General features: G+C 53.3%; 55 protein-coding genes, 3 tRNA genes and 1 pseudogene (2 of these 59 cut by a window edge). 30 read left to right on the forward strand and 29 right to left on the reverse strand.

The genetic code is table 11. From position 1 onward, the window contains the following. From asnS to RHI63_RS10440, 3 genes are all read right to left on the reverse strand, one after another. Positions 1 to 942 carry the 5' portion of an asparagine--tRNA ligase gene (gene asnS, locus RHI63_RS10430; RefSeq protein WP_206200101.1) on the reverse strand. The gene continues 447 nt to the left of window position 1, outside the view, so the window shows 942 of its 1389 coding nt (coding positions 1-942); the start codon lies at positions 940 to 942; its stop codon lies beyond the left edge, outside the window. A gap of 11 nt (positions 943 to 953) precedes the next feature. After that, the gene (locus RHI63_RS10435; RefSeq protein WP_310821564.1) at positions 954 to 3293 is read right to left on the reverse strand and encodes an endonuclease MutS2; all 2340 of its coding nucleotides are present in this window, start codon (positions 3291 to 3293) and stop codon (positions 954 to 956) included. Positions 3294 to 3412: 119 nt separating this feature from the next. Beyond that, positions 3413 to 4372: an FHA domain-containing protein gene (locus RHI63_RS10440; protein WP_206200103.1), complete on the reverse strand. Its 960-nt coding sequence runs from the start codon at positions 4370 to 4372 to the stop codon at positions 3413 to 3415. 195 nt (positions 4373 to 4567) lie between these two features. Here RHI63_RS10440 and RHI63_RS10445 point away from each other — a divergent pair, with 195 nt between their 5' ends. Then, entirely contained in the window at positions 4568 to 5044 is a 477-nt protein-coding gene (locus RHI63_RS10445; protein WP_302678246.1) for a Dps family protein, read from the forward strand. Here RHI63_RS10445 and RHI63_RS10450 read toward each other — a convergent pair. Together RHI63_RS10450 and RHI63_RS10455 are read right to left on the reverse strand one after the other, a co-directional pair. Further along, a complete protein-coding gene (locus RHI63_RS10450; RefSeq protein ID WP_206200105.1) occupies positions 5041 to 5415 on the reverse strand; it encodes a hypothetical protein in 375 nt (124 codons plus the stop codon). The genes RHI63_RS10445 and RHI63_RS10450 overlap by 4 nt on opposite strands. Positions 5416 to 5496: 81 nt before the next feature. Then, complete coding sequence (locus RHI63_RS10455; RefSeq protein ID WP_310821565.1) at positions 5497 to 8892, reverse strand: EAL domain-containing protein; 3396 nt, start codon at positions 8890 to 8892, stop codon at positions 5497 to 5499. Between the two features lie 144 nt (positions 8893 to 9036). Between RHI63_RS10455 and RHI63_RS10460 the strand changes: the two genes are divergently transcribed. Genes RHI63_RS10460 through mutL form a run of 3 tightly spaced genes read left to right on the forward strand, consistent with a single transcriptional unit; the run spans position 9037 to position 12078 of the window. Next, on the forward strand, positions 9037 to 9252 hold the full coding sequence (locus RHI63_RS10460) for a DUF2555 domain-containing protein (RefSeq protein ID WP_206200107.1): 216 nt from the start codon (positions 9037 to 9039) through the stop codon (positions 9250 to 9252). Beyond that, complete coding sequence (coaBC, locus tag RHI63_RS10465; RefSeq protein WP_310821566.1) at positions 9239 to 10456, forward strand: bifunctional phosphopantothenoylcysteine decarboxylase/phosphopantothenate--cysteine ligase CoaBC; 1218 nt, start codon at positions 9239 to 9241, stop codon at positions 10454 to 10456. The genes RHI63_RS10460 and coaBC overlap by 14 nt, the downstream gene beginning before the upstream one ends. Next, positions 10453 to 12078, forward strand: coding sequence for a DNA mismatch repair endonuclease MutL (gene mutL / locus RHI63_RS10470; protein ID WP_310821567.1), 1626 nt, complete (start codon positions 10453 to 10455; stop codon positions 12076 to 12078). The genes coaBC and mutL overlap by 4 nt, the downstream gene beginning before the upstream one ends. On the opposite strand, the gene RHI63_RS10475 is transcribed toward mutL, so the two are convergent. Beyond that, the gene (locus tag RHI63_RS10475) at positions 12075 to 12566 is read right to left on the reverse strand and encodes an NADAR family protein (protein WP_310453466.1); all 492 of its coding nucleotides are present in this window, start codon (positions 12564 to 12566) and stop codon (positions 12075 to 12077) included. The two genes, mutL and RHI63_RS10475, sit on opposite strands and share 4 nt — an antisense overlap. 239 nt (positions 12567 to 12805) lie before the next feature. On the opposite strand from RHI63_RS10475, the gene psb27 reads away from it, so the two are divergent. Beyond that, entirely contained in the window at positions 12806 to 13210 is a 405-nt protein-coding gene (psb27, locus tag RHI63_RS10480; protein ID WP_206200110.1) for a photosystem II protein Psb27, read from the forward strand. Between the two features lie 5 nt (positions 13211 to 13215). Further along, entirely contained in the window at positions 13216 to 13926 is a 711-nt protein-coding gene (locus tag RHI63_RS10485) for a M15 family metallopeptidase (protein WP_302678251.1), read from the forward strand. Positions 13927 to 13940: 14 nt separating this feature from the next. Here RHI63_RS10485 and rpmB read toward each other — a convergent pair whose 3' ends face one another. The 7 genes from rpmB to RHI63_RS10520 all read right to left on the reverse strand — a co-directional run bounded on the left by rpmB (position 13941) and on the right by RHI63_RS10520 (position 19484). Continuing rightward, positions 13941 to 14177: a 50S ribosomal protein L28 gene (rpmB, locus tag RHI63_RS10490; protein ID WP_149819231.1), complete on the reverse strand. Its 237-nt coding sequence runs from the start codon at positions 14175 to 14177 to the stop codon at positions 13941 to 13943. An 80-nt stretch (positions 14178 to 14257) separates the two neighbouring features. Next, complete coding sequence (locus RHI63_RS10495; protein ID WP_149819234.1) at positions 14258 to 14896, reverse strand: LON peptidase substrate-binding domain-containing protein; 639 nt, start codon at positions 14894 to 14896, stop codon at positions 14258 to 14260. A 59-nt stretch (positions 14897 to 14955) separates the two neighbouring features. After that, positions 14956 to 15039, reverse strand: a tRNA-Leu gene (locus RHI63_RS10500). A gap of 62 nt (positions 15040 to 15101) precedes the next feature. Continuing rightward, positions 15102 to 15548 carry a hypothetical protein gene (locus tag RHI63_RS10505; RefSeq protein ID WP_206200112.1) on the reverse strand — a complete coding sequence of 149 codons (447 nt, stop codon included), beginning with the start codon at positions 15546 to 15548 and terminating at the stop codon, positions 15102 to 15104. Between the two features lie 116 nt (positions 15549 to 15664). Further along, positions 15665 to 17986 (reverse strand): DNA helicase PcrA, encoded by a 2322-nt coding sequence (gene pcrA, locus RHI63_RS10510; RefSeq protein WP_310821568.1) that lies wholly within the window; start codon positions 17984 to 17986, stop codon positions 15665 to 15667. Positions 17987 to 18336: 350 nt separating this feature from the next. Beyond that, positions 18337 to 19260: a hypothetical protein gene (locus RHI63_RS10515; RefSeq protein ID WP_206200114.1), complete on the reverse strand. Its 924-nt coding sequence runs from the start codon at positions 19258 to 19260 to the stop codon at positions 18337 to 18339. After that, entirely contained in the window at positions 19239 to 19484 is a 246-nt protein-coding gene (locus RHI63_RS10520) for a hypothetical protein (protein ID WP_206200115.1), read from the reverse strand. The genes RHI63_RS10515 and RHI63_RS10520 overlap by 22 nt, the downstream gene beginning before the upstream one ends. A 155-nt stretch (positions 19485 to 19639) precedes the next feature. Here RHI63_RS10520 and menB point away from each other — a divergent pair, with 155 nt between their 5' ends. The 8 genes from menB to RHI63_RS10560 all read left to right on the forward strand — a co-directional run bounded on the left by menB (position 19640) and on the right by RHI63_RS10560 (position 28047). After that, on the forward strand, positions 19640 to 20476 hold the full coding sequence (menB, locus tag RHI63_RS10525; protein WP_206200116.1) for a 1,4-dihydroxy-2-naphthoyl-CoA synthase: 837 nt from the start codon (positions 19640 to 19642) through the stop codon (positions 20474 to 20476). 42 nt (positions 20477 to 20518) lie between these two features. Next, positions 20519 to 20767: a Ycf34 family protein gene (locus tag RHI63_RS10530; protein ID WP_149819240.1), complete on the forward strand. Its 249-nt coding sequence runs from the start codon at positions 20519 to 20521 to the stop codon at positions 20765 to 20767. A 164-nt stretch (positions 20768 to 20931) separates the two neighbouring features. Then, on the forward strand, positions 20932 to 22251 hold the full coding sequence (locus RHI63_RS10535) for a TrkA-related ion transporter (RefSeq protein ID WP_255521454.1): 1320 nt from the start codon (positions 20932 to 20934) through the stop codon (positions 22249 to 22251). Positions 22252 to 22255: 4 nt separating this feature from the next. After that, positions 22256 to 22780, forward strand: a complete 525-nt coding sequence (locus RHI63_RS10540) for an SRPBCC family protein (RefSeq protein WP_206200117.1) — start codon at positions 22256 to 22258, stop codon at positions 22778 to 22780. A gap of 9 nt (positions 22781 to 22789) precedes the next feature. Beyond that, positions 22790 to 23551, forward strand: coding sequence for a hypothetical protein (locus RHI63_RS10545; protein WP_310821569.1), 762 nt, complete (start codon positions 22790 to 22792; stop codon positions 23549 to 23551). A gap of 95 nt (positions 23552 to 23646) precedes the next feature. Then, positions 23647 to 26346, forward strand: a complete 2700-nt coding sequence (gene clpB / locus RHI63_RS10550; RefSeq protein ID WP_310821570.1) for an ATP-dependent chaperone ClpB — start codon at positions 23647 to 23649, stop codon at positions 26344 to 26346. Further along, positions 26343 to 27215: a ParA family protein gene (locus RHI63_RS10555; RefSeq protein ID WP_302678258.1), complete on the forward strand. Its 873-nt coding sequence runs from the start codon at positions 26343 to 26345 to the stop codon at positions 27213 to 27215. Before clpB ends, RHI63_RS10555 begins: the two co-directional genes overlap by 4 nt. A gap of 40 nt (positions 27216 to 27255) precedes the next feature. Beyond that, on the forward strand, positions 27256 to 28047 hold the full coding sequence (locus RHI63_RS10560; protein WP_310438029.1) for a ParB N-terminal domain-containing protein: 792 nt from the start codon (positions 27256 to 27258) through the stop codon (positions 28045 to 28047). Here the strand turns inward: RHI63_RS10560 and chrA are convergent. The 3 genes from chrA to nblR form a co-directional block, all read right to left on the reverse strand. Further along, positions 28044 to 29276, reverse strand: a complete 1233-nt coding sequence (chrA, locus tag RHI63_RS10565; RefSeq protein WP_310744526.1) for a chromate efflux transporter — start codon at positions 29274 to 29276, stop codon at positions 28044 to 28046. The two genes, RHI63_RS10560 and chrA, sit on opposite strands and share 4 nt — an antisense overlap. Before the next feature lie 431 nt (positions 29277 to 29707). After that, complete coding sequence (locus RHI63_RS10570) at positions 29708 to 30220, reverse strand: DUF192 domain-containing protein (protein ID WP_310743019.1); 513 nt, start codon at positions 30218 to 30220, stop codon at positions 29708 to 29710. Next, positions 30201 to 30890: a response regulator transcription factor NblR gene (nblR, locus tag RHI63_RS10575; protein WP_149819255.1), complete on the reverse strand. Its 690-nt coding sequence runs from the start codon at positions 30888 to 30890 to the stop codon at positions 30201 to 30203. The genes RHI63_RS10570 and nblR overlap by 20 nt, the downstream gene beginning before the upstream one ends. A gap of 65 nt (positions 30891 to 30955) precedes the next feature. Here nblR and RHI63_RS10580 point away from each other — a divergent pair. The 3 genes from RHI63_RS10580 (at position 30956) to frr (ending at position 32345) form a co-directional block, all read left to right on the forward strand. Further along, positions 30956 to 31029, forward strand: a tRNA-Arg gene (locus tag RHI63_RS10580). Between the two features lie 52 nt (positions 31030 to 31081). Then, on the forward strand, positions 31082 to 31810 hold the full coding sequence (gene pyrH / locus RHI63_RS10585) for a UMP kinase (protein WP_310743020.1): 729 nt from the start codon (positions 31082 to 31084) through the stop codon (positions 31808 to 31810). Further along, on the forward strand, positions 31797 to 32345 hold the full coding sequence (gene frr / locus RHI63_RS10590) for a ribosome recycling factor (RefSeq protein WP_149819259.1): 549 nt from the start codon (positions 31797 to 31799) through the stop codon (positions 32343 to 32345). The genes pyrH and frr overlap by 14 nt, the downstream gene beginning before the upstream one ends. Before the next feature lies 1 nt (position 32346). On the opposite strand, the gene RHI63_RS10595 is transcribed toward frr, so the two are convergent. The 3 genes from RHI63_RS10595 to RHI63_RS10605 are packed head-to-tail and all read right to left on the reverse strand — an operon-like array spanning position 32347 to position 34973. Continuing rightward, positions 32347 to 32985 (reverse strand): histidine phosphatase family protein, encoded by a 639-nt coding sequence (locus tag RHI63_RS10595; RefSeq protein ID WP_206200125.1) that lies wholly within the window; start codon positions 32983 to 32985, stop codon positions 32347 to 32349. Positions 32986 to 33037: 52 nt separating this feature from the next. Next, complete coding sequence (locus tag RHI63_RS10600) at positions 33038 to 34207, reverse strand: SpoIID/LytB domain-containing protein (protein ID WP_302678264.1); 1170 nt, start codon at positions 34205 to 34207, stop codon at positions 33038 to 33040. Positions 34208 to 34244: 37 nt separating this feature from the next. Beyond that, positions 34245 to 34973: an HpsJ family protein gene (locus RHI63_RS10605; protein WP_302678265.1), complete on the reverse strand. Its 729-nt coding sequence runs from the start codon at positions 34971 to 34973 to the stop codon at positions 34245 to 34247. A gap of 214 nt (positions 34974 to 35187) precedes the next feature. Between RHI63_RS10605 and glmU the strand changes: the two genes are divergently transcribed. Beyond that, the gene (glmU, locus tag RHI63_RS10610; RefSeq protein ID WP_310743022.1) at positions 35188 to 36537 is read left to right on the forward strand and encodes a bifunctional UDP-N-acetylglucosamine diphosphorylase/glucosamine-1-phosphate N-acetyltransferase GlmU; all 1350 of its coding nucleotides are present in this window, start codon (positions 35188 to 35190) and stop codon (positions 36535 to 36537) included. On the opposite strand, the gene RHI63_RS10615 is transcribed toward glmU, so the two are convergent. From RHI63_RS10615 to RHI63_RS10645, 7 genes are all read right to left on the reverse strand, one after another. Further along, positions 36534 to 36866, reverse strand: a complete 333-nt coding sequence (locus RHI63_RS10615; RefSeq protein ID WP_250681830.1) for a hypothetical protein — start codon at positions 36864 to 36866, stop codon at positions 36534 to 36536. The genes glmU and RHI63_RS10615 overlap by 4 nt on opposite strands. A gap of 54 nt (positions 36867 to 36920) precedes the next feature. Continuing rightward, positions 36921 to 36992: transfer RNA gene (locus tag RHI63_RS10620), tRNA-Val, on the reverse strand. A 53-nt stretch (positions 36993 to 37045) separates the two neighbouring features. Next, positions 37046 to 37750: an orotidine-5'-phosphate decarboxylase gene (gene pyrF / locus RHI63_RS10625; protein WP_302678266.1), complete on the reverse strand. Its 705-nt coding sequence runs from the start codon at positions 37748 to 37750 to the stop codon at positions 37046 to 37048. Positions 37751 to 37774: 24 nt separating this feature from the next. Next, complete coding sequence (locus RHI63_RS10630; RefSeq protein WP_310438511.1) at positions 37775 to 38371, reverse strand: DUF3611 family protein; 597 nt, start codon at positions 38369 to 38371, stop codon at positions 37775 to 37777. A 30-nt stretch (positions 38372 to 38401) separates the two neighbouring features. After that, positions 38402 to 39238: a sulfurtransferase gene (locus tag RHI63_RS10635; RefSeq protein ID WP_206200131.1), complete on the reverse strand. Its 837-nt coding sequence runs from the start codon at positions 39236 to 39238 to the stop codon at positions 38402 to 38404. Between the two features lie 13 nt (positions 39239 to 39251). Further along, a complete protein-coding gene (locus RHI63_RS10640) occupies positions 39252 to 40403 on the reverse strand; it encodes an NAD-dependent epimerase/dehydratase family protein (protein WP_181494710.1) in 1152 nt (383 codons plus the stop codon). Positions 40404 to 40496: 93 nt separating this feature from the next. Further along, positions 40497 to 41498: a hypothetical protein gene (locus tag RHI63_RS10645; protein ID WP_310821571.1), complete on the reverse strand. Its 1002-nt coding sequence runs from the start codon at positions 41496 to 41498 to the stop codon at positions 40497 to 40499. Positions 41499 to 41856: 358 nt separating this feature from the next. Here RHI63_RS10645 and RHI63_RS10650 point away from each other — a divergent pair, with 358 nt between their 5' ends. From RHI63_RS10650 to RHI63_RS10675, 6 genes are all read left to right on the forward strand, one after another. Then, a complete protein-coding gene (locus tag RHI63_RS10650) occupies positions 41857 to 42444 on the forward strand; it encodes a Uma2 family endonuclease (RefSeq protein ID WP_286627127.1) in 588 nt (195 codons plus the stop codon). Between the two features lie 91 nt (positions 42445 to 42535). Further along, positions 42536 to 44218, forward strand: a complete 1683-nt coding sequence (locus RHI63_RS10655; protein WP_310821572.1) for a DUF3685 domain-containing protein — start codon at positions 42536 to 42538, stop codon at positions 44216 to 44218. Between the two features lie 276 nt (positions 44219 to 44494). After that, positions 44495 to 46276 carry an iron uptake porin gene (locus RHI63_RS10660; protein ID WP_310821573.1) on the forward strand — a complete coding sequence of 594 codons (1782 nt, stop codon included), beginning with the start codon at positions 44495 to 44497 and terminating at the stop codon, positions 46274 to 46276. A 94-nt stretch (positions 46277 to 46370) separates the two neighbouring features. Beyond that, on the forward strand, positions 46371 to 47606 hold the full coding sequence (locus tag RHI63_RS10665) for a S41 family peptidase (protein ID WP_310743027.1): 1236 nt from the start codon (positions 46371 to 46373) through the stop codon (positions 47604 to 47606). Further along, positions 47596 to 48237, forward strand: a complete 642-nt coding sequence (purN, locus tag RHI63_RS10670; protein WP_310821574.1) for a phosphoribosylglycinamide formyltransferase — start codon at positions 47596 to 47598, stop codon at positions 48235 to 48237. Before RHI63_RS10665 ends, purN begins: the two co-directional genes overlap by 11 nt. A 149-nt stretch (positions 48238 to 48386) precedes the next feature. Further along, positions 48387 to 49007 (forward strand): hypothetical protein, encoded by a 621-nt coding sequence (locus RHI63_RS10675; RefSeq protein WP_206200137.1) that lies wholly within the window; start codon positions 48387 to 48389, stop codon positions 49005 to 49007. Positions 49008 to 49043: 36 nt separating this feature from the next. Here the strand turns inward: RHI63_RS10675 and RHI63_RS10680 are convergent, their stop codons facing one another. Next, complete coding sequence (locus RHI63_RS10680; RefSeq protein ID WP_310743028.1) at positions 49044 to 50210, reverse strand: aminotransferase class V-fold PLP-dependent enzyme; 1167 nt, start codon at positions 50208 to 50210, stop codon at positions 49044 to 49046. 142 nt (positions 50211 to 50352) lie between these two features. Between RHI63_RS10680 and RHI63_RS10685 the strand changes: the two genes are divergently transcribed. Continuing rightward, on the forward strand, positions 50353 to 51078 hold the full coding sequence (locus RHI63_RS10685) for a hypothetical protein (protein WP_286627136.1): 726 nt from the start codon (positions 50353 to 50355) through the stop codon (positions 51076 to 51078). A 41-nt stretch (positions 51079 to 51119) separates the two neighbouring features. On the opposite strand, the gene ruvX is transcribed toward RHI63_RS10685, so the two are convergent. Next, on the reverse strand, positions 51120 to 51575 hold the full coding sequence (gene ruvX / locus RHI63_RS10690) for a Holliday junction resolvase RuvX (RefSeq protein ID WP_149819291.1): 456 nt from the start codon (positions 51573 to 51575) through the stop codon (positions 51120 to 51122). Between the two features lie 90 nt (positions 51576 to 51665). Between ruvX and ileS the strand changes: the two genes are divergently transcribed. The 5 genes and pseudogenes from ileS (at position 51666) to RHI63_RS10715 (ending at position 56348) form a co-directional block, all read left to right on the forward strand. Continuing rightward, a complete protein-coding gene (gene ileS / locus RHI63_RS10695) occupies positions 51666 to 54527 on the forward strand; it encodes an isoleucine--tRNA ligase (protein ID WP_310821575.1) in 2862 nt (953 codons plus the stop codon). Positions 54528 to 54543: 16 nt separating this feature from the next. Beyond that, entirely contained in the window at positions 54544 to 55344 is an 801-nt protein-coding gene (locus RHI63_RS10700) for a site-specific DNA-methyltransferase (protein WP_310744535.1), read from the forward strand. Further along, positions 55341 to 55712 (forward strand): hypothetical protein, encoded by a 372-nt coding sequence (locus RHI63_RS10705; protein ID WP_310744536.1) that lies wholly within the window; start codon positions 55341 to 55343, stop codon positions 55710 to 55712. The genes RHI63_RS10700 and RHI63_RS10705 overlap by 4 nt, the downstream gene beginning before the upstream one ends. Continuing rightward, a pseudogene (locus RHI63_RS10710) lies at positions 55702 to 55950 on the forward strand (IS630 transposase-related protein); the annotation flags it as partial. The gene RHI63_RS10705 and the pseudogene RHI63_RS10710, both read left to right, overlap by 11 nt. 26 nt (positions 55951 to 55976) lie before the next feature. Further along, complete coding sequence (locus tag RHI63_RS10715) at positions 55977 to 56348, forward strand: pentapeptide repeat-containing protein (RefSeq protein ID WP_302678276.1); 372 nt, start codon at positions 55977 to 55979, stop codon at positions 56346 to 56348. On the opposite strand, the gene gltX is transcribed toward RHI63_RS10715, so the two are convergent. After that, on the reverse strand, positions 56338 to 57671 hold the 3' portion of the coding sequence (gene gltX / locus RHI63_RS10720) for a glutamate--tRNA ligase (protein WP_206200143.1). Its footprint extends 124 nt past the window's final position; the window shows 1334 of its 1458 coding nt (coding positions 125-1458); its start codon lies beyond the right edge, outside the window; it ends in the stop codon at positions 56338 to 56340. The two genes, RHI63_RS10715 and gltX, sit on opposite strands and share 11 nt — an antisense overlap.

A 57671-nucleotide genomic window follows, 5' to 3' on the forward strand; every position in this document is an offset into this window, starting at 1 on the left:
TTGAATGGCTTCTGTGTAACTAAGGCGGGCAAAGGGTTGGGTTGCCATCTGCTCAGCGGTGGCCATGACGCTATTGTCAATGCGCTCCTGAAAGAAGGCCATATCCTCACTGCAGTGGTCAAGGACATGGCGAAAGACAAACTGCAAAAAGGCCTCCGCCAGTTCCATATCTCCCATCAGGTCACAGAAGGCCATCTCTGGCTCCACCATCCAAAACTCGGCAAGGTGACGCGAGGTATTGGAGTTTTCAGCGCGGAAGGTGGGACCAAAGGTATAGACATTGGTAAAGGCTGTGGCCATAATTTCTGCCTCCAGTTGGCCACTGACGGTGAGGTAGGCACGACGACCAAAAAAGTCTTGACTGAAGTCAATATTCCCCTCTGGGGTTTTGGGTGGCTGCGCTAAATCCAGGGTGGTGACGGTAAAGAGTTCCCCAGCCCCTTCGCAGTCACTGGCGGTAATGATCGGGGTGTGTACCCACAGGAATCCCCGCTCCTGAAAGAACTGGTGAATGGCAGTGGCACAGGCATTGCGTACGCGCATCACCGCGCCTAGGGTATTGGTTCGCGGTCGGAGATGACCAATGGTGCGTAGAAATTCAAAGCTGTGGCGTTTCTTTTGCAGGGGATAAGTTTCTGGATCGGCACCGCCCCAAAGGTGAATCTGCTGGGCATGGAGTTCAATGGCTTGGTTTTTGCCGGGAGAACGCACCAGTTCGCCACTGAATTCTGCGGCAGCCCCTGTGGTCAGGTCTTTAATGGCTGGCGTTGCTGCTGCCACGGTGTTGGGAATGACCACCTGCAATCCGGCTAGGGTTGAGCCATCGTTGACGTTGACAAACGTACATTCCTTGAGTTCGCGTTTGGTGCGCACCCAGCCCTTGACGGTGACGCGATCGCCCACTTGACCTTGATGAAGAATGTCCTTAATCCGCTGCTGCATGGGTCTTGTTCCTATAACTGCACAATGGTTACTCCCCGGCCACCCTCTTCAGGAGGCGCAAGGTGATAGCTTTGAACGCTGGGGTGCTGATCTAAAAATTGATGCACAAACTGGCGGAGGGCACCACTGCCGTGGCCGTGGATAATCCAAACCGTTCCCTGCTGGCGGTTGAGAAATTCCTCTAGGAGGGGTTCCGCCTCATGGGTGCGCTTGCCCCGCAGATCGAGGGTACGGCTCTCTGTGCGAATGGCGGGTGTTGGGGTGCGAGAAGGGGGTGGGGGGGGAGCTTGAGCTGGGTCGGACTTGGGTTTAGATGGTGTGCGTACCGGTTCGCCCTTGAGAGACTCTACGGCGTGGGGCGGCACAGTAAATTTCACGGAACCCACTTGGACGACAATATCCCCCTGCTGGCTGACACTGAGGACTTCGCCCACCTGTTGCCATTGGGGCAAGCGAACGCGATCGCCTGGTTGAGGAATAAAGCCAACGGGCGGAGGTGGTGGTAAGTAAGTTTTCTCAATCTGATGCAGCGCCGTTTGGGCAGCTTGTACCTGTTCGGGACTGTTGGCGCGTTGCAGTTGAGCAATGACTTTGGCAATTTCCTGCTGAGCCTGATGGAGGGCGGTGCGTACCTGCTCCTCCTGTTGTTGGCGCAGTTGCTGCTGTCGTTGCCGCAGTTCTTGAGCCTTGGTGGCAATTTCTTGGTAGAGGGCTTCTGTATCGCGAAGCAGGGTTGCCGCAGCGGTGGTTTTCGACTCCTGCACTTGGCGTTGTGCCACTAGCCCGCTAATCATCTCGTTGACACTGTTGCTGTCACCGCTTAAAAAGGCCTTGGCACCTTCAACAATACTGGGATGTAGCCCCAACCGCTGGGCGATCGCTAGGGCATTAGACTGTCCCGGAATGCCCCACAGCAGCCGATAGGTCGGGGCAAGGGTGGTCTCATCAAACTCAACGGCGGCATTTTCAAAGCGGCTGTCCTGATACTTGAGGGCTTTGAGTTCGCCATAGTGGGTGGTGGCAAAGGTGAGACTGGCGTGGTCTGCCAGATAGCGCAACAGGGCGATCGCTAGGGCTGTACCCTCACTGGGATCCGTGCCGGCCCCCACTTCATCGAGGAGCACCAACGTATTGCCCCCTGTCATCTCGAGCTCTGTGAGAATATCGCGGATATTGCAGATATGACTGGAAAAGGTGGACAGGTTTTGGGTCAGGGACTGCTCATCCCCAATGTCTGCCCAAATCCCTGTAAACCAGGGCAACTCTACGGGCGCTGCCGCTGGCACATACAACCCTGCTTTTGCCATCAGTGCTGCCAAGCCCAAGGCCTTCAAGGTTGCTGTTTTGCCGCCGGTGTTGGGGCCAGTGATTGTCACTACCTTGGTGGGGGGGGGCAATTCAATGTCAATGGGCACCACGGTCTGTCCTTGCTCATGGTGCTCTTGCCACACCAAGAGGGGATGCCGCAACGCCTTCAGGTGCAGCCGCGTGTCACTGACAAACTGCGGGGGATTGCCCTGCAACCAGAGACTATAGTGGGCACGGGCGACCGCCATATCGAGGGTGGTCAGCACATCGAGCAGATACCACAAATCATCACTAATCGTGGCCAACTGATCCGAGAGGGCTTGGCAAATGGTGCGTTCGGCCTCAGCCTCTTGATGGGTAAGTTGTTGCAGGCGGTTTTGCAGGTCAATGGTTTCCCGTGGCTCAATGTAGAGCGTGGCACCACTGGCGGAGAGATCGTGGACAATTCCCGGCATCTGGTCTTTGTGGGTGGCTTTGACTGCCAACACATAGCGATCGCGCCGTTGGGTGACCACCGCCTCTTGAATGGCACTGGCTCGCTGCTGCAGAATCTGCTGCAGTTGCTGCTGGATCTGGGCACGGCACTGCCGTTGCTGCTGGCGAATCTCAGCCAATTCTGGACTGGCGCGATCGCTCACTTGCCCCTGATCGGTAATACAGCGGTAAATCTCCTGAGTCATCTCAGGATAGGTACGGACACCAGCCACTAGTTGTTGGAGTTCATTGAGTTGCGCGTGTTCCTCAATTTGACGCCGCTGTTGCCGCGCCGCACTCAACAGGTGGGCGATCGCCAGTAGCTCCATTCCCTGCAAACAGCCTTGGCGATCCAGCCGCGCCAGCGCCGGTTCAATATCTGTGACTTGGCTAAAATCGAGGTGCACTTGGTGCACCGTTTCAAGGGTAATCACCTCAGTGGTTTGAGCCAACAGCACTTGACTGGCTGCTTGGGTGCCCCCTAGAATCTCTCCCCCCTGCAGCTGGCGCATCCCCCGTTTGGTAGCAGCAAACGTTGCCAACTGCTGACAGAGACGCGGCCACCCCAACCGCCCTAGGGATTTGTCTAGTGCACTAACTTGTGACGTGAGAACAACCAATGTTCGCTATCTGCTGAAAACACTACTTTCACTGACTGTAGCACTGCTCACCAATCCGTGCAGCGGTTCTAGAGGACCATCCCCGACGACATCTCCGCATCCACGGCATCCTGCAGTTTCAGCAGGGTACTGGTGAGGGCTTCAGGATTGAAGTAGGTCCATTCGATGGCTTGGGCGATCGTTTGCAATCGCTCGGTAATGCTCGTGAGATCTCCAAACAGATTTTCGCGCGGCAAGCCCGCAAAGAGTGCCATCGCGCCTTGGTTGACCGCCCACTTGCACTCCGATTCATGGACACGGGTGCGCAGGCCACTGAGGAGAATGACATTCATTTCTGGATAGCGCTGGCGATACTGGCGACAAAAATCGTAGGGATTGGTTTTTGGCATTCCCAAATCGAGGAGCAAGAGGCTGACTTTGCAGTTGAGGGACTCCACATGGGCAATAATTTTTTCTAACTCAAAGTGGGATGTTGCCCAAATCGTCGAAATCCCTTGGGAGTTCAATAATTCCCGCCACATTTCCCCTTGGGTACGCGAAGAGTGGGTCATCAAGACCGTGACTTGGCCATTACTCCCATGGGACTGATTGGTGTAGGGGTGGGGACTCGGCGCATCCCGCAGGTCAATGTACTCTAGTTCTGACTCACCAATGGAAATGCGATCGCCGTGTCTGAGGAGATGGGGAGCGTGGATACGGTTATTGCCGATAAATGTCCCGTTCATGCTTCTGAGGTCGGTCAGCCGATAGCGATGATCCGCCTGCCGCTCAATGCGAATGTGATGCCGCGAACACCAGCGATCGGGTAGGACAATATCACAATCTTTACTTCGACCAATTTGCCAAACGGGTAACTGATCCAACACAATTGAACGTTGCATGTAAACGGAGTGCAATAATAGTCGGGGTGTTGGTGCCGCTAAAATCAGCTCACTGGGACGCATGAACCCCCACTGCTGTTCACCAGAACGGCTGGGTGCTTGTAGGTGTGGAACGTAGGTATTGGGGCGATTGGCTGAGGCGTCCATAGCAGCAGCTAAAAAACACTAAAATCATCAAACTTATTTTTATGCTGCCTATCCTAGCGTTGATGAGCAGCGAGGGACTACCTCCATCTTAGATGTCAATAGAATGGCAGTAGCACCCTCTAGGTTGCTAAAACGTACTCGTTATGAGTATGATAAATAGACAGGACAGTTCGATAACTGTCAAAGGAGACCACTATGACTGCAACAATCACGCTAAAAGAGCAAGTGCTAGCCACCCTGAAACGGGAACAGGCCAATGCGGTTGTCCTGTATCTGAACTATAAAAAGTACCACTGGCTAACCTATGGCCCCTTGTTTCGGGAGTTGCACCTGCTGTTTGAAGAACAGGGAACAGAAGTCTTTGCCATGATTGATGAACTGGCTGAGCGTAGCTTGATGCTTGATGGCCAGCCAGTGGCAGACCCCGCAGACTATCTCAAAGTGGCAACGGTAACCCCCTCAACCGGCCAACTCACGGTCAAGCAAATGATTGAGGAGGCGATCGCTAACCATGAGCTGATCATTACCGAGATGCACCAAGATGCAGAAGTGGCCACTGAGGCGGGCGACATTGGTACGGCTGACCTCTACACCCGTTTGGTGCAAACCCACCAAAAACATCGCTGGTTCCTTAAGGAGTTTTTAGCCAAAGGCGATGGCTTGGTCAGTTAGTTGCGAATTGGGCCGTTGTAGTCAATGGTGGTGCGACCATCGGCAGCCACAGTAACGACAGTTTCGATACTGGGCAGGGATGCGGGCACGCCATTGCTGACTCGATGGCCCAAAATCCGAAACGTGTAGGAGCCGTCGGCATTGCGCACATAGGGGGCTTCACGGACAGGCCCATGCAGGGACTGATCGGCTCGATAGCGACTTAATCCGCCATTGATACGTTCTGCGGCTTGGCGGGCATAGTTGCGGGCGCGAACGAGCTCGACAATGCTGACAGGCTCAGGATTAGTTGCTTGGGCAACGGCAAAGGGAGCGATCGCTCCCCCAAGGGAAAGACTCAGCATGAGGCTAGCAATCAGCGGCTGGGTCATCAGGCTTCTCCACTCAGCGGTCTTTATCTAAGATAGCCAAGGGGCTTTGCTAACCCCTAGATAGCGGTCTTGATGCAACAATTATTTGCTTTCCGTTTGACAAGGCGTGACCCTCGCTTGTAGTAACTGGTGCGCTTGCTCCTCAGAGAGGGGTTTACCAAAGAGAAACCCCTGACCCCGCTGACAGCCCAACGCCTGCAAGCACTGCTTTTGGGAGAGATGTTCAATGCCTTCGGCAACCACTTCTAGTTGCAGGGCTCGGGCGAGGCTAATAATGGCACGAACAATTTCTAAATTTTGGAAATTGGTTTCGATGTCCCGGACAAAGGACTGGTCAATCTTTAGGGTATACAACGGCAGTTGGCTAAGGCGGCTGAGGGAGGAATAGCCAGTGCCAAAGTCATCAATGCCACAACGAATATCAAGGGCTTGGAGCGCCTCCAATTGCTCTTGGGCAAACCTTGAATCGGGCATGATCACTTCCTCGGTAATCTCCAGAATCACTTGCTGGCCGCGAATCCCATAGAGCGGCAACAGATGCTTGAGCAAAGGAACCATTTGGCCAGAATTAAAGAAAGCACTGGAAATATTGACACTGAGGGTGAAGTCGGCAGCCCGAGAACCCAGTGTCTGTTGCCATTGGTAGAGGTTGAAAATTGCCTTTTGCAGAACCCATTGATCCAGTTTTGTGGCTAGACCCAACCCCAGAGCCAAGGGCAAAAATTCTGCCGGACTGATCCAACCGTTTTCGGGATGCTGCCAGCGAACTAATACTTCAAAACCAACAAGGCTGTCCTGACTGAGGCTGACAATGGGCTGGTAGAAGAGCGCTAGTTGCTCCTGCTCTAGGGCACGGCGAAATTCCTGTTCCCGTTGTAAGCGGGTGTAAACCGCTTGGTGGTGCTCCGATTCAAAGAGTTGCATACCGTTGCACCCTTGCCCCTTGGCAGCATACATGGCAATATCAGCATCCCGCAGCAGTTCACCGGCAGTGCGGTAACGAGAATTAACAATGGCGATGCCAATGCTGACGCTGACACTTACTTCAGTGCCCTTGAGCACATAGGGTTCACTAATGCAATGGCGCAGGCGATCGCCATACTCATAAATCTGCTGGAGACCCTCAATGTGTTCGAGGATGGCAATAAACTCGTCTCCCCCCAATCGGCCAACGGTGTCCTGCTGGCGCATACTCGACCGAAGGCGATGGGCAATTTCTAGAAGTAACTCGTCGCCGGCATCATGACCCAAGCTATCATTGATGACCTTAAACCGATCCAAATCCAAAAACAAAACGGCAAAGGGCGGAATGTCACCGCGGTGGTAGGCAGCCAGCAGTTGATCAATTTTTTCTGTGAGGAAGGTGCGATTGGGGAGATTCGTTAAACTATCCTGGCAAGCCAGTTGCCGCAATTTCTCCTCCGCTAGCTTGATGTTGGTGATGTCCAAGCAGGAACCAAGGTAGCCAATGCAAGTGCCGTCTTCGGCATAGCGGGGTGCCGCTTGCTTGAGTACCCAGCGATAGACACCTTGGCCATTGCGCAGGCGGTGCTCAATTTCATAGCTTTGCTGCTGCTCAACGGCAAGACGGATGGCCTGCTCGGTGCGCTCCCGATCCTCAGGATGGACAAGGTCTAACCAGTTCCAGCCAAGGATTTGGTCTAAGGAGGCGCCTAAGACGCGGCAAATGGTTTGGTTGGCAAACTCAATGGTGCCTTTGCTATCTGCCAGCCAGATCATCAAAGGTGAGGCATCGGCCATCTGGCGAAAACGGGTTTCACTTTCCACTAGGGCTAGCATGGCTTTTTTGCGTTGGGTGACATCCACCCCCACCGTGGTGATCAGGTAACTGCCATCCCCTTGAGGTTCAGCGGTGGCATTGAGGGAAATCCACACCTCATGGCCGTCGCGATGTTGAAAGCGATATTCGGTGTGGGCACAGCCTTCTTGGAGTAATTTCTCGCGAAAGGGACGATGATAGGCTTCCCAGTCCTCGGAGGGAACCCGCGATCGCCAAAGATTCGGGTCTTCTTGAAAGTCAAAGGGGCTGTAGCCGAGAATGCGCAGGTGCCCTTGGGAGAGATACTCATAGCGCCAAGAGCCATCAGGAAAGAGCCGTATTTCACTGACAAAGGCATCAGCGCGATCCAACAGTTGATTGAGCTTTTCTTGGGCGGCGTGGAGTTCCCCATTGACTTTGTGCAAATCGAGGGTGCGGGCAATCACCTGCGCCTCAAGGTCCGTTCGCTGGGCTGCAAGTTGCTGGGTCAGCTGCCGTTGTCGCGTGACATCCACTGCCGTCAGTAAAATGAACTGTTGGTTGCTGTTGGGCAGTTGCAGCGGCAGGGAAACCATCTGCCAAATACGCTCTTGTTTGGCGCGAGTGCGGATGCACACATCCCCATGCTCAACCCGTGCCTGCGTTATAAGGCAGCGTTGGAATTCTGTGGCCGCCCACTGGCGTTGCGCTGCTTCAGGAAAGGCAATTGCCAACCACCCCTCCCATGTGAGGGTTTCCTCTGGGCTGCTGCCGGTTTGCTCTTGCCATGCCCGATTCATCAACCACAGTTGACCATCCGCCGCCACCAACGCCATCGGCAGCGGTGATAAAAGCAGGCTGTTGCGGAACACCTCGTCCATTTCAGTGTAGGCGCGCCAAAATGACTGCCGCTCCTGCTCTACTTGGTTCAGATGCTGAGCCTCAATAACTAAAAGAGTGACCAAAAAAGCGATGATACTGATGATCTGCACCTCTTGGGCTAAGCGCTCCGAAAGCCATAGGCGATCGTGGTGCACCCATTGAATTACCCAACCAATGAGGAGGGGACCAAGGATGATCCAAGGCAACAATCGCCGCAAAAGTAGGCCACCTATCTTTTGTGAACTGAAGTAACGCATCACCCCTTGGGAGGGATGCCATTCGATAAGGCAGAGGTTCAGCAGCCCAAGAAGAACGCAGGCGAGGATTTGGCCAAGGGCAGAGGTACTAAGAGACAGCGGCAATTGGTACAGACCGGCCAATACCTCAAGGAACAGCAGACAGGCACTTGTGATTGCCCCACCTTGGCCGAAAATCACTTGCCAACTTGACTCCCCCATGACCCCCCACAGGGCCACCCCTAGCCCTATAAAGGCCACAGGCCGTAGCAAACTGGTGTAGGCCGGCAAAGATAGAGCTTGCCACGGAGCAGTGATTTCCTGAGCATTGAAAACTGCTACGGCAATTGCCATCCCCATGAGAACAAGCACTAGGCCACAGAGCTGGGGGAGGCATGCTAATTCTCGATCTCTGCCCCTAGATCCCATGAGGGTGATGGCCAATGCGGTTAACCCAAGGGCGATGGCAGCAAAAATATCAATACCGACCAAGAGAGGCGAGTGGGAAGTGATGGCAGCGAGAACCCACTCTATAAAAACAGCTGTTGCTACCCCTAGACTCAACAGAGCAACCACTCGTAAGAATTGGGGATTGGTCATAGGCAGGGGTAAAACCGGCTAGGGACATCGTACCCCGCAGGGCAGTAGCTTTTTTAGTCTAGCTCCTCAATCTTGGGGTTGAGGCCAAGGGGTATGTAAACTAGTGTTGTAGGACTACTCTTTAGGCGTCCTGCAGGAGGGGGTATGCAAACAACTCACCACTACACTCAGGAGTATATCAATCACCTCACCCCCCAGGAGGTGGCTGCCTTGGCACGACGGCTTGAGGAGGATGATTACGATACACCCTTTGCCGCCCTTGAAGACTGGCATCTGCTGCGCTCCATTGCCTTTCAGCGGCCAGAGCTGGTAGAGCCTTATTTGTATCTTCTGGATTTAGAAGCCTTTGACGAGTCCTAGGGCAGTTCCCCATCTATTAGTGGGGGTGGGGGGTGGCATTGCTGCCTATAAAATCTGTGATGTGATCTCCACGCAAGTAAAGGCGGGGTGGCAAGTGTCTGCCATCCTTTCAGAGACCGCCTCGCAGTTCATTACGCCGTTGACCCTTTCGACCCTGTGCCGGCGATCGGTACTCACAGATGCGGATTTTTGGCATCCCCAAGCGCCGCGACCGCTACACATTGAACTGGCAGAAAAGGCAACGCTGATGTTGGTTGCTCCCCTCACGGCCAATACGTTGGCAAAGCTGGTGCTGGGTTTGGCGGATAACCTACTGACCAGTACGGTGCTGGCCTCCCAAATACCCATCTTGGTGGCACCGGCCATGAACACGACCATGTGGGAGCAACCGACGGTACAGAGCCATTGGCAACAACTGCAACAACAGCCCCGTTATCATTGCTTACCCCCGGCCTATGGCCGCTTGGCCTGTGACAGCGTCGGTGTGGGGCGGATGGCGGAGACGCAGGAAATCATTGCCTATTTGGACTCCTTGGCCTATACCCACGGCAAACGAGACTTGGCGGGGAAACATCTGCTGATTACTGCCGGTGGCACCCGCGAGTATTGGGATACAGTGCGCTTCATTGGTAATCCGGCAACGGGGAAAATGGGGATCGCTCTGGCAAGGGCAGCCCTGCATCGCGGCGCCAAGGTGACTTTGATCTATGGGGCGATCGCCGAGCCGATCCCAGCCCAGGTACGCGCTATTGAAGCAATCAGTAGCGAAGCAATGTGCAAAGCTGTCCTTGAGGTGTGGCCAGAGGCCGATTGGCTGGTGATGGCTGCCGCCGTTGGCGATGTCCGCCCGGCCCAACAGTGGTCGGGAAAGCTCCCGAAATCGGAGTTGCCTACCGCCTTACCCCTGAGTCCGGTGCCCGATATTTTGCAAGCGGTGGCTCAGATGCGCCAACCCCACCAACGTCTGATTGGTTTTGCTGCCCAAACGGGGGATATTGTAACGCCCGCCCGCGAAAAGCTAGAACGCAAGGGCTTGGATTTGATAGTTGCCAATGCGGTGGATCAAGCCGATGGTGGCTTTGGCAGTAGCGAAAACGCAGCGGTGGTTCTGGATCGGCAGGGGCGATCGCGCGATCTTGCCAAGGTACCCAAGTTAATTCTGGCCCACCAAATTTTTGACGTTGCCCAAGAATGGCTGCCATGAGTGATGGCCTCACGGTTGTCCCCTTGCCGCTCCAAATGCAGCGGGCGATCGCTGCCGCTGAAACCCTGGACTCCCTCGCCACAGTGGTACAGGAGCTTGTGGAAAATGCGCTTGATGCCGGGGCGAGTCGCATTCACCTCCACTGGCGCCCTTCAGCATGGCATCTTGAGGTCACAGACAATGGCGAAGGGATTCGCTGGGCAGATCTCACCCAAGTGGCTCTCCCCTACACCAGCAGCAAGTTGCCCCCCAGCGGGGAATTGGCGGACATCACAACCTTGGGATTTCGCGGTCAAGCCCTCCACAGTTTGGCGCAAATGGCACAGTTAACGATTTGCAGTCGCCACCGTGAGGCGGAGACCGGTTGGCAAGTGAGTTATGATGCCCAGGGTCAAGTGCGCAGCCAGCGTCCTCTGGGAATGGCCGTGGGGACTCGCGTGATTGCTGAGCAAATTTTTCAGGACTGGCCGCAACGTCAGCAGGGAGCAAATCCGAAACAGGTACAGCGGCGGCTTCAGGAAATCGCCCTGTGTTTTCCCCAAGTGGCTTGGCATCTCCTTAAGGATAGCAAGCGCTGGCACCACTGGCCGGCAGTGACGTCTTTGGGCGATCGCCTGCTGCAACTCATCCCACAACTCCATCCCCAAGATCTGCGCCAAATGAGCGATGCCCAAATTGAACTGGTCTTGGCGCCGCCGGATCGCCACCATCGTCACCGCCCTGATGGCTTAGGGGTGGCTGTCAATGGCCGTTGGGTGGAACTGCACAGTGATCCCTCGTGGCAGCAGGTGATTCTTGAGGCCTTTGGTTGCGGCCTACCTCGGCAGCGCTTTCCCCTGTGTATTGCCCATCTCCATTTACCCCCAGCGGCGATTGATTGGTCAGCAGAACCCCAAAAGCGCACGATCTATCTACGGGAACCAGAGCAATGGCAAGCCCTCTTGGTAGAACGCATTGGCCAACTCCTTGCCTGCCCCTCAATCCCCCTGAGTGATGCCAGCAGCTATCAGGTGCTCAAGGCGGCTGAACCACCAAACCGCTATCGGACGCTGTTATCGCCCAATTCAGCTCAAGTTTCCTTGCCAAGCCTGAAAGTGGTTGGCCAATTGCACAACATGTACATTATTGTTGAGCACGCCGAAGGCATCTGGTTGATTGAGCAGCACATTGCCCATGAACGCGTGCTGTACGAGCAAATTGAAACAGATTGGCAGGTGGTGGAGCTAGAGCAGCCGGTGTTGGTGGACTCCCTCACGGAAACGCAAGTGCAACGCCTTCAAGACTGGGGGTTAGCGATCGCCCCCTTTGGGGTACAGGTTTGGGCAGTGCGCCGTGTGCCTGCTCTCTTGCGCGATCGCCCAGATGTCGTGGCGGCTCTTATTGAACTTAGCCAAGTGGCGGATCTGACCGCTGCTAAGGTGGCCGTTGCCTGTCGCAGTGCCATTCGTAACGGCACGCCCCTCACCCTTGCGGAAATGCAAACCCTTGTGGATCAGTGGTACCGCTGCCGTCAACCCCACACCTGCCCCCATGGTCGCCCCATCTGTCTGCAACTGCAAGAATCTAGCCTTGCCCGTTTTTTCCGTCGCCATTGGGTGGTGGGCAAAAGTCATGGCATCTAGCCAAATGAGCAATCCTGCAGAGGAGTGAAGGTGTGAAGATCTGCCCCTTGGCGCAGACACTGCCGCAGGTGCATCAGCAGCCGTCCCAAATAGTTACAGCCTTGGCGATCGCTACCACAGCCCCAATAGCGATCTACGGGGGAATCTTCGACCAATTCTTCATCCCCAGTTGCTAAGAGCAGTTCCTGTAGGTCGGGATGGGTGGTAAATTTGGCAACAAGGGCACGCCACATCACTGCCTGTTTCAGTTGATCCCACTGAGGATGAACGGGGTAACGACCACTGCGACCGAGTTGGGCAGCGGCTTCAGGAGTTGGGGCAGTGCGAATAGTATGACCAAAGGCTTCATGGGCAGTGCCAAAGAATTTATGGGCTTGGTAGTAGTGCTCCGCTGTTGGCCAGTAATAGCCCTCGAGGGTAAACCCGTGGGGAGAGAAATTGGAAAAACTGCCGTAGGCATCCTTGACGCGATAAAAGTAGATGGTCATTGCCAACCGCGTTCCTACACCCCTGTGATCAGCTAGCATTCATCATGGCTGAGATCATCATCCCCCAAATGCAACTCTTTTCACTAGGGATACAACCTGTTCAAAACAGTTCAATCTGAAAGATGACGAACCCCCTATCTTCGAAAAGGGCGATCGCCAAACTTGAGACTCTAGGGGCAGATCCTTGCTAAGATGAGCCTCATGGGTACGTTGAGACCGATTTTGTTTTGGGGTTTGCTATGAAACGTTTTTGGGCGATGGTTTGCGCACTTTTCCTGAGTGTGTCACTGCTCCTGACCAGTTGTGCTAATGTGCCCACGGGGCTAACGGGAAATTTCCGTGAAGATACCCTTGCGCTGATCAGTAGCCTGCGCGAAGCGATCGCCCTACCAGATAATGACCCCAACAAAAAGGCCGCCCAAGCAGAGGCTCGCAAAAAACTCAATGACTTCTTTGCCCTCTATCGTCGCGATGACTCCCTGCGATCGCTCTCTTCCTTTATGACGATGCAAACTGCCCTTAACTCCCTCGCGGGTCACTACAGTTCCTATCCCAATCGTCCCCTCCCGGAGAAGCTGAAAGCCCGCCTCGAACAAGAGTTTAAGCAAGTTGAACTCGCCCTTGATCGCGAAGCCAAGTCCTAGTCCCAATGGGGGATAAGCCCTATACCAAGATTCCTATTGCAGAGTGTGGGGAACCCCTAGCGCCTATTCCACCTACCTTTCTGCGGCTGCAACCCCATCCCTATCAAAGCCGAGGTGCCCCCTATGGCAAAGCCTCTCCCTTTTGGTTGCGGGTGGGGGTCATTGCTGCCCTTGAGCGCGCCCAAGCGTTCCTAGAACCTTACGGCTGGCAACTCGCAATTTTTGATGCCTACCGGCCAATTGCGGTACAGCAGTTCATGGTGGCGCATACCTTTGCTACCCTCTGTCAAGAACGGGGGTATGATGCGCAGCAACTTGAGCCAGCGATCGCCCGCGAGATTTGGCAACAGGTTGATCAATTTTGGGCGGTGCCCAGTTCAGACCCTCAGCAACCACCCCCCCACAGTACCGGTGCTGCTGTTGATCTCACCCTCGCTGACCCCGCAGGCCATCCTTTTGAGATGGGGGGTGTCATTGATGAAGTTTCTGAACGTTCCTTTCCCGATTTTTACGATCGCCATCCTGAGCAGGCTAATGCCGCCTGCTTTAGCCAACGCCGCAAAATTCTCTACCAAGCAATGCGCTATGCCGGTTTTCAGCGCCATCCTAACGAGTGGTGGCACTTTTCCCTTGGGGATCAGTTGTGGGCTTGGCAAACGCAGCAACAGACTGGCCAGCGGGACATCCTCGCTCGCTATGGCCGCGTGGATCTTTGAGTCTGGGCAATGCCTTAGAGCTTGTTGAGATTCAACCCCGCTTCTTTGGCAAATGCACTCAGGCCTTTGCGCTCAAGGGTTTTAATGGCTTTGGTAGAGAGGCGCAGCCGCACCCAACGGTTGCCTTCTGGCCACCATACCCGTTTCCATTGCAAATTCACTTCTTGCAGTTTTTTCGTCCGCCGGTGGGAGTGGGAAATAGCGTAGGCGTTATTGGCTTTTTTTCCAGTTAGTTGACAAACACGGCTCATTGGTTTCCTCCCCAGCAAGGCAGATGGTGCAAAATCATCAGGATTTCTAGCCTAGCATATTCAATGGTGCAGGGCACTGCCTATTTGAAGGTCTCCTTAAGAACAGTCCGTGCGGCTAAGTGATTGCGGGTGGTGGTTAAAATTTCTGCTTCCCGCAGTAGGCGATCGTAGGTGGATTGTAGCTCTAGAAGACGTTGCTGCTCCTGAGCGACACCGCGAAAATTACTGGCAATCCAATAGGACAATTCAAGGGCAGCCGTGGGCACATCGGGGGGCAGCTCCATGGGTTGTTCCGTCAGTTTTGCTGAGAGGCGCACCACATCCTCAAGAAGTTGCCGCACTTCCTTGGCCAAGGGGCGCAGATCAATGCTGGTGGGTTCATCCTCAATCCACTCCACCAGTCCAACGCGGTAGGGTTTTTCGCGCACGTAGTCCAAGATGCGAAACCGCTGCTGACCCAAGGAATCAATGAGCATGCGGTCATCGGGAAGCCGTTCGTAGCGACGCACTTCCGCACAACAGCCCACCGTGGCTGGCCGTCCCGTTTGTGGATCCCACATCACGATGCCAAAGCGGCGATCGCTCTCAAGAATCGTATTCATCATGATGCGGTAGCGAAATTCAAAAATGTGGAGTGGCAGTGGTCGCCCCGGAAAGAGCACAACATCCGGCAAGGGAAAAATGGGGAGTTCGCGAACGGCAATGGACGAAAAAGCCATAATGACAGCGCACAGAAGCCAATGCTTCTATCGTACCCTACTTTGCAGGCTTCCTAGGATGCGGAACCGGGGACTTGAACCCCGAAGTCCTTGCGGACACTAGAACCTGAATCTAGCGCGTCTACCAATTCCGCCAGTTCCGCTCGTGATAGATTTGGTCAGCGATCTTTTATTATCTTGGGTTTGGTGGAATTCTGTCAACTCATTATTTCATCTTGCCTCGGAAGGTGAGCACAAAGGGCTGACCATCCAATTGACCATTGCCTGCCAAGTTGAGAATGGACTGCTGACCGCCATAACGGAGATTGAGGGTGCCATTGGCATCGGCCATACCAGAACTGGTCAAGCGAATCCGCAGATTGTAGGCATCCTGCTGAATGACGTTGCCAGAAAAGCCAATATAGTTGCCATCCGCCAGTTGCATATTGATATCCGCCACCTTTTGTGGATCAATGGCAATGCTCATAAACGTTACTTTTTGATTCGGGCGACCACTGATGCGAAATAGACCCTCGCCCATATCAGCATAGAAGGTGGTGCCTGCGGGTTGGGCTGGCTGAGCGACCATTGTGGGCATTTGGGGGGCGATCGCGTAGGTGTGCGCCCCAGCGCTGAGGGCAAGCAGCGTTGCTGCAATAATGCTCTTGCTCACGGGAAGTTCCTATAGGTTCATGCTTATCATGACGCTCAAAAAGCGTGAGTGGCACCCAAACAGCCGCATCCTGCAATAAGACTTCATATTGTTCAGCTCGGATCGGTTCGCTCGATTTATAGCCGCTCAAGGGGTGTCAGGCGGGGATCCACCACCTTTTGCCCGCGACGTGGGAAACGAATCGCCAAGGAGAGCTTCGGGCCAGTATCAAAGACATGGGTAATTTCCCCTTCGCCATAGACAGGATGGAGAATGCGATCGCCCACCCGCCAACCAGAGGCAGCAGCCTTGCTCAACCGTGCGGGGGATAGCTTCGTGACAGCAGCCATTTTGGGTCGTCGTTGAACATTCCCTGTCAGCAGTTCTGGGGGTAGCTCTGTCAAAAATTGCGAAGGAATCGTATCTTCACTGCCACCGTAGCGGCGACGGCTTTGGGCAAAGGTGAGAAAGAGTTGTTCTTGGGCACGGGTGATGCCGACATAGCAAAGGCGGCGTTCTTCTTCAAGGGCCATGGGGTCGTTGAGACTGCGGAAGTTGGGAAAGAGTCCCTGCTCCATGCCCACCAAAAAGACAACGGGAAATTCTAGCCCCTTAGCGGCATGCAAGGTCATCAGGGAAACGCCGCCCTCTCCCTCCTGCAAGGTATCCAAATCCGAGGCAAGGGCAGAACTGTTGAGAAAATCGCTGAGGCTTGCCCCCTCGTTTTCTTCGCTAAATTGCTGGGCAGCGTTAACCAATTCCATTAGGTTTTGCAGTCGCTCTAGGCTTTCCTTAGTGTCTTCGTTTTCGAGTTCGCGGCGGTAGCCTGTCTCTTCAATCACGGTTTTCACCAGTTCAGGCAATTCAATGTCGTCCACTAGCGATCGCAGGCGGGTCATGAGGGTCACAAACTGCTGCACGGCACGACTGGCTCGCCCGGCCAAGGGCGTCATGGATTCGGTATCGGCAATTAAATCCCATAGGGAAATGCCAAGGGTTTGCGCGGCGTCACTGAGGCGATCCAAACTGGTTTTGCCAATGCCGCGTCGTGGCACGTTAATAATTCGCCGCAGACTCACGGTGTCTTGGGGGTTTTGCAGCAGCCGCAAATAAGCGAGAACATCCTTGACTTCCTTGCGCTCATAGAATTTGAGACCACCAACCACGGTGTAGGGAATGTTGGCGCGAACTAAGGCCTCCTCAAAGGGGCGCGATTGGGCGTTGGTGCGGTAGAGAATGGCAAACCGTCCCCATTGGGGTTCGAGGGATTGACTGCCCAAGGCTTTGATGGTTTGGACAACAAAAGAGGCTTCATCGGTTTCAGTGTGGCAACACTCGCAGTAAATGGGAGCGCCTTCTCCTTTGGTGGGACGCAGCACTTTAGCAATGCGTTCGTTGTTGTGCTCAATGAGATGATTGGCGGCCTGCAAAATGTTGGCAACAGAGCGATAGTTTTCCTCTAGCTTGATCATTGTGCGGCTATCGTCATCGGGCAGGCGATCGCCAAAATCCTGCTGGAAATTCATCAGGATAGTGAAATCAGCGCAGCGAAAGGAATAAATGGACTGATCGACATCGCCGACGACAAAAATCGAGCGATCGCCCCAATTCTGAAACTGTTGCGGTGGCGTACCATTGGTGGCCAATAGCCGAATGAGATCGTATTGGGTGCGGTTGGTGTCTTGGTACTCATCCACCAGAATATGTTGGAATTGCTGATGCCAATACTCAAGGCGCTCGGGGTGCTGTTGTAGCAGCTGCACCGTTCGCAAAATCAAATCATCAAAGTCAAGGGCGTTATTCTGGGCAAGGGTTGCCTCATAGCGACGATAAACCTCGGCGGCCACCCGGCCAGCGGGCGATCGCTGTTCCTGCTCCAATTGATCGGGGCTTAGCCCTCGGTTTTTGGCATGGCTAATTTTGTAGCGGATACCGCGCGGATCATGCTGGCGCTCATCGAGATTGAGTTCCGCAGTGGCAATTTCCTTAATCAAACTTTGCACATCTGACTCATCAAAAATGGTGAAATGCCGCGTCCAGCGATACCCTTGGGGATGTTGATAGGCCTCTATTTCCAAGCGCAGGAGTCGGGCACACAGGCTGTGGAACGTGCCAATCCAAAGGGGCTTCGTGTACGTTTGATAGACTCGCGATCGCACCCGCTGTTGTTCGAGGGGAGAGAGATCTAGCCAGTCCCGCCCGTAGAGTTGCTGAGCCACCTCTTGACCAAAGAGAGCTTCAAGCCGCTCCTTCATTTCGCGGGCGGCCTTATTTGTAAACGTCACCGCCAAGATATTTTCTGGTGCCACCTGATGCTGGCGAATCAAATGGGCAATGCGATAGGTGAGCGTGCGAGTTTTCCCGGAACCGGCGCCTGCCACCACCAACATCGGGCCACAATAGTGCTCCACCGCCTGCCGTTGTGATGGATTCAGTCCTGCGAGAAAATCCCTACTCATTTGCTGCTACGCCCATTCGCCTAAAGTTTTATGATACCTGCTATGACCAGCCAACGGGTTGGCACCCCCATCCGCCAGTACTGCGGGCATCACGGCATCAGACGGCGATGGGTTGACACAAATTGATATTAAAGGGGATTTTGGATTATGAGTTGAGTAATTCCCGATGAGTTTTTACAAACAGCGCACATCACTGAAGCTGATCTCAAACTCGAAATTGCCATTCTACTACTCCAGTAGGGAAAAATTACTCTGGGCACGGCCAGCCAGCTCTTCTTCTTGATGAGTCAAGATAACACAATCACTGCGGGGGTAGGCAACGCAGGTTAAGACGAATCCTGCATCAATACTCAAAGAATCAGGGGAAGTTTCTGGCGATCGCGCCCCTGTTGTTCGAGGCAGCGGTTAATGCCCGTCACCGCCTCGTTGTACATGGCAATCTTGGCCTCTAGTTCCTTCAGTTTGGCGGCATTGTGCTCAATGCTTTCAGCCGCTTCTTTTTCTAGGGTTTTGCCGAGGTGCTCCCGTGCCTGTTGCTGTTGCTGGAGAATCTCTTGGCTATGTTGCTTGGCGGCAGTGAGGAGAGGCTCTGTAATCGCGGTGGCGATCGCGGCTCGATAGGTCACTTCAATGGTTTTCTTGATCTTGTGAACAAAGTCCATTTTCAGGAGTTCCCGCAGTTCGGTTTCCGCCTCAAACATACTCGAAGCATCAAAGGTATTGCAGGCTTTGCGCAGCACCTCCCGCAGTTTCATCACCCCTTGGGTATCATGATAGAAATCCTCGCGCTCCCGCACATAGCGATCGCACTCAATGCGTGCCACCGTCGTAATACTAGTCAGTACCTCCTCCTCCAGCTTGGCCAACATTTGATCAATGCCGCTGTCATTCCCCAGTAGGCGAAAGAGTTCGCGATAGTAGGGCTGCTGGTAAATCTCCCGCCTCAACTGCTTAAAGAGATTTTTGATCACCTCTTGGGAAGACTCGACGAGGGTTTTCTTGAGACCATTGGCCAAGTAATAGAAGGCCTCCGCCAAAATCCCCATAACGGGAACAACGGAGTTGGTGGGATGACTATCAAGGGCCTGTTGATAAATAGTAGCCACGGAGAACTGGCGCAGGAGTTGCTCGAGGGAAGTGACAAGGTTGTTTTTCAGCCGTTTATAGTCCTGCTCTGCCTCTGGAGACTGGCCGCCCTTGATACGATTGAGAAACTGATCAATATGCCGATAAAACTCATCCCCGGCGATTTTCAGTTCTTGGCTAAGATCCAACTGTAGAGGAGTTCGCGCTCCAATAGTGCATTGATCAGCATTGATTTGCCAGCACTAAAAGGCCCTGCAAAAACAATCTCAAATGTCGGCGAAACCGCCTTGCGCAGGGAAGTTTGAACTGGCGTAATATCAAAGGAGCGCAGCTTGGGTTCCGCATTCAATAGGTCAAGGAGGCGATCACAATCCGCTTGCAAATTGGGGCAGGTGTTGAGGAGGTCGCTCATAGCAAAGAAGCACAAACTATTGTCAGCAACAGCCTAACATAGCTCTCCTAGCCTCCCCTAGGTGGTGGATGTTAATTTTTTTTGCGATTTTGCTCCCCTCTAAACCCGAGAACCCCTCAGGTTACAATGAGAATCCATCTTACCCATCACACTCTATGGACAGCGTCCACTGGCAGCAGGTTCACCACTACACTGACATCCTCTACCACAAAACGACGGGCATTGCCAAAATTACGATTAACCGTCCCCACAAGCGCAATGCCTTTCGTCCCCAAACTATTGTGGAAATGAGTCAGGCCTTTGAGGATGCCCGCAACGATCCCACGATTGGCGTTGTCTTGCTCACCGGGGCAGGCCCCCACACCGATGGTAAGTATGCCTTTTGTGCGGGTGGTGACCAACGTATTCGGGGTGAGGCAGGCTATCTGGATGATCAGGGGGTAGCACGGCTGAATGTGCTGGATCTGCAACGGCAAATTCGCTCCCTGCCAAAGGTGGTGATTGCCCTTGTGGCCGGCTATGCCATTGGCGGTGGCCATGTGCTGCACTTGGTCTGTGACCTCACCATTGCTGCTGAGAATGCCATTTTTGGTCAAACGGGGCCACGGGTGGGTAGTTTTGATGCGGGGTTTGGTGCGAGTTATCTTGCCCGCATTGTCGGCCAGAAAAAAGCCCGTGAAATTTGGTTTCTCTGTCGACAATATACAGCTCAGGAAGCCTTAGCGATGGGTCTAGTCAATGCTGTTGTCCCCGTTGAGGAACTGGAGGCTGAGGGGATCCGCTGGGCGCAAGAGATTCTCACCAAAAGTCCCTTGGCCATTCGCTGCTTGAAGGCGGCCTTTAATGCCGATTGTGATGGTCAAGCCGGCCTACAGGAATTAGCCGGCAATGCAACCTTGCTGTACTACCTCACTGAAGAGAGTGCCGAGGGCAAAAACGCCTTTTTGGAAAAACGTCCCCCCAACTTTCAGCAGTTCCCTTGGCGCCCCTAAGGGATGCGCTAGAGTAGGAGCATGTGGCATTGGGAGAGTTCCATGTGTATCTGTGTTAACTGCGCCCTTGTGGATCGCTGTACCACATACTATGCCGTTGAGGAGCAGCACCAACAGCCCCATCTGACCCTCACGCCAGACTTTGACCCAATTGAGCCGACGATCAATATCAACATCCGTACCCAAGGGGAAGAGATTCTATTGGAGTGGGATGTGGTTGGTTGTGCCAGTTTCGTCGAAGAACAGGGACGGTGGGCAAAACTGCGTCCGGGAGAATTGATTCCCACCTAAATCTGATGGTTAGCCGGCGATCGCGGCAAATTGCGGCAATTTGATGTTCTCTTCTAGCGGCACTCATGGGACAAAGCCGGCTAAGACAACAGCTTGATCTATTTCTGCACGCACCACAGGTAGAAATCAGCCTGTTGGTTTTGATCCTCATATGGGTACTTTTAGTGGTGGTCGATCTTTTCTGGGTACAGCCCGGCCACCCTAATTTTTTTCTGATGCTGGCGGATTTGCCCCTACGGCTGTGCTTTGTTGTTGAGTTATTCCTACGCTTTGCGATCGCCCGCAAAAAGCAACGATTTTTCCGCCACTACTGGCTTGATCTAGTCGCGATTTTACCGATGCCGCCCCAGTGGCCCCTGTTTCGTCTGCTGCCCCTTTTGCGCCTACCCCGTGCCTCGATTTTGATCAATCGCAACCTACACTACATTTCTCCCCAGATTTCTGGTCTCTACGGTGCCCAAATTTCAGCACTGTTAATCATTGTGTTGATCATGCTCTTTGGGGGACTGGCTTTTTATATTATCGAAGGAACCTCAAACCCAGACATCGAGACCCTTGGGGATGCCCTGTGGTACAGCTTCTTTTCCTTAGTGTCCGCCGAACCCATTGGTGCCTATCCCAAAACCCATGCCGGGCGGATCATTACCCTAGTGGTGGTTTTGTCGGGGCTGACCTTGTTTGCAGTGTTTACAGGGGTGGTGTCTGCCTTCATGGTGCAGCGGTTGCAATCAGTCATGAGCATTAAGAACTTTGACTTGGATGAGTTGCGCAACCACATTATTCTCTGTGGCTGGAATCGCAGTGCCCCCCTAGTGTTGCAGGAGTTGCAAACCGATCCCCAAACCCGCCATGCACCGATTGTCATTGTTGCTGAACTGGAACAGTTGCCCTTGAGTGAGTTGCGGAGAGTAGATCAAAATCGCCTCTACTTTTATTCGGGAGACTATACCCGCATTGACGTTTTAGAGAAGGTGCAGATTTACCACGCCTCCCGTGCCATTCTCTTGGCGGATACCAGCCAGCCCCGCAGTGATCAAGACCGCGATGCCCGAACGGTTCTCGCTGCACTGACCATGGAAAAACTCAATCCAACGATTTACACCTGTGCCCAGCTTTTGGATCGCAATAATAATGTGCAACTTCAGGCGGCAGGGGTGGAAGATGTGGTGGTGGCTGATGAAATGGCGGGTCATCTCATTGGCAATGCGGTGCGCAATCAAGGGGCGATGGATGTCTTTGCCGAACTCCTAACGGTACAGGTGGGCAATCAATTTTATCGGCTGCCTTTGCCGTCAACGCTGGCAGGCAAAACCTTTTGGTATGCGCAACGACACCTCAAGGAGCAGTACGATGCCCTCTTAGTCGCTGTGGAACGTCGCATTGAGGGGCGTCGCCAGACGGAGGTTAACCCACCAATGGACTATGAGCTGCAAGGGGGGGACTATGTGGTTGTGATTGCGCGGCAGTATCCACAGTGGGGATAGGGTGATGGAAATTGCCTCCCAAGTAGAGCTGCCCTTTCCCCGCGAGCACGTCTATCGTACCTATCGCGATCGCCTGCCTGAGTTAGTCAACTGGATGCCCAATGTGCGTAAAATTGAGGTGCAAGAGCGCAGGGAACAGCCTGAGATCTTAGAGATGGTTCTGGTCTGGCATGGGGGTGGCGAAATTCCGGCAGCGGCTCGGGCACTGCTGAGTGAGGCAATGCTCTCGTGGACGGACTACACCCATTGGGACGATCGCCACTATCTCACCCGCTGGCGCATTGCACCCCATGCCTTTACCGAGGCCATTGACTGCCAAGGGGAAAATCAATTCATTGCTGTGGGTGACTCAACAATTATCACTAGCCGAGGTCATCTACGCATTGATCCAAAACGCATTCCGGGGGTACCCTCCTTCCTAGCTGGCATGATTGCTCGCGCTGTGGAGGAGTATCTCGGCCAACGCATCGAACCCAATTTTCAGCAGTTGGCAGCCAGTGTCGCAGCATTTTTGCGTGCTCAAGGATAACGATCAGCGATGAAAATCTTGGAGCAAACGGACTATCGCTTGCGCTTGCGGGAGCGCCCTTTGCTGAGTTGGTTTATGGGTGGGGTGTTTGCTCTTGTACCTACGTTGATGCTCAGCTTCTTTCCTGTTGCAGAAATTCACTGCCAACGCCAAACCCTACCCTATGAATGTATTGCCACCACAACCTCCTTCGTGAGCCAAGAGCGGGTGAAAATTCCGCTTCCTCTACTGCGACAGGCAAAGTTGGAGGACTACATTGACAGCGAAGGCGATCGCATGTACCGCGTTGTTCTTGAAATAGCGGGCAACTCAACCATATTAGGCGTTGCCTCCTCGGAGCCGGGCGATCGCGCCGCCATGGTGCAGCAAATTAATCAGTTCTTAGCCAATCCCAATCAAACCGAACTTTCAGCGCGTGTGGACGATCGCTGGCTCATTGGGATCATTGCGGGGGTGTTCTTTCTGGTAGGGATGAGTTTCATTTCTTTCGCATCCGTCTTAACACTGGATTTGGATCGGGGCAGTGGCACCTTGACGATTCTCCATGCAAATTTTTTCCGCCGCACTCAGAAGGAATTGCACTTGCGCGCGATCAGGGACATTGCGATTGAAAGCTCCGTGGATTCTGATGGCGATCGCTTCTATCGCGTCGTGGTGCACCTCACTTCTGGCGAGACAGTTCCCCTGCGGCAGTACTACAGTAGCGGCTATGACAGCAAGAAAAAACTCGCTAATCTCCTGCGGCGGTTTCTCTATCTGCCACCTCTATAAATCGTCCTGCGGGTGTGGCGCTGGCCTGTTGATTACACTGAAGATGATGGCATAATGCATTCACGGTCGGTGGGGTTTTGCCCTCAATTATCACTATGCAACCAACGGATCCAACAAAGTTTACTGATAAAGCATGGGAAGCCATTGTTAAGTCCCAAGATGTGGCACGGGAATATCGCAGCCAATATCTGGAAACAGAGCACTTGATGATTGCCCTCCTGCGCGAAGAAGGACTGGGGCAACTGATCTTTGAACGGGCTGATATTGACACTGAATGGGTTCTCAAGCGGCTGATGGACTTTGCCAAACAGCAACCCCGCGTGCCAACGGGAAGCGAACTCTACTGTGGCCGCAGCTTGGATGCTCTCCTTGATGAAGCCAATCGTCTGCGCCAAGAGCAAGAGGATCAGTTTATTTCGATTGAGCATCTTGTCCTCGCATTTGTGGGCGATCGCCGTATTGGTCAACGTCTGTTCCGCGCTTTGAATTGCGATCGCGAGCAGTTGGCGGCCACCGTCAAAGCCATTCGCGGCGCCCAAAAAGTCTTAGACCAAAACCCCGAAAATAAATACGCTGCCCTTGAAAAGTACGGTCGCGATCTCACCGAAGCAGCCCGCCAAGGTAAACTAGATCCGGTCATTGGCCGCGATGAGGAAATCCGCCGCGTCATTCAAGTGCTCTCGCGCCGCACTAAGAATAATCCCGTGCTCATCGGCGAACCTGGAGTTGGGAAAACGGCGATTGCCGAAGGTCTTGCCCAGCGGATTATCAATGGCGATGTACCCGAATCCCTGAAAAATCGGCGGTTGATTTCCCTTGATCTGGGGAGTCTGGTGGCGGGTGCCAAGTTTCGCGGTGACTTTGAAGATCGCCTCAAGGCGGTTCTCCACGAAGTGACCCATTCCGACGGTCAAATTGTTCTCTTTATTGATGAATTGCACACCGTGGTTGGTGCCGGTGCCAATCAAAACGCCTCGATGGATGCCAGCAACCTCCTGAAGCCGATGTTGGCGCGGGGCGAACTGCGCTGTATTGGTGCCACCACCCTAGACGAGTACCGCAAGCATATTGAGAAGGATGCTGCCCTCGAGCGTCGCTTCCAGCAGGTGTATATTGGCCAACCCAGCGTTGAGGATACAATCTCAATTTTGCGGGGTCTCAAGGATCGCTACGAAATTCACCACAACGTCAAAATTACTGACTCGGCATTGGTGGCAGCGGCGATGCTTTCGGATCGGTATATTAGCGATCGCTTTTTGCCCGACAAGGCCATTGATCTCGTGGATGAAGCGGCGGCCAAACTGAAAATGGAAATCACCACCAAGCCCGCTGAACTGGAAGCCCTTGAGCGGCGCCTGCGGCAACTGGAGATGGAAAAACTCTCCCTCAAGCAGGAAGAAAGTCTGCCCCTGAGCCAAGTGCCACTGCAAGCCACCCGCGATCGCCTGCAGCGCATTGAAGAGGAAATTGCCCAACTGCAACCGCGACAACAGGCCATGCAAGCCCGCTGGCAAGCCGAAAAAGACCTCCTAGAGCGCATCAACAGCCTCAAAGAAGAGGAAGATCAGGTAAAGCTGCAAATCGAGCAAGCGGAGCGGGACTACAACCTCAACAAAGCTGCTCAACTTAAATATGGTCGCCTCGAGACGCTGCAACGGGAATTGGAAAGCACCGAAGCACAACTTTTGGAACTTCAGGCCGAAGGTGGCACCTTTTTGCGCGATCAAGTCACCGAAGCCGACATTGCTGAAATTGTTGCCAAGTGGACGGGAATTCCGCTGCAAAAATTAATGGCCTCAGAACGGCAAAAACTCCTGCAACTGGAACAAGTCCTCCATCAGCGGGTGATTGGTCAAACCGATGCCGTGGCCGCCGTGGCCGCAGCGATTCGCCGAGCGCGAGCCGGCATGAAAGACCCTGCCCGTCCCATTGGTTCCTTTCTCTTTATGGGTCCCACGGGGGTGGGCAAAACAGAACTGGCCCGTGCTCTTGCCGAAGCCCTCTTTGATGATGAAAATGCCCTTGTGCGCATTGATATGTCGGAGTACATGGAAAAACACGCTGTCTCCCGCATGATTGGCGCACCACCGGGGTATGTCGGCTTTGACAGTGGCGGTCAACTGACGGAAGCGATTCGCCGTCGTCCCTATGCCGTGGTTCTGTTTGACGAGGTGGAAAAAGCCCATCCAGAAGTCTTTAATGTGCTCTTGCAGGTGCTCGATGATGGCCGCGTCACTGATTCCCAAGGGCGAACGGTGGACTTCCGCAATACCGTGATCATTATGACCAGCAACTTGGGCAGCGAGCATATTTTAGATTTGGCCGGGGATGACAGTCGCTATGAGGAAATGCGCCAACGGGTACTCCAAAGTGCGCAAAAGTATTTTCGCCCCGAATTTCTCAACCGCATTGATGACTTGATCCTCTTCCATGGCCTAGGGCGGGCTGAACTGGCACAGATTGCTCAAATTCAACTGCGACGGGTGGAGAAACTCCTTGCGGATCAAAAAATTCGCCTGCGCCTCACCCCGGCAGCGCTAGATCATTTGGTGGCGGTGGGCTTTGATCCAGTCTATGGGGCACGTCCTCTGAAACGCGCCATTCAACGGGAATTGGAGAACCCCCTCGCCGTGAAGATCCTTGAAGAGGTCTTTGCACCCGGCGATACGATTTTGGTAGATTTGGTCAACGGTGAGTTGACCTTTAGCCCTGCCAACCTCGCAGGTGCAGGCGATCGCGACACCGTCACCGCCTCCTCAGCCTTCAGTAATCCACTCGACGGGAAAGAAGTGTGAAAGTTATTACCATTTATCACAACAAGGGTGGTGTAGGGAAAACTACTGTTGCTGTCAACTTAGCAGCTGCCTTTCGTTGTCGGGAAAAGCGGGTTTTGGTTATTGACATGGACTCTCAAGCCAATACGACCTTTGCCACTGGCTTAATGAGTTTTCTGTTTGAAGAGGAGGATACACTGCGGGATGCTCATATCTTCCATGTGCTCAGATATGCCGATGAGTATCCCATTGAAAAAGTGGTTAGGAAATCCCAGTCTTTTAATCACCCAGAGATTGATGTTGTCCCTGCCCATATTGATTTAGTGAGCATTGAAACCCGTGATCTCCTGAAGGAGATTGATGCCATTCATCTACAACTGCTTATGAAGTTAGAAGCACTCAAGGATGCCTACGATATTGTCATCATAGATGCACCGCCAGCTTGGGATCTCTACGCCGAAATTGCCCTGATTGCCTCAGATTATCTCATTATTCCCTCAGATTTTAAGCCCTTTGCCAATCAAGGCCTAAAGTACGTCATGTCGTTTGTGAAAGATATTAATCGACGATTTGCAGACTTGCGGGTCAAGTTGGGTAAAAAACCCTTAGATATTGTGGGAATTTTGCCCTCAAAAATTCATGGCCGAACTAAGAATTCAAGTAAGTTTATTGCTGTTCAAAAAGCAATTACGAATAAGTATCCTCTGAAAATTCTAGAGACAATTATCACCGAATCTGTTGACTTATCCAATAGCCTCAATCGCGTGACTGCCAGTGGCGATAGTGAAATACCAGCCCCCCAATCTATTTTTCGCTTTAAGCCCAATTCAAATTCTGCCCGTGAATTCAATGATTTGGTAGATGAACTCAATTGGATCACTCAGTCCTAGTCAACCCTAAAATGCAATGGTCAATAGCAAACGTATTCAATTGACAGCGATTGAACTGAGCCCTGACCTTGTGCCCGCAGATCAGGGAAGGATAGAGGAACTGGCTAGTTCAATTCTCAAAGCAGGTATCTGTTTTCCACCGCTAGTGGTGCGGCGTTTGGGCGATCGCTTAGCCTGTCATCGCTTCAAACTCTTGTCAGGTCATCAGCAGTATTATGCTGCCCAAAAAGCCAATCTTAAAGAAATCAATGCCCTGATTATTGAAGAAAATGATACGCCAGAAATAGAAACTGCAATTCTCAGTCAAATTCAGTCTAACTCCACAATTTCTGAAGTAACAGAAGCACAAAACCAAGAACAAACTACAGAGCCTTTAGCTTTTGACTCACCAGCGAGCAACTCCAACGGAAATCTTACCAAGACACTCCTTCAGCAGCTTCTAGAGCAAAATCAAGCTATTTTTCAGTCCCTAAAAGAAATGGAGGCAGCCCTAGTAAACATCAATGCCAAACTAGATAACTTACCACTGCCACAGGTGTCACCCCCCACACCAACAACAACACTATCAGGCTCCTCGGTAGATCGCAACCAACCTCAGTTAAAAATACGCTTGCTTAATCAAGGCTCCAGAGCCGAAATCCAACAGTGGCTTATAAATGCAGGAGTAGGTGAAACAAGCCGTCGAAAATATATCAAAGAGATTATTGAGTTTCGTACTCAATCTCCCTTTCAGTCTCTCATTCACCTTAAAGAAATTTTGAACCTGAGACCCCAGACCCTTACAAAACTCGAAAAGTGCCCCGTACCAGCAAGTTTGAGTTTTCTTCACTAGGCCGTGCCAGTTAACCATTGGCCACCGCATAATCCAACTGTTGCTCCCACAGCAAGGGCGATCGCTGGGTGCCATTTGAGGCGCGTAATCGCCACAAGGGAAAAGACCAAGAGCACGCTATTGAGAATGAGACTGACGGGCTGATCGAGGTGGACAATGGCAGGCGCAAGGTTAATGGCTGCTGACAACACCATACCCACCACCGCAGGATTGACCCCTGCCAAAAATTGCTTCACCCGTTGGAGATGCTTCACCACTTGATAGTAGTGGGCAAGAGCAAACATCAATAATAGGGATGGCAAAAATAAGGCCACGGTTGCCAAAAAAGCACCACCAATACCAGCAACACGGAATCCCGCAAAAGTGGCAATGACAGCGATCGGCCCTGGGGTCAATTGACTAATAGCCACACCATCAATAAATTCCTGCTGCGTCAGCCAATGCAACTGATCGATCAACAGTTGTTTCAACACGGGGATCAGGACAAAGCCACCACCAAAGAAAACAATGCCCACTTTGAGGAAGGTAAGCACTAGGGTCAGCCACTGAACGGGTTGAGAAGAGGCAGTGGCCATTTGGGCAGCTTGGTGGGGTAGGGTCTGGATCGCTAGGGGTAAGCCAACGAGGGCGGATTTTTGGGAAGTTTGGAGTTTTGTGGTTTTTGTCGGTGGGCTGAGTTGGAGAATGAGACCAATAATGCCACCACTGCCAAGGATGAGCAAGGGATTAATGTGGGTCAAACTGCCGAGACAGGCCGCAATGGCGATCGCGATCGTGACCGTCGAGCGCACAGACTTTTGCCCCATTGACCAGACTGCTGCCAAGATGATGCCAATGACCACTGGCGTTAGCCCCGCTAGGGCACCTTGCAATGAGGGAATCGTATGAAACCCAAAATAGAGCCAAGATAGTAAAATCACCGCCACAACGGACGGCAGCAGAAAGGTCAGACTACCCAACAGACCGCCCCAAAAGCCATGGAGGCGATAACCAATAAAGAGCGCCGTATTGACTGGGAACGATCCTAGGATTTGGCTGAGGGCAACCCCATGCAGAAATTCATCAATGGCCAAGAGCCGCCGTCGCTTGACAAACTCATTTTCCATGAGGGCGATCATGGCAATTCCACCGCCAAAGCCAATACTGCCCAGTTTCAGAAATACAGCGGTCATTTCCCAGAGATTCAGAGGCAGGGGGGACGATGACTCTTCGATCTCGGACTCTAGCATGGGTTCCTCGCAATGGCTGTAGCTAATTATGTTTTCTTATATTGCCATATAGTTAAATAATAAACAAGAGGGAATGAGGTCAATTGTAGATAAAGTAAAAAAATGTGAAACAAACCTTGACAGAGTCTTAGTACTTAACTTAGGATTTTGGCTAAATTATATTAGTCATAAAACTTCTTGCAAAAATTTAGACTATGCTCGACAAGCTCTCTAAATCACCAACCTACCTAAAAACCATGACCGCTATTGGCATCGTGGGTCTAATTGTTACTCTAATTGAAGAAAAAAGCAGTGAAAGTAAAGGAGATACAACGGCTGTAGACGAGGCTAGGAAACGAAGAGAGTTTATTACCAAAGCTACAGCACGGAGTTTAATCAAATTGCTTTGGAATAACAACAATCTTTAAGAGTTAAGGAACCCTGTCCATCAGTCAAGGCGCCAAGTACTGTATCTTTACAGAATCATTGACCTTAAGTCCCAATTCAGCGGCGCGGCCACCTGCCAGTTCTAAAACGGCATCGACTGGAACCCCAGATTCGTAGGTGGGGCAGGGCAGGGTTTCGCAGGGGGGCGCTGCGGGGGCGATCGCTACCACTTTACCGTCCCTAAGAAAAATCAAGTCCAAGGAAATGAGACAGTTTTTCATCCAGAAGCTAGCCACTTGAGGCGGAGAGATGGGAAACAGCATCCCGCGATCGGGGGGTAACTCCGAACGAAACATCAAGCCCAACTGCTGCTGTGCCGGCGTGCGTGCCACTTCCAACTGAATCCATGTATCGTGAATGCGCGCCTTGGCCGTAATGGGTAGATATTGCGGAATGCCGCGAACCACTTGCGGGGGTGCGGCCGGATCCCCTTGGCTCAGACTTTGACAGCCCAGCAGTAACCCCAACGTGACCAATCCCAGAACCAGCCAGCGTAACTTAGGCTTCACGGAGAACATAGCCCACTCCTCGCACTGTGTGAATCAATCGTTTTTCGCCATCGGGTTCAATCTTCAACCGCAGATAGCGAATATACACTTCAATGACGTTGGATTCTCCCAAAAAGTCATAGCCCCAGACATTTTCTAAAATTTGCTCACGGGTAAGGACTTCGCGGGGATGCTCCATGAGAAACTTCAGTAGTTCATACTCCTTCATCGTTAGATCGATCGTGCGTCCATTGCGCTCCGCCCGCCGCGTCAAGAGATCAAGAGTCAAATTATCAAATCGCAACACCTCACTTTGGGTGACTGGCGGCTTCAGATAAAGCTGAATCATTTGCAAAAAGGGCTTGGGACTATAGGGCAGCAGTAGGTAATCATCGGCACCCGACTCCAGCACCGCCACCCGATCCTCTAGGCGATCGCTCTCCAGCATCAGTAGAATTGGCAAACTAATCCCCTGCTGGCGCAACCGCTGGCACAACTCCATACTGTTGAGCCGCCCCAAATAGCGATCCATGATGATCAGGGCAGGCTGCCATTCTGCGCAGGCCAAGTGACATTCCTTTTCCGTTGTTGCAATCACGGGGTCATAGCCTGCGGCTTGGAGGTCTTGCCCCATGCGCTGTGACAAGGGGTTGTCAGCGCAGACCAAAAGTAAACGTGAAGGGGGAGAATTTAGCTCCATCTCAATCATCCCTACTATGAAGATCTTACTTTCAGCTTATGCCTTGTGGGAAAATGTTCAAAAGTGCGCCCGTAGCTCAGCGGAATAGAGCACTCGCCTTCTAAGCGATTGGTCGTTGGTTCGAGTCCAACCGGGCGCGTCTAACCTGCTATCGTTGATGGGGAGCGTATTGGAGTGTAAGAATCCTCGCAATGAGTCCTAAATATCGCCGCGTATTGCTCAAATTGAGCGGTGAAGCCCTCATGGGCAACCTGAACTACGGCATTGATCCAAAAGTGGTGCAGGCATTTGCCAGCGAAATTGCTCAGGTGGTGCAAGCGGGAGTTCAAACTGCCATTGTGGTGGGGGGTGGCAATATCTTTCGCGGTGTGAAAGGAGCGGCTGCTGGCATGGATCGGGCGACCGCAGACTACATTGGTATGATTGCCACTGTTATGAATGCCATGACCCTGCAGGACGCCCTCGAACAAATGAATGTCCCTACGCGGGTACAAACTGCCATTGCTATGCAGGAGGTGGCCGAACCCTACATTCGTCGCCGTGCCATTCGCCATCTGGAAAAGGGCCGGGTGGTCATCTTTGGAGCCGGGTCAGGAAATCCCTTTTTTACCACTGACACAACAGCCGCCCTGCGAGCTGCCGAAATTGATGCCGAAGTGATCTTCAAAGCCACTAAAGTCGATGGCGTCTATGATGCCGATCCCCACAAAAATCCGAATGCGCGTCGCTACCGCAGTCTCACCTACACCCATGCCCTCACCCATAACTTGGCGGTGATGGACAGTACAGCGATCGCCCTGTGTAAAGATAATGATATCCCCATTATTGTGTTTAGTTTAGAAACGGCCGGTAATATCTACCGTGCCTTGACTGGGGAACCCATTGGTACGATGGTTGGAGGCTCCTGTGAAATTAGCTGATGTCGAAGAGCGGATGCAAAAATCGGTTGAAGCAACCCAGCATGACTTTAATAGTATCCGCACGGGTCGCGCCAACGCGGCGTTATTAGACCGGGTGATGGTGGATTACTACGGCACGGAAACCCCCTTGCGCTCCTTGGCCAACATCTCTACCCCCGATGCAACCACGATTTTGATTCAGCCCTACGATCGCTCCACATTGGCCAGCATTGAAAAAGCCATTCAACTCTCTGACTTAGGATTGACGCCCAACAACGATGGCTCCAGCGTCCGCCTCAATATTCCGCCCTTGACCACAGAGCGACGCAAAGAACTGGTGAAAACTGCCGCCAAAATTGCCGAAGGGGGCAAAGTTGCCATTCGCAACATCCGTCGTGATGCCATTGATCACATCAAAAAAGAGGGCAAAGCCGGCGAACTCACTGAAGATGAAGTGAAAGACTTGCAAGAGAAAGTGCAAAAGCTCACCGATAAATACATCGGTAAAATTGATGCCCTGCTCGCCGAGAAAGAAAAGGACATTATGACCGTATAGGCTAGGTGCCCGGCAAGTGCCGCAGTTCGGGACTCAGGTGCGATCGCTCCGCAAGGGCAAGGAGCAATGGCCCACGGGAGGTATATTCGACAATACTGACACTGGCTACTGGGGCAGCAATGCGATCGCGAAATCGTCCCACATCAATACCCAGAAGACCACAGAGCATAATCCGAATGGTGGCCTTGTGGGAAACCAGCAGAACATTGCCGTCGGGATACTCCCGCTCAATTTCTAAGAGAACGGCATTACTGCGGTAGTAGATGTCAATCCCCCGCTCACCCCCTGTGGGCGCATTCCAGCCCGGATCCGCCAGCCAGCGCACATAATCATCGTGGAACTTGGCATTCACCTCTTCCGGGGAGAGGCCTTCCCACTGACCATAGTAAATTTCCCGCAGACCATCGCGAACCTGCATTTGAAGACCCACGCGATCGCACAAAAACTGTGCCGTGGTTCGAGTGCGCAACGTTGGACTGACAAAGACGGCTTGCCAAGGCAACTGAGCATAGTGTTCGGCAAAGGCCTCAGCCATCGCTAGACCGGCATCCGTTAAGGGTGGATCCAGTTCTCCACAGTAGGCATTGGCGCGACTAAAGCTAGTTTGCCCGTGGCGCAAGAAATAGAGTGTTAAGACCACAACCTTCACCCCATACCGCTAGGGGCAGCATAGTCGAGGGGCACAAAGCTCGTCAACGCTGAGTCGTGTCCAATACACTCAATGTAACGCCTTGGTAATAATGCCCCAAAATTTGGTCGTAGGTGTAGCCCTGTAATGCCATACCGTAAGCCCCCCATTGACTCATGCCCAAGCCATGACCGTGACCCCGGCCAGTAATTGTAAAGGCCACTGGCACACTTTGCCCCCTTTGACTGGCCACGTTGCCATACTCTGGCGTAATCGTCAGTAGGGTACTGCGCAATCCCAACACCCGCCGTAGTTCACTACCTGAAATGGTGCGGCTACCTGCTGTGCCCACCACTTGCACTGCCATGACTCGCCCTTGGGGAGTCAATTGCAAGGGGCGAAAGCCAACGATGGTACCAATACCGGGGAGGCGTTGTTGCAGTTGTGCCGCCGTGAAACGCACCGTCCACTGAAAGTTGGGGGAGATTTGGTCAAAGTCAGGGGTACCGCGCAGGTAGGGAACGGCATTTTGCCAAATGTGCTCTGAATTTTCGGTGTGACCCCCTGAGGAGGCATGGAAGACGGCTTCAATGATTTGGCCATTGTAGGTGAGCACTTGACCGCGTGTGGCGGCAACGGCAGCTAGGGTACTGGCGGTTTCTGAACTGACCCCCGGATACACCTGATGGGTGACGGTGGCACCGACATCAAAAAGACTACCGGGACGACGGCGTTCGCGATCGCGCCGAAAGAGGACAAAGGAACGGGAGGCCACCGCTTGAGCTTTGAGGGCTTCCAGCGGCCAAGAGGGATACATTTCCTTGCCCACGACACTGGGCAGATACTCCTCTAAATCCACAAGGTTGATGGCGATAATCCCCTCACTGGTACTCACCAATTGCAACCGCCCGCGATACCAGCGATCGCCCACCCGCACGAGGCCATGGTCTCGAGGTTCGAGGAAAACTTGCCGCCCCTGCACACCCCCTGCTTGTACCCCCGCCCCCGTGAGCACAGCCGTAATATTCTGCTGCGGTGCCACTGTCAGCACCCGACCCGCCTCATCCCGTAATTGTGCTGGGGTGGAGCTACTGATTGTTACTTGGCGTACCCGATCTAAAACCGCGACCCGCAATTCCACTGCTGCGGCCGTCAGTTGGAGCAGCAGGCTGATCAAGCAGCCGAGACCCAGCGACTGCGACAGAAGACGCCAACGTACAATGAGGTAAAGCATATTCTACTCCTCAGGTAGGCGGCAATGGTGACGATGCCTAGCGGTGTTCGCGCAGACCACTCCAACCAATGGTAATAAAGCCCACTGCCAATAGAAAACTACGAAGTCCTACCCTGAGACGATTCAGAAAGGCTTCCTGTTGCGCCCGATTCACCGCTTCCTGTTGTTGGTTGCGGATGCGCTCCCGTGCCTGACCCGCTTGTTTATCAAGGGCTTGGGGGTCTTTTTGTAACTGCTCGAGAATCGCCTGTTGATCGGGGGGCAGTTGATTGCTTTTCAGGAGTTGCTCCAGTTGACCGCTACTGGCCAATTGTTTAATTTGCTGCTGTTCCTGCTCAACCCGAATTTCTGCCTGTGCCGCCTCTTGATTGATTTGGTTGACCGCCTGTTCCGTAATTTGCCCCGTAATCGATAGGTAGAGGGGAATCCCCAGCAGGCAGAGCAATCCTAGCAAACTCGAGAGGACAAAGACCCAAAATCGCCAATCCTTGAGGGCAGGTTCCCCCGGCTCCGGCTGCGTCGTACTGCCAGAAACCGCTTGAATCCAAAAGCCAGTGTAGATAAAGACAAACCCAATCAAGGGGGTGGCACCGCGCTCAATGAATTGGTTAACGACCGTGAGTTGCCACTGGCTATTATTGAACTGGGGAGTAATAAAGAGAATGCTCCACTCGACCAAAAAGGTGAGGAGCAGGATGATTCCCACCAATTTTAGGAACTGAGCCGCCAAGGGGACAGGTCGCTTGGTTGATTTTGAAGCAGTCATGGACTGTGAGTGACTCGTCAACTACTGCATCAACCTTACTGGATTTTGGGGTCGTTGATGCATCTTGGACGCATTGACTCGCCTGTGGTGCTGCTATCTTTGGCTACCGCAACCTTGGTATACTCCAATTGTGCATGGCGCTGATGCGGCTGGGCTGCTTCTCCCCAGTATTGCTCGTTTGCCATCCCTTTGCGCATTGAGGCACAACAAATCCATGGTCATTGTGGCAGTCTTAGCGGCAGGACGAGGCACACGGATGAAATCCTCGCTGCCAAAAGTTCTCCATCCCCTAGGTGGGCGATCGCTGGTGGGCTGGGTTTTGCACCAAGTTCAATCTCTGCAACCGCAACGGCAGTTTGTGATCATTGGTTATGGAGGCGACACAGTGCGGGCTGCCTTAGCGGATCAACCCCACGTGGAGTTTGTCGAGCAGCGCGAACAACTGGGAACGGGTCATGCGGTACAGCAGCTTTTGCCCCACCTCAAGGACTATGAAGGCCATCTTTTGGTACTCAATGGCGATGTGCCCCTCTTGCGTGGGGAGACGCTGGCGAAGTTGCTCGCAGTCCACCAGAAACACAACAATGCGGCCACGATTTTAACGGCACAAATTCCCAACCCCCAGGGCTATGGCCGTGTGATTTGTGACAGTCAGAATATCTTGAAGCAAATTATTGAAGACCGTGACTGCACCACAGCCCAAAAGCAAAACCGCCGCATCAATGCTGGGGTGTATTGTTTCCACTGGCCCCAACTGGCTGCTGTGTTGCCCCATCTCCAATCCAACAATGATCAGCAGGAATACTACCTCACCGATGCCGTCAATGCCCTCAGTCCTGTGATGGCGGTAGACGTGGAAGACTATGAGGAAATTTTGGGCGTTAACGATCGCGTGCAGTTGGCGGCAGCCTATCAAGTGCTGCAAAATCGCATCAAAACTGCTTGGATGCAGGCGGGGGTGACCCTGATTGATCCGGCCAGCATTACCATTGAGGACACCGTGGAGCTGGCTCCCGATGTGGTGATTGAACCCCAAACTCACCTGCGCGGCCAAACCCGTATTGGCAGTGGTAGCATCATTGGCCCCGGCACTTTGATTGAAAACAGTGTGATTGGCGAACGGGTGACGGCTCGCTATGCCGTGATTAGCGACAGTGAGATTGGCCATGATACCCAAGTGGGGCCTTTTGCCCACATCCGCCAGCAAAGCCTGGTTGCCGATCACTGCCGCATTGGTAACTTTGTCGAGCTAAAAAAAGCGCAGTTGGGCAGTGACACCAAGGCCTCTCATCTGTCCTACCTAGGCGATGCCACCTTGGGCGATCGCGTCAATATCGGGGCAGGAACCATTACCGCCAACTACGACGGCGTGCGCAAGCACCCCACCCATATCGGTAGCGGCACCAAGACCGGGGCTAACAGTGTTTTAGTGGCTCCGGTAACCCTCGGCGAAAATGTTACGGTGGCGGCGGGTTCAACGGTGACAGAAGATGTACCGGCTAATGCCCTTGTCATTGCCCGCTGTCGTCAAGTGGTCAAGCCCAACTGGCACCCCAAAGCCTAGCCCGCCCCACAGCAGGGTTCAATGCCCAGCCGCCGCAGGAGCAGATCACTCACCGCATTAGCAACCGCAAACTCGCTATAGAAGCTTTGGGAAAAATCAAACTCTTGCAACTCCGTGACCAGAGCCAAGAGAATGCCGCCAAGATCATGCTCCCCTTCCAGCCGCTGACGGCGGTACACTTGGGCGGCTCGCTGGGCGATCGCCAGATTCACAGCTTCTGGCAAATACTCGGTGTTGAGCCAATCGAGAAGAGCTGCCTCCAACCATGCCGCATCCGCAGTGCAGTCACCACAAGGGGGAAGCTGAATCGGCGGAATCGGGGTACTCATGGCAGAGTCCTAAACTCGTCTGATTATGTTCATCTTATAACTTGAACTAAGCAATGGGCGATACTGGATTCGAACCAGTGACCCCTTCCGTGTGAAGGAAGTGCGCTACCACTGTGCTAATCGCCCTAGTTCAGACAATTCTTAATCATATCTTGGATTGCAGGTTTTTGTAAATTGCCTTAAACAACGCTGCGGCAAATTTCATCAAAGGTTGCGGCGGGATCCGCTGCTTGTAAAATCGGACGGCCAATTACAAGGTAAGAGGCACCAGCAGCAAAGGCGGCATTGGGCGTCAGCGATCGCGCTTGATCCCCTGTGGCAGTACCAAGGGGGCGAATCCCCGGACAAATTCTCAAGAACTCCTCTCCGCAGCGTTGTTTTACCCGTGCCGCCTCCTGAGGAGAGCAGACAATGCCCGCCAGTCCCGCTTGATGGGCTAGATCAGCCATGCGTTCAACATAGGTGGCCGGATCAAGGGGAATCTGGAGTTCTTGCTGCAGGGTGTTTGCGTCAATGCTGGTGAGCAAGGTCACCCCAATGAGTTGGGTGGCGCTTCCCCCTAGAGCCGCCTGCGCGCTTTTCAGACCCGCTAATCCCGTTGCCGCATGGATAGTCACAAAGTCCACGCCATAGGGGGCGATCGCCCGGGCTGCGGCGGCCACCGTATTGGGAATATCGTGGAGCTTCAAATCGAGAAAGATACGCTTCCCCTGATCCTTGAGGACATCGAGAATAATCGGCCCGCTGGCACAAAAGAGTTCTAGCCCCACCTTCCAAAATTGCACTTGGGGCAGCGTATGAATAGTGGCGATCGCGACCTCCAAATTGGGCACATCCAAGGCCACAATAATTTTGCTGGCAACAGCCTCTTGAGAATTAAACAAGTCTCTTGGATCTCCTCAGACGATTCACAGGGGACGGCGCACACAGCGCAACAACCACAGCGCCACAATAATACCCGTCAACTGAGCGGCAATCGTATTCACCTTCGCCTGAATCACAAAAATCTCCAACGGCTCAATCAAGACATTAGTGGCATAGACCGCCGCCCCTTGGGGAATTGACAGCACCTTGAGCAACAACATGCCCACATTCCACTCTGCGGCAGCCACCGTAAAAATCATGCCCGCAATATTTACCCAGAGACCAATATTCAAGCTGCGGATCACGTGCTCCTTGGTCGGGCGTTTTTCTGGGCGATCCAAGCGTTGTCCCAGTTGCGGATAGCGATAGCAGCAGTAAATACTCACGCCCAAAAACACTAGACCAATAATCGCCAGCACTAAGCCCAGTGTGGGACTATTCATGCCATTTTGCGGACGATTGATGTTAAATTGGCGACTAAAGATAACAATGATAATAATCAACAGCGAGACAAAGCCAAGGACGACCTGTGTCCAAAAGCCAATCCAGCCAAAGCGTTGCAGTTCACGGCCAAGACGGTGGAGAGGTTGGGTCGTACTGCGATGGGATGGTGGGGGGGCATTACTGGGAAGACGTTCCATGGTCGGGTGAGGAAGAGGGCTTAGGCTTGATCATAGCGAACGGTCATGAGGTGCCGCCAAGTAGGAACACCAATCGCTCCAACTGCCCGCATAGAGCTTGGTTTGATGCAGGCCAGCGATCGCCAGCCCCAAAATATCCACACAGGCCGTTACCCCCGATCCGCAATAGACAATAATTTGCTCAGCCTCAGCCAAAGGCTGCCAGTGGGCTTGCAGTTCCGCCACAGATTTCAGGCGCCCCTGTGCATCGGAGATGGCCTGCCACGGATAATTCACTGCTCCGGGAATATGACCCGCGATCGGATCAATGGGTTCAATTTCACCGCGATAGCGACGGGGTTCGCGGGCATCCACAATCACTGTCTGGGGGTCAGCTTGAGCAGCCATCACGCCAGTCCGATCCACCACCCACTGCGAATGAGGATGGGGCTGGAAATTGCCCGGTCGAGGCGAGGGAACCTCAGGGGTTGTCGGATACCCGGCTTCGACATAGGCGCGATAGCCACCATCAAGCACCGCTGCGCGATCGTGTCCCAGCCAACGTAAGAGCCACCAGCAGCGAGCGGCATAGGCAAACCGCGAATCATCGTAGGCCACCACCAAGGTGTCTGGGGTAATCCCCATTTGATTGAGCCGTGCTGCCAACTTCTCTGGATCGGGTAGAGGATGACGCCCCCCGTGTTGCTGCCGTGGACTGGAGAGATCCTGCTCTAGGTCGAGATAGTAGGCTCTTGGAATGTGCCCCTGAGCATACTCCCGTTGCCCGCGGGTGATGTCCATGAGGTCAAAGCGGCAATCCACAATCACCACTGTGGGATCGGCCAAATGCTCAGCCAACCAAGACGCCGTTACGGCATAGGGGATCATAGCGGCCGTGGGTTTAGGCGCGCCATTTCACTTTGGGCAGAATGTGATTAACATCCACCCGGTCTTTGTACTTGATGGCAAAGTTCAGCAGGGAGTCGAGGAGCGAATCCGACAGGTAGTGGGGTTGCAGTCCCAAATCCAGCAGTTTGGTGTTTTTGGCGTTGAAGTAGTGCTCTTCTTTTTCAACACGGGGGTTTTCGAGGTGCTGGATTTCCACCTTGAGGCCGAGGGCTTTACCCGCTTCTTGGACTTTGTGGGCAAGGTCACCGACACTAAATTGTTCTGTGAATTGGTTGAGGACGCGGAATTCACCCGGTGCGGCGGGGTTGTTAACGGCCAATTCGATACAACGCACGGTATCGCGAATATCCAAGAAACCGCGAGTTTGCCCGCCCTTGCCATAGACCGTCAGGGGATGACCAATGGCAGCTTGAATACAGAAGCGATTGAGGGCGGTGCCAAAGATACCGTCGTAGTCAAGGCGGTTGATCAGCAATTCATCCATGCCCGTTTCTTCGGTGAGCACGCCATAGACTACCCCTTGGTTCAAATCGGTGGCGCGCAAGCCCCAAATGCGGCAGGCAAAGTGAATGTTGTGGCTATCGTGAACTTTACTGAGGTGATAGAAGCTACCGGGCTGCTTGGGATAGGGCAATGTATCCTTGCGACCATTGTGCTCAATGGTGATGTAGCCCTCTTCAATATCAATGTTGGGGGTGCCGTATTCACCCATCGTGCCTAGTTTGACAAGGTGGCAGTCAGGGTTGTGGGTATGGATGGCGTACAGCAGGTTGAGGGTGCCGACAACATTATTGACTTGGGTAAAGACGGCGTGCTCCCGGTCAATCATGGAGTAGGGGGCGGAGCGTTGTTCGCCAAAGTGGACGATCGCCTCGGGCTGAAACTCCAGCATGGCACGCTCAAGGAAGTGATAGTTACAAATATCGCCAATGTAGAGGCCAATTTTCTTGCCAGTGAGATCCTGCCAGCGTTGCAGACGGTGCTGAATGGGGGCGATCGGTGTGAGGGTCTCGACACAGAGTTCGGCATCCCAGTGGCGCCGAATTAGGCTATCTAAAATCGCAACATCATGGCCACGATTTGAAAGGTAGAGGGCTGTCGCCCAGCCGCAATAACCATCACCGCCAATTACGAGGACTCTCATGCTAACCGTGCTGAAATCGATAACTACTCCGCCAGCCATTGAATGGCTTCCATACCACGTTACCAGTAATGGGGACATCGGTGATCCATTGGGTTAGAATTCGGGGGCGCGAGTTTGACTCTCAGAAAAGATATGTAATTTAATGGTTTGTCCCGCTAAGTCAATTTGCACAATATCGCCAGAAAGAAAATCCAAGGCTTCTAATAGGGCTTGTAATTGCGGTGTGCTGGCACCCGATTCTTGGTAGAGGCGATCGCTCAAATGGCTGAGGCGCTGCCACGTGGTATAAAGCCGAGCAATGGTACTTTCCAGTTGGGCGGCCTGCTGCAGGAGATCGGCAACGGTTTGCAGTTGCTCAAGGCGCTGGGCTTCGATCAGGACTTGTTCCAGATCCACAGGGTGGGTCTTGAGGGCTTGAATTTGGGGAGCGGCCTCAAGATAGCGGCTGAGTTGGCGAGCCGTCGCCGTGATTTCCTTAACCGTTTCCACACTGGGATCGCTGGCCAGTTCTTGGGAGAGTTCCTGCTGCTGTTGGGGGGGGAGCTTTTCTAATTCTTTGACTAAGGGGGCAACGTAGCGGGGGGCAAGGGTGCGATCGCTGGCCTTTTGGCGCACCACTGGCGGTAAGAGATCAGAGTGCAGAGCCGTCCATTCCGCTTGGAGTTGGCGCACTTCACGGTGGGTAATGCGATCGCCCGCTGCTGCGGCTTGGGTAATCAGGGCTTGCACCTCAGGATCCGCTGCGGCGGTCTCCAAAAAGGCGCGTTTACTAAAGCGAGAAATGGCTTCGGGGGGCAGGGGACGTTCCTTGAGCAATTCATCGGCGCGATCGGCCAACTGAATCAAATCATCGGCACGGCGTTTACTGATTTCGTGTTCCTGGAGCCACTGCTGAAAGCCAATACCCCGCTCATCCCCTTGATGGCGATAGCGATCGCGCACCGCCCGTAGAATTTGCCCCTGCCAGATCTCTGTTTGTAGATCAAAGCGCTCACACACCTGCCACGCTTGGCGCACCTGTTGAAGAAATTCCTCCTCAGAGAGGGGAGTATCCGCAGCCGGAATGGGCAAAACAAAGTCAGGCGTTGGCTCCATTGGTCAGCGAAAACCACAGCTTCAGCAGTATAGCCTATCCCAAACAATAGAGATAACCATCCCGTGCGGCAATATAGGCAATATAGACCTTGCCGTCCCAAACAACAGGTGAAATTCGCTGTCATCGGGAACCCGCGTTTGGGCTTCACGCCATTAGCGGAGGGTCAAACTGGCTACCAAGCCTGCATTTCCCCAGAGGAGTAAGCGGTTGATTTGGCGACGTTTCACTGACAGACTCTGTCCCAAGAATTGACCACGCTCAAAACCCTAGTAGAAGAACATTTCACCGTGTACCCCATATGTTAGAAAGGGGCGTTGAATTGCTTAGGATTGAACTATCGCGTTGACGGGAACTCTGATGACCACAGTATTGGAGCCAGCGGTCACGTACCTCACTCCGGAAGCTTACTTAGCTCAAGAAGTGGTGGCAACGGAGCGCCATGAGTATCGCCAAGGAGAACTTTACACTATGCCCGGAGGCAGCGTTAATCATAATGAGTTGGTTCGTTCCTTAACTGTTCTGTTGAGTTTGGCACTCAAGGGACAGCCCTACCGCGTCTTTGTCACAGATCAACGCCTCTGGATTCCGGAAACGCAGTCGTACTACTATCCTGATGTCATGGTGACGCCGAAGCCGGTGCCCCTAGTGGCGGGACGCAACGATGTGGTGATGCAGCCGATTTTCATTGCTGAGGTTTTATCGCCTTCGACAGCGGATCGCGATCGCGGGACAAAATTTTTCGACTATCGTCAGATTCCAACCCTGCAAGAATATCTCCTGATTAGCCAAGATCGCCCCTGTGTTGAACAATATTTGCGGCAGGCTGAATATCAATGGCTGCTCACGATTTGGCAAGATATTACGCAGGAACTACTACTGCCCTCGTTACAGACTTCCTTAAAACTCAGTGATCTCTATGCAGACGTTGAGTTAGGTGAGTCCTAAAAAGAATTCCTTAATTGTCATGGCAAGTTATCATGGCGCGGCTTGTCAGTCAATATCTGAATAGTCCCAACCCCAACTAAGTTTTGCGCAAATGTCGATGTCCCCTATCACTGCTGATGCCTCCCCCAACTTTGGTCTCATCATTGTCGAGGGAGAGGATGTGGTGCGTCTTGGCCTTTGGACAGGAATTCAGCAGCAGTTGGGGATTGAGCCGCTGGTCTTTCACGATGGCCATGGTCTGATCACCTATCTGGAAAACACACCCCTCGATCAAGAACGCACGCCTTGGATTGTTCTCTGTGATGCCCAACTCACAGTGAATGATGCCACTACCCCTTGGCTGTGGCAGTGGTTGAAGCAGCACTATCCTGCCCTGCGGATAATTCTCACTGTCCGACCCGCTGCCCTTGAGTTAGTTTCCCTTGCCCAACAAGCGGGTGTCGAAGGCATTTACCATCGCAATACGGCGCTGAGTGATCTCTTGGCGGCAATTCTGGCCATTGCCCAAGGGGAAATCGTTCACACCGTCACGCCCCCAAAACCCCCCTTGAGTGTGCTCTTTCCCAATCCGTGGGATCGTTGGCGGTATCAGGTTTTGCAGCAGGGATTGGGGGAAATGGATGCGTGGTTACAGCGTTTGGATCAGTACTTGGGGCGATCGCGCCTCTCTGCCCTCGAACGGCTGGTGTGTGAAGGTCGCCATCGGGAAATTCGTGCTGCCCGCTGGTTAGTCTCCCGTTTCTTGCCACAGCCAACTCAAGCCCCTCCTGCGCCAGTGGTGTCCCCCGTGCGTCCGCAGATTGAGATCATTTCCCAATTGGTGGATCGCTGCTTACAACGGATGCAGTCGGATCTCTTGAACCTAACGTCGCGGCCTTTGGAGTTAGAGGTGCTCACCCTACAACAGCGGCGGGAACTGCTCTATACCATCCTGCGGCAGTGGGATCTCCTCGTGCGCACTTTACAAGCAACACCACCCAGTATTGCATTTCTGCACCAGCGGGGTAGCTCCCTACTGCAAGACCTGTGGGAACAGAGCCTGCGGGAGTTTTTTCGTCCCTATCGTTTTGCCCTCGGCAGTGACGCCGACCTGATTGAGCAATTGCTCACAGAAAGAGAAACTGTGGCCAGCGTCTATCTGAAGCCAATCCCCTTTGTGGCGGAGATGCTGGCTCATTTACTGGTGCAACAGTCCCTCACCCTCCATCAGCAGACCTATCGCTACGGCACCGCTGCCGCCTTGGAGATCCTCGATGCCCTCCTCGATCACTGGTTGCTCACTGTCGCCAATGGCATTGTTTATCCGCTGCTGAATCGGTGTTGCTATAGTGCAGTGATTCAACAGACATTTTTTCAGCCGCAATACACCTCAACGCGGGAAATGGAACGCTTTCGCAATGCCCTCTCTTGGCATTACCGCTGGCGGCGCTGGGTCAAGGAACCCCAAGATATCTTTGAAAGTCGTTTGGTCTTACTGCGGCTCACGGAGCGAGGAATTCAGGAACTAGCGCTGACCGTCCCCCGTCAACAGGAACTGATGCAACTCGAGGGGATTCCCTACGCTCTAACCTTGGCGCTGGAGGCGCGTGATGCTTTAGCCCCCCCAGTACGGGCAGTGGTGGCTTGGGTCGGCAAGGGAGTGGTGTATCTGCTGACGCAGGTGATTGGTCGCGGTTTGGGGCTGATTGGCCGCGGCATTTTGCAGGGAATTGGTCAATCCGTTAGCAGTGGCTGGAGTCGTTCTGAAGCCCAAAAAACCTCATCCAAACCTTGAGCCGGCCTAATTCTTAAACGGCTCCTAACCTTGAGATAACCTTAAGCCAACGAACACGGTGTTAGAATCTGGCTGGTAAGTAACTATCTCTGCCCCTTGGGGGATAGTTTCTATGAGATGTGCTAAAGCCTCTGTAAGAAAGCCTGATAGCTCAGCTTGCTGGCAGATGAATAACTTTAGCGAGCATCTCAGTAGGATCAATAATTGAAGGAGAATTCTGTCTTAGGGACTCGTTCTTTAGGACAAGTTCATTGAGGAGTGAAGGAGTAAGACGTTATGTCCCGCATTTTTCCGGGGTTGGTTTTGACCTCGCCTGTTTTATTGTTGGGTGTGCTGGCAGGTGCAGCGACAGCCGCTGATACCTCTTTGACCAACTTCAGTAGCACTCAGTTTCAAACCCCTACTGCTGGTACTGAATCCCTAACCACACTGCCCACCAGCACGACACTTGTTGCCCAAAATCGCCGCAGCAACCTCTCTGTGCCCTCAGTGGCCGAACTAGAAGCGGGGCGTGTCCCTACGACATCGAGCATGGGTCAAGTGACCTCCGTTAGCCAACTCTCGGATGTGCGCCCTACAGACTGGGCCTATCAAGCCTTAGCCTCCCTTGTCGAGAAATACGGCTGTATTGCCGGTTATCCCGATGGCACCTTCCGTGGCAATCGTGCCGCTACTCGTTATGAAATGGCAGCCGCTTTGAATGCCTGCCTCGATGTAATTAGCGATCGCTTTGCCACCAAGGAAGACCTTGAAACCCTGCGCCGCCTGATGCAGGAATTTGCCAATGAACTCGCCGTCATCAAAGGCCGCGTCACCAACCTTGAAGGCCGCGTTGCCAACCTCGAAGCCACTCAATTTGCCACCCTCACTAAGCTCAACGCTACGGTTATCTTCAACGTCTCCGATATATTGACGAACGAGCGGGCACTACGTCCTGGTCTAGGTGGTGTGCAACCCCCAATTGATGACAACACTGTTGTTAACAACCGCGTTCGTCTCAACCTCGATACCAGCTTCTATGGCAAGGATCGCCTACGGTTGCGCTTGCAAGCAGCTAATATTACTAGTTATGCCGGATTGATGGGCACCAATATGGGGCGCCTTGGCTATGATGGCAATAATAATAACCAATTTGAACTGCAAAAAGCCTTCTACAGCTTTCCAGTGACCCGTCGCGGTCAAATGATCCTAGATTTTGTGGGGGGTGAGTTCAACGACAATGTCAACAATTTCAACCCCTTCCTCCAATCCAGTGATACGGGTGCCCTCTCTCGCTTTGGGCGTTACCATCCCATCTACCGTGCAGGAAGTGCTGCCAATGCTGCGGGTGTGACCTTTAAGTACGACCTCATTCAAAATAAAGAACGGGGCACCGGCGTCACCCTCAATGTGGGCTACCTTGCACCCTTTGCCAACGACCCTGATCGAGTCGCGAACAATGGCCTCAATGGCTTCTTTGATGGTGCCTATGCTGCTTTGGCTCAGGTGGATGTGCGCCCCATTAAAAACCTCGCCTTGGGGGTGACCTACACCCACTCCTATGGCCTTGATCCCTTTGGGGGAACAGGTAGCTCTGATATCCGCTCAGCGGCAAACCCTTTGGCGAATGCAGGTAGCAACGTGCCTAACCAAGCAGCGGATGCGGTGGGCTTCCAGTTTACCTATCGCCCGATCAAGCAGTTGAATGTTGCGGGCTGGGCAGGGTATGCCAATGTTTATGGTGTTCGAGGTGCTGCTCTAGCAGGTGGTCGCCGTGAGGCTGAAATTGTCAACTGGGCCATTACCTTTGCTTCCCCTGACCTCTGGCGGAAGGGAGATCTGCTGGGTCTTGTTTTTGGCCAGCCCCCTCAGCTCATTAGCATCACAAACGTCCCTCCTACTCCTGGCGATGGAAGTTACACGCGCTTCAACTCCTATCACTTAGAGGGCTTCTACCGCTTTGCCGTGAGTCGCAATATCTCGATTACCCCTGGGGTGATTGCCATCTTCAACCCCAACAGCAACTCAAACAACGACCCCATTGTTGTTGGCGCTGTGCGGACAACCTTTAGCTTCTAAATCCGCACTGACCTGTTTCCCCCTCCCTGTGAGGGGGATTTTTTTATGTGGGAACGATAGAATAGGGGCGAGGCGTTGTCAATGGATTTGTGGGGTGAAATACTGGGCAATTCTCGGCGTCGGTGTTGCACTATTGGGAATGCCGTCAGCACTGGGGGGCACCAGTACGCTCAAGGATGCTCCCAAGGCCTTGGTCGATGAGGCGTGGCAAATTATCTACAGAAGCTATCTGGATCGCAGTTTCAATCGTCTGGATTGGCAGGCCATTCGTCAGGAGTTGCTCTCCCAACCCTATGGCGATCGCGAGGCCGCCTATCGGGTGATTCAGCAAGCCCTTGTCCGCCTCAATGATCCCTATACCCGCTTTCTGCCGCCCCAAGCGTACCGTCAACTGCTCCTGCAAACCCAAGGCCAGCAGGTGGATGTGGGTCTCACCCTCGTGGAGTCGGGGGAACTCTTTCGCATTCAGGCAATCCAAGCGGGGTCAGTGGCTGCCAAGGCGAATTTGAAAGTGGGAGATGAAATTCTGGCCATTAACGGTCGGGGGAGCGATCGCCTGACCTTGGAGCGAGCCAATCTGGCGTTGCGAGGGCCAGCGGGGAGTCAGTTGCGCCTACTGGTGCGCCGTGAGGGTAAACCCCAACCCTTTAGTGTCGAACTCACCCGCGCCGGTGAAATTCCGCGTACAGTGAATTTTCAGGTTCTGAATCATCCTCGGGTGGGTTACATTCGCCTCAGTGGTTTTAATAGCCGCTCCCAACAAGAGATGCAAGCGGCGATCCAAATCCTGCAACGGGAGAAAGTTCAAGGCTTCATTCTGGATTTGCGCCACAATCCGGGGGGACTCCTAGAAGCCGGCATTGAAATTAGCCGCCAATGGCTCGATTCTGGGGTGATTGTGCGCATTCAGCAAAACCAGCGAGAAGAGACGATTCGTGCCCGCCAACGCGCCTTGAGTCAGTTGCCCCTCGTGGTCTTGGTAAATCAGGCCTCCGCCAGTGCCAGTGAAATTTTAGCCGCTGCTTTGCAGGATCAGGGGCGCGCAACCGTGGTGGGGACACCAACTTTTGGCAAGGTGCGGGTTCAAGCAGTTCATGAACTGGGGGATGGCTCTGCCCTCGTGGTAACAGTAGCTCGTTATCTGACGCCAAAGGGGCGCGATATTGCCGCAGGGGGGATCACCCCCGATGTACTGGTGACGGTCGATCCCAGTAGTGATCTGGAATTGCGGCTCAATCCCAACTTGGTGGCACGACCCACGGATCCAATGGTGGCCAAGGCCTTAGAATTATTGAGCACTAAAATCAGTAACGCCCGTCATGTCCAGTGAGGCTCTTGTTGTCCCTTCTGCTCCAGCGATCGCGCCCGCGCCCCATCCCCTGCGGTTAGGCGTTTTAGCTTCTGGCAATGGCTCCAACTTTGCTGCTCTCGCGGAGGCGATCGCCCAAGGGGAATTGGCTGCCCAAATTCAAGTTCTGATCTACAACAATCCCGATGCCTTCGTGGCAGAGCGCGCCAAACAGTGGCAGATTCCCAGTGTGCTGCTCAACCATCGCCACTACCCCAGCCGTGAAAGTCTGGATGCGGCCATTGTCGAAACCCTCAAAGCCTATGGGGTCGAGTGGGTAGTGATGGCGGGCTGGATGCGGATTGTGACGCCTGTCCTCCTCAATGCCTACCCCCAGCGGGTAATTAACCTGCATCCCAGTTTGCTCCCCAGTTTTCGGGGATTGCATGCCGTTGAGCAGGCCTTGGCAGCAGGTGTGAAAATTACTGGGTGTACCGTCCATCTGGTGGAAGAGGAAGTGGATAGTGGCCCAATTTTAGTCCAAGCAGCAGTGCCCGTTCTCCCCGATGATACGCCTGCCACCCTCCACGCCCGCATTCAAGTCCAAGAACACCGCATTCTCAAGCAGGCGATCGCCGACATTGCCGCGCGGCAATCACAAGCTTCCTGCTGATCCTTAGCCAATAGTAAGGATCTCTCAGGGCGAGGGTCCACCCGCTTTTCTGATTGGCTTGGGAATTGCGTCAGCATCCTTTTCTCAGTGGGGAGCATTGATTCGGATTAGGATTGGGGATGTATCCGTGAGCAATTGTTAATCCAGTCATGACGCAGGCATACACCCCTGAAGATGTTTGGCGGTTATTGGGGGAACTATTAGAGGCTCAGAAGGAAACCGAACGCCGCTTTCAAGAAACAGAGCGCCGCTTCCAAGAAACGGATCGGCGATTTCAAGAGACTGACCGACGGTTCCAAGAAACGGAACGCTTGCTGCGCGAAGAAGCGCGCCAACTCAACCAGCAACTGGGGAAACTGGGCAATCGCCTTGGGGAATTTGTGGAATGGCAGGTGCGCCCCGCCGTGCTGCGCTTATTTCAGAGTTGGGGAATTGCCGTCTCTCAACTTTACAGCGATGTCATTCTCCAAGATGGCAACGAGAGTTTAGAAATTGATCTGCTAGTCGTCAATACTGATGAAGCCGTCCTCGTCGAGGTGAAAACGAAACTGAGCCAAGGGGATGTGGATGAGCACTTAGAGCGGATCGCGAAATTTCGTCGTTTGGCACACCAGTATCGGGACACCCAGCTCTTGGGCGCCGTAGCAGGAATGATCGTACCCCCTGAAGTAGCTCGCTATGCCTATCGGCAAGGTTTGTTTGTGTTGGCGCAATCAGGAGATGGGGTGGCGATTCTCAACGATGTGCAGTTTCAGCCCCGTACATGGTAGGTGACTCTAATCGCTCTAATTCAATTCTCAAGCGTCCTAAGGATGATTCTGGAGCCAGTGTTTGAGGGTAGCAACAAAGCGATCGCACTCCTGCGGCAGCGTAAAGTAATGCACACAGGCTCGCACCGAGGCAGGATAGAGCAATTCCCGCACCAAGATATTCTCTGCCTCAAGGTCTTGCACCAATTGGCGATGCTGACCATTAGCTAACTGAAAGGCCACCAAGCCCGACGGCGGCGGCACGAGACTCAAGCAGGTCAAACCCACCATGCCCTGTAACTGTTGCCAAAGATAATGACTCAGCTCACAAATGCGCTCATATCGCGCTTGGGCAGTCCCCCATTGATCATGCACCCGCAGGGCAGTGGTTAACCCCGGTACCAAGGAAAAGGCGGTTGTGGCCACTTCAAAGCGACTGGCATCCTCCTTCCAGCCGGCGGGTTGGGCATCACGGGTTTGGTGAATGCCGCGCCAGCCAATAAAGGTGGGTTCCAATGTGGCCAAGCGATCGCGCCGAATGTACAGCCCGCCAAGACCCGCAGGGCCACAGCACCACTTGTGTCCTGTAAAGGCATAGTAGTCCACCCCCAAGGCGGGTAAATTGAGGGGCACCATACCCACACTTTGGGCACCATCCGCCAAGACTTGGATGCCGCGACGGTGGCAAAGGTCAACAATTTTCTCCAACGGCAAAAGTTTCCCGGTATTCCACAGCAAATGACTGAGGACGACCAAGCGTGTGCGGGGATGGAGTTGGGTTTCAATGGCGGCCACCTCATCGTCACACCAAGGCCAAAAGGCCACCCGATCCACCACCACCCCCAACCGCCGCGCCAATTGTTCGGTAATCGCCACTACCCCCGGATGCTCACAGTTAGAAATCAGCAGGCGATCGCCCGCTTGCCAGTTGATCCCCCAGAGAACGATATTGCAGCCAGTGGTTACAGAATCTGTGAGGGCAATGGTCTCGGCGCTCGTCCCCAAAAGCTGTGCCAGTTCTTGCCGCAGGGTTTGCAGTTGTTGGCTCAGCCACGGAAAGACGCGATTGGCAAAGGGGCCTTCCTCTTGAATGTGGCGATCGCTCTGGATGATGGCCTGCCATGTGTCTTGGTGCAGCGGCCCTTGTCCCCCATAGTTGAGGTAGATCTTATTCAGTAGGGCGGGGTAGGTGTCGTGGTAGGTGCGCAGTGTCTCTAGGTTCATCGATAGTGATTGCAGAGCGATAGATAGATGCTACCGCAAAGGATTTAAGATAAAGATCTGTAGCAAGTCCCCTTTTCATTCCCCCACTCAAGGGGCGGCACTTGCAAGCACGGCTCGGTAAATTAATCCTGTCAATTAAGTCATGACAAAGGCATACACTCCTGACGATGTTTGGCGATTACTAGGGGAGCTGTTAGAAGCTCAAAAGGAAACCGAACGCCATTTCCAAGAAACAGAGCGCCGCTTCCAAGAAACAGAGCGCCGCTTTCAAGAAACAGAGCGCCGCTTTCAAGAAACAGAGCGCCGCTTCCAAGAAACGGATCGGCGATTTCAAGAGACAGATCGGCGATTTCAGGAGACGGATCGGCGATTTCAGGAGACAGATCGGCGATTTCAAGAAACGGAACGCTTGTTGCGGGAAGAAGCGCGCCAACTCAATCAGCAACTGGGGAAACTGGGCAATCGCCTTGGGGAATTTGTGGAATGGCAGGTGCGCCCCGCCGTGCTGCGCCTATTTCAGAGTCGCGGCATTGCCGTCTCTCAGCTTTACAGCGATGTCATTCTCCAAGATGGCAATGAGAGTTTAGAAATTGATCTGCTAGTCGTCAATACCAATCAAGCGGTTCTCGTCGAGGTGAAAACCAAACTGAGCCAAGGGGATGTGGATGAGCATTTAGAGCGGATCGCGAAATTTCGTCGTTTGGCACACCAGTATCGAGACACCCAGCTCTTGGGAGCGGTGGCAGGGATGATCGTGCCCCCTGAGGTGGCTCGCTATGCCTATCGGCAAGGGTTATTTGTGTTGGCGCAGTCGGGAGATGGGGTGGCGATTCTCAATGATGCGCAGTTTCAGCCCCGCACATGGTAGCCCGTGCCCAAGAATTTGAGCAGACAACTTTTGAGCCTCCGTTATAGCTGCGGATCAGCGGGTGCCAGTGTTGCTTTTGCGGCTTGAGAACGGGCATCGAGCCATTGTTGCAAAATGAGGGCAGCAGCAATTTGATCCACTAAGTCCTTGTGGTGACGGGGCGATCGCCGCCGCTGTTTGAGGATTTCCTCCGCTTGAAAGGAGGTTAGCCGCTCATCCATATATTCCACGGGCAAGTTCAAGGCCGCGCCAATTTTTTCCGCTAGATGTTGCACTTGCCGGGCTTGGGAACCCAGTTGACCATCGAGGGTGTAGGGCAAGCCCACAATTAACTTCTCTACCCCTCGCTCTTGGCAAATCTGGCGAAGCTGCGCCACATCACTGGCAAAATTGCGCCGCTGGATGGTTGTAATGCCTGTGGCCAACTGCCCCAAGCGATCGCACCCTGCCACACCAATGCGCTTGCGCCCCAGATCCAAACCTAGAACGGAAATCATCCTTGAGTGAATAAGAACAGTTCTCCTACAATTGAATCCATTCCCGATTTTTTCTTGCCCTCCAACGATCATACCCCGCTGTACCCACCCATGACTGACGCGACCCCCGACTACAAAGACACCGTCAACCTGCCCCAAACCACCTTTGAAATGCGGGCAAATGCAGCCACACGGGAACCCCAGTTGCAAGCCTTTTGGGCAGAGCACAAAATTTATGAAACCCTGCAGCAAACCAATCCGGGTGAGGTCTTTATTCTCCACGATGGCCCCCCCTACGCCAATGGCGCTCTCCACATTGGCCATGCCCTGAATAAAATCCTCAAGGACATCATCAATAAGTATCAACTGCTGCGGGGACGCAAGGTTCACTACCGCCCCGGTTGGGACTGCCACGGCCTGCCCATTGAACTCAAGGTACTGCAAAACCTGAAACCCGAACAGCGTGCGCAGCTAACCCCCCTGACCCTCCGCCAACAGGCCAAGGAATTTGCCCTCAAAACCGTTGCCGAGCAAAAGCAGAGTTTCCAACGCTATGGGGTTTGGGGCGACTGGGAGCACCCCTATTTGACCCTCACCCCTGACTACGAGGCCGCCCAAATCGGCGTTTTTGGTGAAATGGTGCTGCGGGGCTATATCTATCGCGGTCTCAAGCCCGTCCACTGGAGTCCTAGCTCCAAAACCGCCCTCGCCGAAGCCGAGCTGGAATATCCCGAAGGCCACACCTCCCGTAGTCTCTATGCCGCCTTTGAAGTCATCGAACTGCCGCAAGGGCTAGCCAAATCGTGGTACAAAGCCCTCGGCAAATTGGGGGTTGCCATCTGGACAACGACCCCTTGGACCATTCCGGCCAACTTGGCGGTGAGTGTCAATCCGGATCTCCCCTATGCCCTTGTTGAAGTCAAACCCAGTGCCCGCTACAAATATTTGATTGTGGCCAAGGATCTGGTGGAGCGCCTCAGCCAAACCCTCGGTTGTACGCTCAAGGTGGTGGCCACCGCCAAAGGGGCTGACTTGGAAAATGCGCGCTATCGCCACCCCCTCTTTGAGCGCGAGAGCAAAATTGTCATTGGCGGTGATTATGTCACGACCGACTCCGGGACGGGTCTGGTTCACACGGCCCCTGGCCATGGCTTAGAGGACTATGCGGTGGGTCAGCGCTATGGCTTGCCAATCCTGTCGCCCGTGGATGAAAATGGTTGCTTTACTGCGGAAGCGGGACAATTTGCCGGTCTCAATGTCCTCAAGGAAGGGAATGAGGCGGTGATTGCGGCACTGCAAGCGTGTGGCGCCCTCCTCAAGGAAGAACCCTATGTCCACAAATACCCCTACGACTGGCGCACGAAAAAACCAACCATCTTCCGCGCCACGGAGCAGTGGTTTGCTTCCGTTGAAGGCTTTCGCGATGCCGCCCTCAGGGCGATCGCCGAGGTGAAGTGGATTCCTGCCCAAGGGGAAAACCGCATTACGGCAATGGTGGCGGAGCGTTCCGATTGGTGTATTTCGCGGCAGCGCAGTTGGGGCGTGCCCATTCCCGTCTTTTATGACAAAGCCACGGGGGAACCCCTGCTGACGGCAGAAACCATTGCCCATGTGCAAGCCATTATTCGCGATCGCGGGTCTGATGCTTGGTGGCAACTCTCCGTTGCGGAATTGCTGCCTGAATCCCTACGAGATCAAGCCGATCGCTACGAAAAGGGCACCGATACGATGGATGTCTGGTTTGATTCTGGCTCTTCCTGGGCGGCGGTTCTCGGCGATCAACAGGCGGATCTCTACCTCGAAGGCTCTGACCAACACCGCGGCTGGTTTCAATCCTCATTGTTAACACGGGTTGCCGTTAAAGGCCAAGCCCCCTACAAAGCAGTCCTCACCCACGGCTTTGTCCTCGATGAGCAGGGACGGAAAATGAGCAAGTCCCTCGGCAATGTCACGGATCCCCGCGAAGTGATTGAGGGGGGCAAAAACCAAAAGCAAGACCCTGCCTATGGTGCCGATGTATTGCGTCTGTGGGTGTCCTCCGTGGACTATGCCAATGATGTCCCCATTGGTAAAAATATCCTCAAGCAGTTGGCGGATGTCTATCGCAAGATTCGCAATACGGCTCGCTTTCTCTTGGGGAATCTTCACGACTTTGACCCCGATCAAGATGCCATTCCCTATGCCCAACTGCCCGCCTTGGATCGCTATATGCTACATCGGCTGCATGAAGTCTTCAGCGAAGTAACGGCGGCCTTTGATAGCTTTCAGTTCTATCGCTTTTTCCAGAACATTCAAAATCTTTGTGTTGTTGATCTGTCGAACTTTTATCTCGATATTGCCAAGGATCGGTTGTACATCAGTGCTGCCGCGAGCGATCGCCGGCGCAGTTGTCAAACGGTTCTGGCCGTTGCCGTTCAAAACCTCGCCCGTGCTATTGCCCCAGTGCTTCCCCATTTAGCCGAAGATATTTGGCAGCATTTGCCCTTCAAAACCCCCTATCTTTCGGTTTTTCAAAGCGGCTGGGTACAGCTTCCTGCCCAGTGGCAGGATCAGGAGCTAGCCAGTGAGTGGCAACGCCTGCGGCAACTACGCCTAGAGGTGAATAAGGTGCTCGAACAGGCCCGTGCCGAAAAGCTCATTGGCTCCTCTTTGGAAGCCAAAGTGTGGCTCTATGTTGCCGATCCACAGTGGCGCGATCGCCTTCAGGACATGAATCCCAGCGATGCCCTCAGTGGCAATGGGGTGGATGAATTGCGCTATCTCTTTTTGGTGTCCCAAGTGGAGCTGATGCCGCAACAGGCAGGGGTGGACGTACCCTATGTCCTTGAAGCCGAAGGACTATGGATTGGTGTTGGTCATGCCAAGGGTGAGAAATGCGTCCGCTGCTGGAATTATTCTGAAAGTGTGGGACAATCGGCCTTGCATCCCCAGTTGTGCGATCGCTGTCAAGCCGCCCTAGAAGGGATGTTTTAGATGATTGAGCGAAAGCATGCTAGAGATTGATCGTATCTACCAAGCTGATGCTTTTACCCTCTTGCCCCAGATTGAAAGTGCGAGCATTGATCTCATTATTTGCGACGGCCCCTACGGTGTAACCACCAATCCATGGGATCGCATCTCTAACATCCAAGAGTTTAACCTCAAACTCATCACCATCTTTGCTAAAAAATTGAGAGAGGGAGGAGCACTCTACCTTTTTGGTAAACCTGATTGTATTGACTTTATTGACTACCGTCCATTTCTTAACTTACAGGCAAAAATTGTCTGGTATCAGCCCAGTCGCCTAGCTCAAGGACGGATCAACTACACAAATAACTATGATCTTATTTGTTACTTTATTAAGGGCCAGCGTCCCAAAACCTTTAACTTAGATGCTATTCGGGTACCACAGCTAGTAGAGCTAGAGCACCGTCGTCGTTGTGAGCGGGTACCATCAGTGATTAATGGTAAGTATGGCAAAACTAAATTCAATGAAGAAGGTAAAAACCCAGGAGATGTCTGGGGAGATATTAAACAGCTCACGTATAAATCAAAAGAACTAGTAGCTCGCGAAGCACTCAATACCATTCAAAAGCCAGAGCAGCTGATTGAACGCTTGGTCAAGGCAAGCTCTAATAAGGGTGACTTAGTGCTTGATCCATTTGCCGGTGTCGGTACAGCCCCTGTAGTTTGTAAACGCTTGGGAAGGCATTTCATTGCTATTGAGCAAGATCAAAAGTTTGTCCAAGCAGCAAACGAGAGATTACGTGAGGCAGAGTATGAAATCGCGGGGAGGCTTTTTGATTGGTGAAACAGCAAGTTTATCGTCAAATTGTTGATCTGATCCGTCAAGCGTCTCAACTTGCTCAAACAATTGGTATTCGCAACCTACTGCAGCCGGGGTTAGTTAAGGAAATGATTATTGCTGACCTGCTAGGTCACGAACTAATTGATTCTAAGCGTGATGCCGATGCTCATGCCATGAGCGACCCAAGTGAAAAGTATGAATATTTATCTTGTATAGAAGGTGGAAGCGGTCAGCTTGACCGAATGTTTAAGGAACCTCCTGAAAAGCGTGCCCAATCACTTATAGCCATTTCGAAAGGAGATGAGATATTTTCAAGAGGGATAGGCTATACTCAAAGCATCATGAATATCACTCAAGAATATGAGCTATAGCTTGGATTTACGAGAGCGGGTTGTCTCCTACATCAAGCAAGGTGGCAAAATCAGTGAAGCCACTCAAATTTTTCAGGTGAGCCGCGCCACTATCCATCGCTGGCTGAAGCGAGAGGACTTAGCCCCCACAGTTGTCCCCCGTCGTCCTTGGAAGCTGGATTGGGCGGCCTTAGCAGCCGATGTTGCTGCCCATCCCGATGACCGTTTAATCGACCGTGCCCAGCGATTTGGCGTCCAAACTGTGATCTGCGGGGCGCGAACCTAATGGATGCCAATTTGTTTAAGGCGAATTTAGCAGGTGCCAATTTGGAGGGCGCTTATCTGGCGGGTGCGAATCTCTTTGGCGCCAATTTGGAAAGGGCAAACTTGAACCGTGCCAGTCTCTATCTAGCGATTTTGGTCAATGCCAATTTGGCAGGGGCACAACTGGTGGGAACACGCCTCACCCTTAGCAACCTTGTCAATGCCAACCTTAGCGGTGCCAATTTGGAGAATGCGGTCATGAAGGGGGCAAACATGATTGATGTGAATTTGACGGCTGCAAACCTGAAGGGGGCAGATCTCGATCGCGCAAATTTGAGTGGGGCTAATTTAAGCCAAACGATCTTCGATCGCCCCCCAGCCCCTAGGAAGTAACCTGTGCCTGTTTCAATGCTGCCGCAAGTCGCGGTTGATCCCAGCCCCGTTGGTGGAGAATTTGCCACGTGGCCATTAAATCGGGACCGTGGACAGCACCCGTGAGGGCAGCGCGCAGCGATCGCATCGTTGCTCCCTTTTTCACCCCTGCGGCTTTGCTGGCCTGTTGAATCAGGTGTTGTCCCATCTCCACCGTCAGCTTTGGCTCTGTCGGCAAGTGTGCTAGTAGGTACGCCAAAATCGTCGCACTCTGGGGTTGACTCAGTTGAGCCATTGCTTCAGCATCAAGGGTGATGGTGGGTACAAAGAAAACTGCCCCTTGATCAATGGCCTCCTTGAGGGTGTTGAGACCCGGTTGAAGGAGTTGGGCAAGGTCAAGCAACCAAGGGCGATCGCCTCCCTCATCAAAGGCATAGCCTGCCCCCTGCCATAAGGGAATCAGTTCTGCCAAAAGTTCTGCTGGCTCTAGTTGCTGAATGTACTGACGATTGAGCCAATTGAGCTTATCCCAATCAAAGCGGGCACCTGCCTTGTTAATTCGTTCAAAACTAAAGTGCTTCGCCGCCAGATCAAGGGTAAAGAGTTCCCCTATCCCTTCAGGGGGCGACCAACCCAAGAGTGTCATGTAGTTGGCCAAGGCGGGGGCTAAATACCCCATGGCTCGGAAGTCAGAAATGGAGGTCACCCCATCTCGTTTCGAGAGTTTTTGCCCCGCTGAGTTGAGAATCAAGGGAGTATGGGCAAAGTTGGGGGGAGTGGCGCCAAGGGCTTCATAGAGCAAAATTTGTTTGGGTGTGTTGCCAATGTGGTCTTCACCGCGAATGACATCGGTAATGCCCATGGCAATGTCATCGACGACCACCACCAAGTTGTAGAGGGGGTAGCCAATTTCGCCGCGGGGGGCAGCTCGCGCAATCACCATATCGCCCCCCAGATCAGCCCCCTGCCAACTCACTCGACCGCGCACCAGATCCTGCCATTCAATCTGGCGATCGTCCTCAATTTTGAAGCGAATGACGGGGGTGCGTCCTGCGGCATCAAAGGCGGCTTGCTCCTCTGGGGTCAAATGGCGGTGACGGTTGTCGTAGCGCGGGGCTTGTCCCTTGGCTTTTTGTGCGGCTCGCAGGGCATCGAGTTCTTCGGGGGTGCAGTAGCAGTAGTAGGCAAGTCCCTTGTCCAAGAGGGTTTGAATCGCTTGGCGGTACAGATCAAGGCGATCGCTCTGGAAATAGGGGCCTTCATCCCACGTCAGCCCCAGCCATTGCAAGCCCTCAAGGATATTCTCGGTATATTCGGGTCGAGACCGCTCGCGATCGGTATCCT

It is taken from the genome of Thermosynechococcus sp. GLH187 (assembly GCF_031583395.1).
GTDB lineage: Bacteria > Cyanobacteriota > Cyanobacteriia > Thermosynechococcales > Thermosynechococcaceae > Thermosynechococcus.

Coding starts and splice junctions, on each gene's coding strand:
- RHI63_RS10715 (WP_302678276.1), top strand. CDS start 55,977: ATGGATGCCAATTTGTTTAAGGCGAATTTAGCAGGTGCCAATTTGGAG.
- RHI63_RS10540 (WP_206200117.1), top strand. CDS start 22,256: ATGGAAATTGCCTCCCAAGTAGAGCTGCCCTTTCCCCGCGAGCACGTC.
- pyrH (WP_310743020.1), top strand. CDS start 31,082: ATGAGTCCTAAATATCGCCGCGTATTGCTCAAATTGAGCGGTGAAGCC.
- RHI63_RS10485 (WP_302678251.1), top strand. CDS start 13,216: ATGGGGGATAAGCCCTATACCAAGATTCCTATTGCAGAGTGTGGGGAA.
- RHI63_RS10680 (WP_310743028.1), bottom strand. CDS start 50,210: ATGAACCTAGAGACACTGCGCACCTACCACGACACCTACCCCGCCCTA.
- RHI63_RS10685 (WP_286627136.1), top strand. CDS start 50,353: ATGACAAAGGCATACACTCCTGACGATGTTTGGCGATTACTAGGGGAG.
- chrA (WP_310744526.1), bottom strand. CDS start 29,276: ATGCTAGAGTCCGAGATCGAAGAGTCATCGTCCCCCCTGCCTCTGAAT.
- RHI63_RS10675 (WP_206200137.1), top strand. CDS start 48,387: ATGACGCAGGCATACACCCCTGAAGATGTTTGGCGGTTATTGGGGGAA.
- RHI63_RS10445 (WP_302678246.1), top strand. CDS start 4,568: ATGACTGCAACAATCACGCTAAAAGAGCAAGTGCTAGCCACCCTGAAA.
- RHI63_RS10495 (WP_149819234.1), bottom strand. CDS start 14,896: ATGGCTTTTTCGTCCATTGCCGTTCGCGAACTCCCCATTTTTCCCTTG.
- RHI63_RS10455 (WP_310821565.1), bottom strand. CDS start 8,892: ATGACCAATCCCCAATTCTTACGAGTGGTTGCTCTGTTGAGTCTAGGG.
- RHI63_RS10615 (WP_250681830.1), bottom strand. CDS start 36,866: ATGAGTACCCCGATTCCGCCGATTCAGCTTCCCCCTTGTGGTGACTGC.
- clpB (WP_310821570.1), top strand. CDS start 23,647: ATGCAACCAACGGATCCAACAAAGTTTACTGATAAAGCATGGGAAGCC.
- mutL (WP_310821567.1), top strand. CDS start 10,453: ATGAGTGATGGCCTCACGGTTGTCCCCTTGCCGCTCCAAATGCAGCGG.
- rpmB (WP_149819231.1), bottom strand. CDS start 14,177: ATGAGCCGTGTTTGTCAACTAACTGGAAAAAAAGCCAATAACGCCTAC.
- purN (WP_310821574.1), top strand. CDS start 47,596: ATGTCCAGTGAGGCTCTTGTTGTCCCTTCTGCTCCAGCGATCGCGCCC.
- RHI63_RS10545 (WP_310821569.1), top strand. CDS start 22,790: ATGAAAATCTTGGAGCAAACGGACTATCGCTTGCGCTTGCGGGAGCGC.
- glmU (WP_310743022.1), top strand. CDS start 35,188: ATGGTCATTGTGGCAGTCTTAGCGGCAGGACGAGGCACACGGATGAAA.
- pcrA (WP_310821568.1), bottom strand. CDS start 17,986: ATGAGTAGGGATTTTCTCGCAGGACTGAATCCATCACAACGGCAGGCG.
- RHI63_RS10700 (WP_310744535.1), top strand. CDS start 54,544: ATGCTAGAGATTGATCGTATCTACCAAGCTGATGCTTTTACCCTCTTG.
- RHI63_RS10645 (WP_310821571.1), bottom strand. CDS start 41,498: ATGGAGCCAACGCCTGACTTTGTTTTGCCCATTCCGGCTGCGGATACT.
- nblR (WP_149819255.1), bottom strand. CDS start 30,890: ATGGAGCTAAATTCTCCCCCTTCACGTTTACTTTTGGTCTGCGCTGAC.
- RHI63_RS10530 (WP_149819240.1), top strand. CDS start 20,519: ATGTGTATCTGTGTTAACTGCGCCCTTGTGGATCGCTGTACCACATAC.
- RHI63_RS10655 (WP_310821572.1), top strand. CDS start 42,536: ATGTCGATGTCCCCTATCACTGCTGATGCCTCCCCCAACTTTGGTCTC.
- RHI63_RS10475 (WP_310453466.1), bottom strand. CDS start 12,566: ATGACCATCTACTTTTATCGCGTCAAGGATGCCTACGGCAGTTTTTCC.
- RHI63_RS10600 (WP_302678264.1), bottom strand. CDS start 34,207: ATGCTTTACCTCATTGTACGTTGGCGTCTTCTGTCGCAGTCGCTGGGT.
- RHI63_RS10570 (WP_310743019.1), bottom strand. CDS start 30,220: ATGTTCTCCGTGAAGCCTAAGTTACGCTGGCTGGTTCTGGGATTGGTC.
- RHI63_RS10440 (WP_206200103.1), bottom strand. CDS start 4,372: ATGGACGCCTCAGCCAATCGCCCCAATACCTACGTTCCACACCTACAA.
- psb27 (WP_206200110.1), top strand. CDS start 12,806: ATGAAACGTTTTTGGGCGATGGTTTGCGCACTTTTCCTGAGTGTGTCA.
- RHI63_RS10630 (WP_310438511.1), bottom strand. CDS start 38,371: ATGGAACGTCTTCCCAGTAATGCCCCCCCACCATCCCATCGCAGTACG.
- ruvX (WP_149819291.1), bottom strand. CDS start 51,575: ATGATTTCCGTTCTAGGTTTGGATCTGGGGCGCAAGCGCATTGGTGTG.
- RHI63_RS10650 (WP_286627127.1), top strand. CDS start 41,857: ATGACCACAGTATTGGAGCCAGCGGTCACGTACCTCACTCCGGAAGCT.
- RHI63_RS10635 (WP_206200131.1), bottom strand. CDS start 39,238: ATGATCCCCTATGCCGTAACGGCGTCTTGGTTGGCTGAGCATTTGGCC.
- ileS (WP_310821575.1), top strand. CDS start 51,666: ATGACTGACGCGACCCCCGACTACAAAGACACCGTCAACCTGCCCCAA.
- RHI63_RS10640 (WP_181494710.1), bottom strand. CDS start 40,403: ATGAGAGTCCTCGTAATTGGCGGTGATGGTTATTGCGGCTGGGCGACA.
- RHI63_RS10520 (WP_206200115.1), bottom strand. CDS start 19,484: ATGAGCGACCTCCTCAACACCTGCCCCAATTTGCAAGCGGATTGTGAT.
- RHI63_RS10660 (WP_310821573.1), top strand. CDS start 44,495: ATGTCCCGCATTTTTCCGGGGTTGGTTTTGACCTCGCCTGTTTTATTG.
- RHI63_RS10605 (WP_302678265.1), bottom strand. CDS start 34,973: ATGACTGCTTCAAAATCAACCAAGCGACCTGTCCCCTTGGCGGCTCAG.
- RHI63_RS10450 (WP_206200105.1), bottom strand. CDS start 5,415: ATGACCCAGCCGCTGATTGCTAGCCTCATGCTGAGTCTTTCCCTTGGG.
- menB (WP_206200116.1), top strand. CDS start 19,640: ATGGACAGCGTCCACTGGCAGCAGGTTCACCACTACACTGACATCCTC.
- RHI63_RS10460 (WP_206200107.1), top strand. CDS start 9,037: ATGCAAACAACTCACCACTACACTCAGGAGTATATCAATCACCTCACC.